The following is a 56,610-nucleotide window of genomic DNA, read 5'->3' as shown; positions in this document are numbered from 1 at the left end:
TCGGCGAGGGCGGGGTCGTCGAGGAGGCGGTCGAGGAGGGCGAGCGGCAGCAGGGGGTTGGCCGCCGCCGCGTGCCGGACGTGGGCGTCCGGGTCGGTGAGGAGGGGCAGGGGCGGTTCGGGGAGGGTCGGGTCGGCGGCGGCCAGGGCGCGGACCTCGGGGGCCTCGTGGGTGAGGAGGTGGCCCAGGCCCGTACGGGGCAGGCGGGGGAGGGTGAGCAGGTAGGCGCGCTGGCGGGGCAGGGCGAGGAAGGCGTCGAGGAGGAGCGCGGGCGGCGCCAGGGGGTGGTTGCAGGCCAGCAGGTGGCGCACGTCCGGGTCCTGGTCCTCGGCGAGGCGGTGCACCCACGGCTCGGGCAGCCGCGCGCAGGTCGCGGCGACCCGGCGCAGCACGGGGTGCGGGGAGGCGGCGGACTCCTCGTACCAGGCCGTCTCCGGCTCGTGGTACATCTCGCCCGCCGGGCCGAGGCAGTCCGCGTCGTGCCCGAGGACGCGGTCGACGGCGGCGCGCTGCGGCCAGGTGCGCGGCAGCGGCTGGAGGCGCGCCCGGGTGCGTACGAAGTCGTCCGGGTCCTCCGCCAGTTCGGCCAGCAGCGCGGGCGTGAGGTCCGCACGGGCGGCGACGCGCTCGCGCACCTTCGGGTCGGCGTCCCGGGCGAGGCGGGGGAGGACCTCGGCGGGGGTGTGGGGGTTGGAGGCGAGGGACCACAGGTCGCGGCCCTCGGCGAGGCAGCGGGCGGCGACGGCGGGGGAGACGGCGTAGTTGACGAGTATCAGGTGGCGGGCGTGGCAGTCCTTCTCCGGGAGCTCGGCCTCCATGGCGGCCGGGTCGAGGGTGAGGCTGTTCTCGCGCGCGGCCTCGGCGACGGCCGGGTCGGGGTCGGCGAGCAGCGCGGCGCGCTGTTCGGGTGTCAGCCAGGTCCAGGGCCAGACGGCCCGGCGCCGCAGTTCGGGGTTCGGGTGGGCGGCGAGCCCGCGACGGAAGGCCCGCGGGAGCTGCCCGGAGCCCGCCAGTTCCGAGGCGACCTCGCCCGCCGACAGCATCTGCCCGCCGGGGAAGTCCTCGTCCCGGGCCGTCAGCAGCGACTCCAGCACGGCGTCGGGCAGCGGCGCCGTCGCCCCGAACCACCGGGGCTTCGGCCCGCTCGCGAGGGCGGCGCGCACCATCGAGTCCGGGTCGCTCGCCAGCCGCCCGCGCTGCTCGGGCGCCGCGCACCGGTTACGGGCGAAGCGCCGCCGCACCGACGGCTCCGGGTGCGCGAGCACCGCCTCCACCACCTCCGCCGGCAGCGCCCGCTCCCCGCACAGCACCGTCCACGCCGCCCGCCCCTCGGGCGCCAGCAGCCGCAGCAGCACCTCGGCGGGGGCACCCGGGTTGGCGGCCACGCCGCGCAGCCGGGCCTCGGTGAGGGAGTCGGAGATCATCCGATCAGTCTGACAGTCGGCCATCCCCACGGAAACCCGGGTCGGCGGGGGCTCCGGCGGATTCAGGCGTAAGTGACCTGCACGGTGGTGCCCTTGGGGGCGGTGGTGCCCGGGGCCGGGTCCTGCCTGGCGATGGTGCGCCCGGGCGCGGAGACGGCGTAGGCGGGGTCGGCGGACACCAGCTTCAGCGTGGTGGTGCTCAGCACCCGCATCGCGTCGTCGGGGGTGCGGCCGATGAGGTCGGGGATGGACTCGGTGCCCAGGGAACTGGTCAGCAGGTCGTGCGCCTGGTCGGTCGACTTCGACGAGAAGAAGAACGCCGTCGCCGCACCGACCGCCGCTCCCAGCGCGCCGATGAGCCCGCTGCGGATCGTCGAGTCGTTGACGGCGAACGCGAGCACCCCCGAGAACAGCAACCCGGCGATCAGCGACAGCGCGATCCAGCTACGCGCCACCCCGCTGCCCGGCGCGTTCTTCACAGGAGTGGTCAGCCACAGGATCAGGCCGATCACCAGGATCACCGCGGCGATGATCAGCAGCGCGGTGAGCGTCTCCCCCCAGCTCAGCACACTCGGCCCCACCGGCGCATTGCCGGTACCGGGCGACGGCGACGGGGACGGTTCGGTAGTGGCCAGAAGCACGGCAGCCTCCGGAAAGCGATGACAGTGGCCCCTTGGCGCTTCTGCCTTTACTCCATTCGAGCACACCCACCTGCCCCCGACCACCGGGGGCCGCCGGCGGGCGACACGCGGGCAGGAACGTGCCTGCGCGCGGCCGGTGGGTGGGGCGGGTGGGATGGGGGCGATCGTGAATCGACGCCAGGGGAGGTCACGGATGGAACCGACGACCACGGACGACCGGCCGGTGCGGGTGCTCGACGTTTCGGGCCCGGAGTACCGGCGGGCCTTCGAGCTGTTCCTCGCGGGGACCGACGAGAAGCCGCTCACGCATGCCCGGTTGAGCGAGGTGGTGGCCGCGCTCCCGCACCGGCGGGTGCTGCTGGACGTCGGGGCCGGGGAGGGGCGCACCACCGCGTACCTCGGGCGCGCCTTCGAGCGCACCGTCGCCGTCGAGCCCAGCGCGGCGATGCGGGAGAAGCTGCGCGCCGTCTGTCCGGAGGCGCTGGTCCTGCCGGAGCCGATCGACCGGGCCGAGCCGCCGGAGCCGGCCGATCTCGTCCACCTCTCCCACGTGCTCTACTACGTCCCCGAGGCGCAGTGGCTGCCCACCGTCTCGCGCATCCGCTCCTGGACGGCGCCCGGCGGCACCCTGCTGGTCGTCCTGCAGAACCCCGACAGCCCCTGCATGCGGATGGCCGCCCACTTCACCGGCGCCCGCTACGACCTGCGCCCCCTCGCCGCCGCCCTCCGCGACCGCCACCCCGGCGACCGTCTCGCCCTGGAGACCCTCGGCCTGCGCTACCGCGCGGAGAGCCTGGACGAGGCGGTGGACGTCGCCGAGTTCATGGTCAACGTCGCCGACCTCGCCACCATGGACCCCCGCCCCGCCCGCGCCGCCCTGACCGCCTACGTCCGGCGCAACTTCGCCCAGCCCGACGGCACTTACGCCATCGGCCACACCCAGGACATGCTCACCCTCCGCCGCGCCCCCTCCGACTGACCCGGCAGCCGCCCTCCTTCGTGTGCTGACGGGGCGTCATAACGATTCGGCCGCAGGGGAACAGAACCAGCCGCACCGGCGTCCTTAGGGTCACGGAGCGACTGCGCCGGTTCGGTCCTGAGGAGGGGGTCGCTGTGGTGGAATCCTGGCTCGCGGTGGAGGCGGGCGGTCCCGATGCCGTTCTCGACCTGCGTGACTGGCTGGCCGACGAGCCGGCGCTCCGCGGCAGGGTGCGGGTGACGGCGGCGACGCCGGGCCGCGGGGAGCTCGGCGGGTGGTCGGACACCCTGGTGGTGGCGCTGGGGGCGGGCGGGGCGCTGACGACGCTCGCGGCCTCGCTCAAGGTGTACCTGGGCCAGCCGCGGACCAGCACGGTCAAGCTGAAGACCGTGAAGCCGGACGGCACCCGGACCGAGGTGACGGCCGAGCACATCGCGCGGTCCGACGTGGAGTCGGTGCTGAGGGCGGCCCTGCACTCCGAGCCGGCGGGGCCCGACGGCGACGCGGGCTGACCGCCGTGTACCGGCTTCCGGACGCCTCGTGCTCGTGGGCCGTCCTGATCGGCGCCGCGCACTACTCCCATCAGGACGGCCTCGCGGACGTGCCGTCGATCGAGAACAACGTGCTCGACTTCCGCAAGGTCCTGACCGACGGCCAGCCGGGCGCCTTTGCCCCCGAGCGCTGCCTCACCGTCCTGGACCCGCGGCAGCCGAAGGACCTCGGGCGGCCGCTGCTGAAGGCGGCCGCGGCCGCCGAGGACGTGCTCCTCGTCTACTACTCCGGCCACGGCCTGACCGGCTCCAGGAAGGGCGAGCTGTACCTCGCGCTCACCGACACCGAGCGGGCCATGCCCTCCCTGACGGCCTGCCCGCTCGACGTCATCCGGGAGGCGTTCCAGACCAGTCCGGCACGCCTGCGGGTGCTGATCCTCGACTGCTGCTTCTCCGGTCGCGCGGTCGCGGGCGGGCTCGCGGGGAGCGCCCCGCCCGTGGCCGAACAGCTGGAGATCGCCGGCGCGTACACGCTGGTCTCCTCGCCGCCCAACTCGCCCTCCCACTTCGAGGAGGGCAAGCGGCACACGGCCTTCACCGGCGAGCTGCTGCGCGCGCTGCGCGACGGCGTCGAGGGTTCGGGGCCCGAGGGCGTGTCCCTGGGCGCGCTCTTCCCCCACCTGCGGCTGGCGCTGCGCTCGCGGGGGTGGCCGGAACCGGAGCAGTGCGGCACGGACACCGCCTCCTACCTGATCCTCAGCCGCCCGCGGACCAGGCACCCCGCAGAGCCGGTACGGGAGGCGCCCCCCGCCGACCACCCCGGGCCAGTCACGGAACGGGAGCGCTTCCAGTCCCTCGTGGAGGCCGGACGGCAGCTCGGCCGGGGCGGCCACGCGCGCTCCGCCGCCGCCGAACTGGGCACCGTCCTCGACAAGATGACGCAGATCCTGGGCTCGGACGACCCGGACACCCTGGCAGGCCGGGTCGAGTACGCCCAGTGGCTGGGCGCCGCCGGCCAGGTCCGCGAGGCGCTCGACCTGTCCACGGCGGCGGTGGGCGCGCTGACCCGCGTCCTCGGCGCCGACAACCGGGCGACCCTCGTCGGCCGGGCCCAACTCGCCCACTGGACCGGCGAGGCCGGGCAGCCCGTGGAGGCGGCCAGGCTCACCGGCGAGGTGGTCTTCGACCTGACCCGCGCCCTCGGCCCGGACGACCGCGAGACCCTGCTGGGCCGGGGCCGCCTCGCCCACTGGATCGGAGTGGCCGGCGACAGCGGCTCCGCCGCGCAGCTCACCGACCACCTGGTGACGGACCTGCGCCGCGTCCTCGGCGCGGAGGACCGGGACACCCTGGTCGGGCGCATCAACCAGGCCCAGTGGACGGGCCGGGCCGGCCGCTCCCGGCAGGCCGTCCGACTGCTCGACTCCCTCGTCCCCGACCTCTACTGGCTGCTCGGTGCCGACGACCTGCACACGCTGATCGGCCGGGCCAGGCTCGGCCAGTGGACGGGCCTGTCGGGCTCGCCCAAGAGCGCCCGCGCACTGTTCGCCGCCGTGGTGCCCGACCTGAGCCGGGTGGCCGGGCGGGACTCGCGCGAGACGCTGCTGGCCCGCAGTCAGCTGGCCCACTGGGCCGGCGAATCGGGCGACGCCCGGACGGCGGTCGCCCTCTTCCGGAAGCTGCTCGACGACCTGGACTGGATCCTGGGCGCGCAGGACCGGGTGACCCTCGTCAACCGGGCCCGGCTCGCCCACTGGACCGGCGCGGACGGGGACGTGCGCGCCGCGCTGCGCATCTTCCACGAGGTGCTGCCGGACCTGCGCCGCGCCTTCGGTGCCGACCACCCCGAGGTCCTCGCGAACGAGGACCTGCTGGCCCGGTGGCGCCGCCTGGCCGACCGGAGGCTGCGGGCGGAGATCCGCTTCGGACGCGGGCACCGGGCCTCGGAGCGGCAGGGCTTCGGGAAGTGGAGCGATGGCTGAGCCCGAGGGCCGGACCGGCATGGCGGACGGGCTGGAGCCCCTCTCCTCCGGCGACCGCCGGGAGCTGGGCACGTACCGGCTGATGGGCCGCCTCGGCGCGGGCGGCATGGGGATCGTCTACCTCGCCCGCTCGGCCACGGGACGGACGGCGGCGGTCAAGGCCCTGCGCCCGGAGCTGCTGAGCGAGACGGGGGCCCGGGAGCGGTTCCGGCGCGAGATCGCCGCCGTCTCCCGCATCCCGAGGCGCTTCACCGCGCCGTTCCTGGACGCCGACGCCGACGAGAACGGCGCCTGGATGGCCACGGCCTTCATCCCGGGCCTCTCCCTCCAACAGAGCGTCAGCGCCTACGGCCCGTTCCCGAGGGCCTCGCTGTACGCCCTGTGGTACGGACTCCTGCGGGCCCTGCACTCCGTGCACGAGGCGGGCGTGGTGCACCGGGACCTCAAACCGTCGAACGTCCTGCTCACCGCCCAGGGGCCCCGCCTCATCGACTTCGGGATCTCCATCGTGGACGGCTCCACCGGGCTGACCTCGACCGGGGCGATCGTCGGGACCCCGGGCTACCTCGCCCCGGAACAGGTCACGGGAGGGTTCGTGGGCGCCGCGGCCGACGTCTTCGCCCTCGGGGCGGTCATGGGCTTCGCGGCGACCGGGCATGCGCCCTTCGACGGGGACAGCTTCGTCAACGTGCTCTTCAACGTGCTGCGTGGCGAGCCCCGGCTGTCCTCGCTTCCCGAGGACCTCGACGAGTGGGTCCGTGCTTGCCTCAGCAAGGACCCCGCCCACCGGCCCAGCGTCGGCGCCCTGCTCGCCGCGCTTCCCGGCCACCGGGCCGCCACCGCCGAACGCCTGCTCGCCGACGGGGAATGGCTGCCCGAGGCCGTGTCCGCCGCCGCGCTCGAGCGCACGCGACTCGTCCTCGACCTCGACCACCCGCTCCGGCAGGCACCGGGCCCGCAGCCGGCGGTACCAAGGATCCCGCCCACGGCGGAGACGGTCGTGCGGCCCGCCCCGGGCGGGCCGACCACCCGGCTCCGCCCGGTCGCACAGACGTCCGAGGGGGCCGAGGGCCGGTCCGCGCAGGACCCGGCGACCGTCTCCATCCGGCTGCCCGCCCGGACGCCCCCGCCGCCGGAGCAGCCACCGGCCGTCCCGCCCCTTCCGCCGCGCCCGCCGTCACCCCCGGAACCGCCGGGCGGCGCCGACCCGCCCTCCGAGGTGTCGCTGCGCACCTTCTCGTCCCCCATGGAGGCCGAGCTTCCGCCGCCTCCCCGGGCGGGCCTGCGCAGCGGGTGGTTCCGGAGCCTGCCGCGTCGGCGTGACCGGGGATGACGCTCCGCCCGGTCCGCGACCGGGGCCGTTCGGGTGAGGTGCCCGTGCGCCGTCGGTGTCCGGGCGTCGCGGCTGCGTAGTGTCCTCCGTGTTGCCACGGTGGAGTGGCCGAGCGGTGAGGCAGCGGCTTGCAGGGCCGTTTACATGGGTTCGAATCCTATCTCCACCTCTTCTTCTCTCACCCGAGCGGGTGAGCGCCGCGCGGGGGCGCGGGCGGGGGTTCGTGCGGGCGGTTCGTTCGGGGGATCGGCGGGCCCTGGGGGCCTCGGGGGGCTCGTTCGGGTGTGTCCCGGGTGTGTTTCGGGTGTGTGCGGCGAGGTGTTCCGGGCTTTCTCGGGCGGCGCGCGGACGCGGGGGATCGTAGCGTCCGGGCAGAGGGCTGCCGTGCTCTCTCCGGCCCGGGTTCCGCGGCCGGGAATCCCGACCGAGGAGGCACCATGGATGCCGCCCGAACTCCGAAACCGTCACCGGGAGCCAGTGCCGCGCCCGCGGCCGCTCCGGCGGGTGCCAGGCCCGTCTGGTCCGCGCCCGCGGTGGAGTGCCACCGTACGGGCGCCGAGGTCACCGCGTACGCCGGACGGGCCTCGACGTGGCGCGACCGCTGAGCCGTGAGCGGTTCGCAGCCAGGCTGTACGAGCTGCGCGGACGGTACTGGGACACCCACCCGTTCCACCTGCGCCTGCACTCCGGTGGCTGTACGCCACCGGAGCTGCGGCGCTGGGTCGCCAACCGGTGGTACTACCAGCTCTGCCTGACCCGCAAGAACGCCGCGATCATCGCCAACTGCCCGCTGCCGCAGGTCCGTCGGGCCTGGGCGGGCCGGCTCGCCTACCAGGACGGAACCGGCGCGGAGGGCGGGCTGGCGGACTGGCTGGCCCTCGCCGAGGCCGTGGGCCTGGAACGCGAGGAGGTGCTCGACGAACGGCACGTCGCCCGGGGGGTGCGCTTCGCCGTGGACGGGTACCTGCACTTCTGCCAGACCCGGCCGTGGACCGAGGGCGTGGCCGCGGCGCTCACCGAGATGTTCTCGCCCGACCACATGGCCGACCGGGTCACCGCCTGGCGCGCGCACTACGACTGGATCGCCCCGGCCGGGTACGCCTACTTCGAGCACCGCATCCCCGTCGCCCGCGAGGACAGCGCCCGCACCCTGGAACTCGTCCTGGACCACTGCGTCACCGGGGCCCAGCAGCAGGCCGCCGTGGACGCGCTGGCCTTCAAGTGCGAGGTGCTGCGGGCCATGCTGGACGCCGTCGACTACGGGCCGCAGCGGTGAACGGCGCCCCCGGGCTGCGCCCCGGCGTCCGGCTGGTGCACGACCCGGTGCGCGGCCGCCGCGCCCTGCTCCACCCCGAGGGCGTGCTGCTGCTCAACGACACCGCCGCCGCCGTGCTGCGGCACTGCGACGGGCGCCGCGACGTACGGTCCGTCACCGCCGCGCTCGCCGAGGAGTACGAGGGCGTGGACGGCGCCCAGGTGGGCGCCCTGCTCGCCGACCTCGCGGACCGGCGGCTGCTCACCCTCGACGGGTCCGGTGCGCCGGCGCCGGAGACGACGGCGGCCGCCCCGCCCGGCGGCCCGGTGCGCGCGCCCGCCCCGCTCGGGCTGATCGCCGAACTCACCTACCGCTGCCCGCTCCAGTGCACCTACTGCGCCAACCCGGTCGACCTGTCCCGCTACCGGGCGGAGCTGGACACCGGCCAGTGGCTGCGCGTCCTCGAGCAGGCCCGCGGGCTCGGCGTGCTCCAGCTCCACCTGACCGGCGGCGAGCCGCTGCTGCGCCCGGATCTCAAGCAACTCATCGCCAGGGCGCGAGAGTTGGGGATCTACACCAACCTGGTCACCAGTGGCCTCCCGCTGGCCGCCGGGTGCGCCGAGGAACTCGCCGCGGCGGGCCTCGACCATGTGCAGCTCTCGCTCCAGGACACCGACCCGCGCCGCGCCGACGCCGTCGCCGGGATCGCCGCCCACGACCGCAAGCTCGCCGCCGCCCGGCAGTTCACCGCCGCGGGCCTGCCGCTGACCGTCAACGCCGTGCTGCACCGGGGCAATCTGGCCCGGCTCGGCGCCCTCGCCGACCGGGCGGTCGAACTGGGCGCCGACCGGGTCGAGTTGGCCCACGTCCAGTACTACGGCTGGGCCTGGCGCAACCGCGCCCACCTCGCCCCCGGCGAGGAGCAGGTCCGCCAGGCCGTACGGGACGTTGCCGCAGCCCGGGAGCGCCACGGCGGGCGGATCGAGATCGTGCACGTCGCCGCCGACCTGCACGGCGGCACCGTCAAGCCCTGCATGAACGGCTGGGGCCGCGAGCAACTGGCGGTCGCCCCCAACGGGGACGTCCTGCCCTGCCTCGCCGCCGCCCAACTGCCCGGCCTGGCGGTGCCCAACGCCGTCACCGACGGACTGGCGGCGAGCTGGCACGACTCGCCCGCCTTCAACCGCTTCCGGGGCACCGACTGGATGCCGGAGCCCTGCCGCAGCTGCGCGCTGCGCGAGGTGGACCACGGCGGCTGCCGCTGCCAGGCGTACCAGTTCACCGGCGACCCGGCCGCGACGGACCCCGCCTGCCGCCTCTCGCCGGACCACCACCTGGTCACCGCGCCCGCGGCCGCCGAGACGGCCGCCCCGGTGCCCCGGCGGCTGCGGTGAAGTCCCGTACGGAGGAGGAAGGGTGAGGATCAGGGTCCTCGGGACGGCCGCCGGTGGCGGCCTGCCGCAGTGGAACTGCGGCTGCGCCGAGTGCACCGCCGCCCGCCACGGCGGGCACGCCCGCAGCCAGGACTGCCTGGCCGTCAGCGGCGACGGCCGCGCCTGGTACCTGGTCAACGCCTCGCCCGACCTGCGGACCCAGCTGCTCGCCGCCCCCGAACTCGCCCCCGCCCCGGGCACCCGGGACACCCCGCTGCGCGGCGTCCTGCTGACCAGCGGCGAACTCGACCACACCCTGGGCCTGTTGACCCTGCGCGAGGCATCCGGCCTCACCGTGCACGCCACCGCGCCGGTGCGCCACGCGCTGCACCACGCCTTCCCGGTGGGCCCGCTGCTGGCCGCCTACACCGGGGCCGACCGCACCGGGGCCGCCAACACCGGGGCCGACTGGCACACCGTCACCCCGGGCAAGCCCGTGGAGCTCGAGGGCGGGCTGCGCGCGGAAGCCTTCGCGCTCGGCGGCAAGCGCCCCCGGTACGCGGCCCACCTGCCGGACCACGGGGACTGGGTGACGGGCTACCGCTTCACCGAGGACGGCACCGGCGCCTGCGCCGTGTACGCCCCGGGGCTGGCCGAATGGACACCGGCCCTGGACGGCGCGGTGGCCGGGGCGGACGTGGTCCTGCTCGACGGCACCTTCGCCACCGCCGAGGAACTCGCCGAACGTACGGGCGGCGCCCGCCGCTCGCCGGGCATGGGCCACCTCGCCGTCCAGGACTCGCTGCCCCACCTCGCCCGCCGCCCCGGCCCCCGCTACCTCTACACCCACCTCAACAACACCAACCCGCTCGCCGGGCGGACCCCGCCCGAGGTGACGGCGGCGGGCGCCGAGGTCGCGCGGGACGGCCTGCTGATCGAGCTCCCCTGAGAGGACCGGACTCCCCGGGAAGAGCGGTGCCCCCGACCGCCCGGCGGTCGGGGGCACCTTCGTGCGGTACTCAGGTCACTGGCTGCCGAAGCCCACGATGTGGCCGTCCCTGGTCCCGACGAAGACCCGGCCGCCGTCCGTCGCCGGCACCACGAACTTGGCCGCCGTGCCGATCGGGAAGGAGCGGCGCAGGTGCATGACGCCGTTGACGGGCACGGCGTCGTAGGCCCGCAGTTCGCCGCCGACACCGTTCGCGCCCGAGCCGGACCAGACGGCCCAGACCAGCGCGGAGGAGGGGCTCGTCCCGTTGGAGGTGACCACGGGCGAGCCGGAGCCGTAGCCGAAGCCCTCGTTGCTGGTGCCGATGCTGGTCAGGACCGGGACGCCGGAGCCGTTGACGCTGTACTTGAGCGCCCGCATCGGGGAGCGGCCGTTGCCGGTGTCGGTGGCGACGGTGTAGATGTAGCCGCCGCCACCGCCGAAGACGGCCGGGTGGCCCCAGATGCCCTCGAAGGGGCCGGCCATGCTGACCGGGTTGTCGGTGCCGTTCGGGCCCTGGCCCATGCCGCCGAGGTTGTCCCGGTCCAGCAGGAAGACCCGGCCGTCCTTGCCGACCTCCACCAGCAGGTGCGGGTGCGCGGCGGTGCCGAACCCGGACGGCAGGGCCGTCGGCCCGCCGGAGCCGAGGTCGGTGTCGTTGGTGTCCATGGTCCGGTTGTTGGTGGGGCTGAAGAAGTCCCTGGCGCTGAGGCTGCCGTCGCTGTTGACGCCCAGCCGCACCACCGACTCGCCGAGGTGGGCGGGCGGCCGGTTGCCGGGGCCCTGGCTCGGCGAGGCGCCCGTGCCGGCGCCGTTGCCGGTGGCGAGGAAGATCCGGCCCCCGCCGTCCGAGACCAGCCCGCCGCCGCTCTGCCAGATGCCGCCCTCCATGGTGTCGGAGCCGGCCTCCGTGGACCACAGGGTGACCTTGCGGGAGCCGATGTTGACGCCGGCGACCTGGCCGACGTAGGGCTCGGTGTCGCAGTAGGAGGCGAAGGCCGCGTACACGGAGCCGTTCATCAGCAGCAGGCCGGGGCGCCCGTTGGCGGTCATGGGGTTGAACGGGTGGCCGGGGCTGTTGGTCGGCGTGCCCTGGACGGTCACCGGCCAGCCCGTGCGCTCGGCGCCGGTGGAGGCGTCCAGCGCGTGGAGGTACCAGTGGGGGTGCTGGGCGTCCGGGCCGTCGTTGGCCTTGCCGAGGGTGTAGACCGTGTTGGACGCGGGGTCGTACACCGGTGTGGCGGTGATCCCGGTGTGCGCGGCGGGGTCGTTGCAGTGGACGGTCGAGGTGGGCCAGGCCGGGCCGAGTTGGCGGGTCCAGTTGGTCTTGCCGGTGGCGGGGTCGATGCCGTAGACGTAGTTGTTCTCGGTCGCGGCGATCACGTTCGACCCGGTGACCAGCGGCTGGGCCAGCACCGCGCCGTTCACCGGGGTGGACCAGCGCTGTCCGAAGGCCGAGGAGGAGACCTTGGCGGGGGAGAGGTTCGGCTCGCTCGCGTCCCACCCGGTGCGCTTGTTGTTGATCGAGACGGTGGGGTCGACGGCCTGCGCCGGCGCCGCGAAGCCGAGCAGCAGCAGGCCCGCCGCCAGGGCGGCCCCCGCCTTCAGCCGGCGCAGCGCCCGTGTCCTCCTCTCTCCCCTGGATCGGCTGGGTCGCCCGGGTCGGCTGGGTCGCCGGTGCGTCGGTGAACTGAGTCGCGTCATGTGATCCGCCCTGGTCTCCGGTGTGCCGTGGACGTCGAGGTCCGGCCGAGGGCCCATTGTGAGGACGATCCGTCGATCGGGTGCGCACCTACGGGCGACGCGGCGACAGCTTCATGCGAGGGGAGCAGTGCGACCCGCCGCCTGTGCCGTCCTGGGTGCCGTCCTCGGCGCCGCCGGTGTCGCCGCCGGTTCCGCCGCGGCGGCGAGCAGCCGGTGGCCGAGCAGGGTGCAGCTGTGCCGCACCGCGCGCCCGGCCCGTACGGTGTTCACCAGCCCGGCCCGGCGCAGCGCCCGGGCGTGCTCGGAGGCGCTGGCCGCCGAGATGCCCAGCTCGCGGGCGAGCTGACCGGTGGTCGGCTCGCGCAGCGTCAGGCGCAGGACGGCCGAGCGGGTCCGGCCGAGCAGGGCCGCCACCGGCTCGTCCGGGTCCGCGCCCGGCGCCGGGGACTGCTCGGCGAGGTAGGGCAGCGGGGTGAGCGCCGGGTAGAGCAGCAGCAGCTCCCCGCTCGGCAGCAGGCCGCACAGCGGCTCCCCGGTCCACTGCGCGGACGGCATCAGCAACACGCCGCCGCCCTCCAGCCGGTAGTCGGCCTGCCGCGCGACGGCGATCTCCAGGGTGCCGTCGCGCCACCGGCTGCCCGGGTACAGGCCCGCCAGCATCCCGCGCAGCCCCTGCTCGCGCTGCACGCGCCAGCGCCAGGCGAGGTCGGTGTCGAAGCCGACGCGCAGCCGGGACCAGGCCGCGTCGATCAGTACGGCGTGGGCGGCGCGCAGGCTGCCCTCCAGGTACTGCCAGGCTTGCCGGTCCTCGTCCGCGAGGGCGCGCATCAGGGCGGTGACGGGCAGTCCGTTGCGGTGGACGCGGGCGAGCTCGCTGCGCACCAGCGTGTTGGCGGAGGAGCGTACGGCCTCCAGCCCGTGCTCCAGGTCGACGGTGAGCGGGTCGAGGAAGAACGGGCCCGTGCCGGAGGGCGGGACGAGCTCGCTCAGCGGCGCGACGGAGCGGGCGGCCGCGGCGCCGAGCAGCCGGTTGCGACGGGCGAACTCGGCGCCCACGTCGCGGCGTTGGAGCATGGCGACGGCCAGTTCGAGCTCCAGCAGCGGCGCTGGGGCGTCCGCGAACCGGGTGCCGAGCAGGTCCTCGGCCGTGAAGTGGATGCGCAGCACCACGCCCGTACTCACCCCTCCCCGTGCCCCCGGACCTTTCGGCTGGGGCCGAAAGCATCGCGACGGCGCGGCCCCGGCCCGACGATAACCGGTGCACGGCCGCGGGGGCAGAGGGCCCGCACGCGGCCGCCCCGACGTCCTGGAGGCTTCCCATGCGCCTGCGCCCGTACCTCACCCGCCCGGCCGCCCTCGTCGCGGCCCTCGCGACCTCCGTCCTGCTGCTGGCCGCCCCGGCCGCGCAGGCGGCCGGCTCCGACGACGGCTGGGTGCCCTACCACGGCCAGGACACCGACGCGCCCGCCGGGACGGTCTGCCCGTTCCACCTGCACATCACCCACGTGCTGGAAGGGGAGGAGACCAGGACCGTCGCCCGCTACCCCGACGGCTCACCGGCGGAGGTCCTCTGGCGCGGCCCGCTGTTCCTGCGCTACACCAACCTCGACACCGGCGCCCAGACCGTACGCGACCAGAGCGGCGACGCCACCGAGTACCGCCTACCGGACGGCAGCACCGTCTGGGAGGTGCCGGGCGACTCCCACATCTCCGCCAGGATCCACCCCGGCAACCCGTACCACGCGCCCGGCGCCTTCGTCTTCAGCGGCGGCGCGGCCCTGCTGGTGCACCCGGACAAGAACGTCCAGGTCCTGGCCCAGAACCGGGTGGAGAACCTCTGCGAGACCCTCGCCTGACGCCCTGCGCCGGGGCCGGGCGCCCGCCACGGGGGTGCGGGCGGCGGCCCCGGCCTCAGGCGAGAGTGCCGGCCGCCAGGCGGGTGTGGCGGCGGGCGGTGGCCTCGCTGGGGTCGAGGACGGGGACGGCGGCCAGCAGGGCCTTGGTGTACGGGTGTCGGGGCGCCTCGTAGACGGTGGAAGCCTCGCCCTGTTCGACGATCCGGCCCTCGCGCATCACCGCGACGCGGTGGCTCACCTGTCGGACCACGGCCAGGTCGTGGGAGATGAAGACCAGGGCGAGGCCGAGGTCGCGCTGGAGCTCGCCCAGCAGGGCGATGACCTGGGCCTGGGTGCTGACGTCCAGCGCCGAGACGGGTTCGTCGCAGACGAGCAGGCGCGGCCGGGGAGCCAGGGCCCGGGCGATGCCGACGCGCTGGCGCTGGCCGCCGGAGAACTCGTGCGGGTAGCGGTGGTACCAGTCGGCGTCCAGACCCACGCGTTCGAGGAGGTCGCCGACCCGGGTGCGGATGCGGCGCTCGTCGCGCTCGCCGGCGACGCGCAGCGGGTCGGCCACGGACTCGCCGATGGTGCGGCGCGGGTTGAGCGAGGAGACCGGGTCCTGGAAGACCATCTGCAACTCCCGTCGCAGCGGGCGCAGTTCCTTCTCCCCGAGGGCGCCGATGTCGCGGCCGCGGTAGTGGAGGCGGCCGCCGGTGGGCTCCAGCAGCCGGACGAGCATCCGCCCGAGCGTGGTCTTCCCGGAGCCGGACTCGCCGACCACGCCCAGGGTCTCGCCGGCCCGCACGGTCAGCGAGATGCCGTCCACGGCGGCCAGCGGGGCGGTGCGCCGGGCGAGACCGCCCCGCGTGGCGAACTCCCGGCGCAGGTCGGTGGCTTCGAGCAGGACCTCGCCCTCGGCGGGCCCGCTCGAGCCTTCGTGGACCACCGGCGCGCCGTCGTGGACCACCGGCGCGTCGACGCGGGGGACGGAGGAGAGCAGGGCGCGGGTGTACGGCTCGCGCGGGGCGCCCAGCACCTCGGTGACCGGGCCGTGCTCCACCGCCCGGCCGTCCCTCATCACCAGGACGCGGTCGACGCTCCCGGCGACCACGCCCAGGTCGTGGGTGACCAGGACCAGCCCGGCCCCGGTCTCGGCGCGCAGCTCGTGCAGCAGGTCGAGGATCTGGGCCTGGACCGTGACGTCCAGCGCGGTCGTCGGCTCGTCGGCGACCAGCAGCCGGGGCTCGCAGGCCAGGGCCATTGCGATGAGCACCCGCTGGCGCATCCCGCCGCTGAACTCGTGCGGGCGCGAACGCGAGCGCCGTGCCGCGTCGGCGATGCCGACCCGGTCGAGCACCTCGACGGCCCGGGCCCCGGCGGCCCGGCGGGAGACGGGCCGGTGGACCCGGACGACCTCGGCGATCTGGTCGCCGACGGCGTAGTACGGGTCGAGGGCGGAGAGCGGGTCCTGGAAGACCATGGCCGCCAACCCGCCGCGCAGGCGCCGCAGTTCCTCGCCCTCGGCGGTGACGGCGTCGACGCCGGCGATCCGGACGGAGCCGCCGACGCGGGCGCCGGTGCCCCGGTGGAGGCCGAGCAGGGCGTGGGCGACGGTGCTCTTGCCGGAGCCGGACTCGCCGACGATGCCGAGGGCCTGTCCGTCCGTCAGGGTGAAGTCCAGGCCGTCGACGGCGCGCAGGTGGCCGTCGCCGACGGGGAAGTCGACGACCAGGTCGCGGACCTCGGCCAGGACGGGGCCCAGGGGCTCGGGGGTCATGTGAGGACCACCCTTCGGTCGGTCACCGCGTAGAGCACGTCCGCGATGACGTTGGCGAGGACGACGGAGAACCCGGTGACGAGGGTGAGCCCGACCACGGTCGGCAGGTCGATCAGGCCGACGGAGGTGACCAGCAGCTTGCCGAGGCCCGGGAGGCCGAACAGCGACTCGGTCAGGACGGCGGACCCGAACAGCGATCCGAGGTCGAGGGCGGAGAGCGCGATCACCGGGGTGAGCGCCCCGCGCAGCGCGTGCCGCGTCACCAGGTGCCGCTCGCTGACGCCGTAGGCGCGGAAGGTCCGGATGTGGTCCTCGGCGAGGGTCTCCAGCATGGAGGAGCGGGTCAGCCGGGCGTACTTGGCGGACTCGAGGAGCGCGAGCGAGGTCCAGGGGAGCAGCAGGCCCCAGAACCACTGCTGGGGGTCCTCGGTGAGCGGCACGTACGCCGGGAACGGCAGCCACTGGAGCTGGGCGCACAGGACGATCAGCAGCACCAGGCCCGTGACGAACACGGGGACGGAGATGCCCACCAGCGTCACGGCGGTCAGCAGGCGCTCGCTGAGCCGCCCCCGGCGCAGCGCGGCGACCAGACCGGTGCCGACCCCGAGGACCAGCCAGAGCACCATCGCGCCGAACGCCAGGGAGGCCGTCACCGGCAGCCGGGCGGTGATCATGTCGGTGACCTGTTCGCCGCTGCGGTAGGAGATGCCCAGGCAGGGGGCGGGGCAGTGCATCATGCCCGTCCCGGCGCTGAAGTCGCGGCCGGCCACGACGCCCTGGAGGAAGTGGGCGTACTGGAGGTACACGGGTGCGTCGAGGCCGAGGCGCTCGCGTACCTGGTGGACCTGGGCGGGGCTGCACTTCTCGCCGCAGGCCAGCTGGGCCGGGTCGCCGGGGGCGATGTAGAAGACCGCGTAGACGATCACGGAGATGGCGAGCAGCACGCCGAGGGTGCCGAGGGCCTTGCGGAGCAGGAAGCGGGTCACGGGGTGGGCTCCTCGACGGCCGCCCGGGCGATGGCTGCCCGGTCGGTGGCTGCCCGGTCGGTGGTCGGCCGGTCGGTGCCCGCCCGGTCGGCCGGGGTGGTGCCGCGCGCCGTGCCGACCCGCAGCCGGGAGGCGGCGCGGGGGTCGAGCTCGGTGCGGACGGCGTCGCCGAGCACGGTGAAGGCGAGCACGGTGACGAAGAGCAGCGCGGAGGGGAGCAGCACGTACATCGGGTCCGCGCGGAACCAGGTGGTCGCGTTGGAGAGCATCTGGCCCCAGGAGGAGGTCGGGGGCTTGACGCCCACGCCGAGGAAGGAGAGCCCGGCCTCGGAGATGATGTTGGTCGGCAGCAGCACCACCGCGTAGGTGATGACGGGCGCGGCCAGGGCGGGCAGCAGCTCCCGGCGGGCGATGCGCCAGGGGCCGGCCCCGGCGAGCCGGGCGGCGGCGACGTGGTCGAGCTGTCGCAGGCTCAGGGTCTGCGCCCGGACCACCCGCGCCGTGCCGGACCAGCCCAGCAGTCCGATGACCAGGGTCAGCAGCAGCGGGCGGGGGAAGTCGGCGGGGACGACGGCCATCAGCGCGATGGCGAGGACCAGCGAGGGCAGGGCGAGGAACACCTCGGTGGTGTTGCCGATGACCTGGTCGAGCAGCCGCCCGCCGAGTCCGGAGGCGAGGCCGAGCAGGACGCCGATGGTGACCTGGACGAGGGTGGCGCCGACGGCGACGAGCAGGGAGATCCGGGCGCCGTGGACGAGGCGGGCGAACACGTCCCGGCCGGTGCCCGGTTCGACGCCGAGCCAGTGGTCGGCGCTGATGCCGCCCAGGGTGCCGGTGGGCACTCCGCCGGCCGCGGAGTCGAGCAGCTCGTTGTGGAAACTGGTGGGGTCCTGGCCCTCGATCGCGGTCAGCAGCGGTGCGGCCGCGGCGACGAGGACGAGCAGGAGGAGGACGAGGCAGGCGGTGAGGGCGGCGCGCCGCGCGAGCAGCCGCCGCAGGATCCGCGGCCTCCCGGCGGCCGGGGAGGCGTCGGGGGCCTCCCCGGTGCGGGGTTCCGGTGGTGCCATGGTCGTCGGACCGATCCGATCTTTCCTTCGCCGTCGGCTACTTGACCGCGACCTGGGAGATGTCGAGCACCCCGGTCCAGTCGCTGATGACGATGCCGTGCACGTCCTTGCCGTACAGCCGCTTGTAGACGGGGTGGAACAGCGGGACGGTGAGGGCCTGGTCGCCTATGCGCTTGTCCAGGGCGCCCCAGAGCTTGGCGGCCTCGGCGTGGTCGGTGATCTTGTTGATCCGGTCGATCTCATCGTTGACCGAAGGGTCGTTCAGCTGCGCGGAGTTGAAGTTGTAGCCGTCGGTGACGATCTGCCGGCCGTCGAAGATCGGGGCGAGGAACGGGCCACCGGACGGCCAGTCGGCGCCCCAGCCGGAGAGGAACAGGCCGGGCTCGGTGGTGACGGTGTGGATCGTCTTGGAGTACTTGGTGGAGTCCAGGGCCTCGAGCTGGACCGTGATCCCGGACGCCTTCAGGCCGTCCTGGACGGCGGTGGCGAGGTTCGGCCCGTAGCCCTTGCCGGACTCGGTGGAGTGGGTGAGCGTGATGGTCAGGCCGTCGGGGTAACCGGCCTCCTTCAGCGCCTCCTTGGCCTTCTCCGGGTTGCCGGTGGCGCCGGCCGGGAACGGGTCGTAGGGCGTGTACCCGAAGCTCTCCTGCTGGGGCAGGTAGGTGGTCGCGGCCTCGGCGAGGGAGGAGCCGCCGGCGGCGTTGACCACCGAGGTGCGGTTGAGCGCGTAGGCGATCGCCTGGCGCACCTTGGGGTTGTCGAAGGGCTTCACCCTGGGGTTGAAGGCCAGGTAGTTGACGTAGCCGAAGTGGCCGGTGCCCACGCGGGCGGCGAGGGCCTTGTCGTCCTTCACCTGGGCGAGCTCGGAGGGGCCGAGGTTGGTGTCGGTGGTCACGGCGGCCGCGTCGGCGCCGGTGCCGGCGGAGAGCCGCTGGTTGATCACCGCCGGGTCGAGCCCGGACTGCACGTCGACGGTGTCCGGGTACGCCTTGCGCTGGTCGTCGGTGGCCGCGGACCAGTTCGGGTTGCGCTCGAGGACGAGGTGGGCGCCGTCGTTCTCGTTCTTGACGACCTTGTAGGGGCCGGAGGAGACCGGGTGGTCCTGGTACTTGGCGCCGGTGTCCTTGGCCTTGGGGACGGGGGCGAACTGCGTCTGGGTGGCCAGGTACGGGAAGTCGCCCTCGGGCTTGTTGAGGCGGAAGACGATGGTCTTCTCGTCCGGGGTCCGGATGGCGTCCAGGCCGCGGCCGTCCTTGTACGGGCCCTGGTAGTCCGCGGCGCCGGTCAGCCAGTCCCTCAGGTAGGGCGCGCCGCCGGAGAGTTCGGGGGCGAAGGAGCGCTCGATGCCGTACTTGATGTCAGCGGTGGTGATCGGCGAGCCGTCCTCGAACTTCAGGCCGTCCTTGAGGTGGTACGTCCACACCGACGCACCCTCGGAGGGGGTGCCGGTGTCGGTGGCGAGGTCCGGGACGACCTTGGTGCCGGCCGCGCCGTCCACCCGGTTGCGGGTGGTGAGGGTGCGGAAGACCAGCGAGGGCACGTTGCCGCCGCCGGAGGTGTAGAGCCGCGCGGGGTCGAACTGGTCCTGCGGGTTCTGGTTGAGGACGGTGAGGGTGCCGCCCGGCTTCGGTGCCGCGTCCTTGGCGGGGCTCGCGCCCTCGTCGGCCTTCGGGCCGCATGCCGCGAGCCCGACGACCAGGGCGGCGACGGTGACGGTCGCCGCGGCGAGGCGGCGCGGGGTGAAGGTCGTTCGAGACATGGCAGGGGAGCCTTTCGGTACCGGGACGGGCGTGCGTGCCGGGGCGTGCCGGAGCACGCGCGGCATCGCTGTTACGGCGGGAGGGGGCGGACGTCCCGGGGCGGCGCTCAGCGCAACGCGGCGGGGCGGGCCTGCGTCAGCGACAGAGGTTGTCGGCGACGCAGTGCGAGGCCACGCCGATCAGCGCCAGCTCGATGGCGGCGCACTCGATCGGGTTCGGCTCGGACATGGCGAGAACACTGGAGGACTGTCGGTGGAAAGTCAAAGGTTCGGTCGGGAGGATGGCCCACTGTTGCGAGGTGTTGCGTGCTCGTGAACAGCGGGCCTCAGAACCCAGGTCATTGACGTATCCGACCTACGATCATCGCCATGTCGGGCGTTCAGCCGACGGGGGTCCGCAGGGCGTCGGCGAAGCCGGTGACCACGCCGTCCAGGGCGGTGGCGGCGGCGGGCGAGAGCTCGGTGGTGCCGTCCTGGGCCGTGAGGATGTCGCGGTCCAGGACGAACCAGCCCTGGGTGACGTGGGTGGCGCCCATGCTGGTGAGCACCGGCCGCAGGGCGTAGTCCACCGCCAGGACGTGCGCCGGCGAGCCGCCGGTGGCCAGCGGCAGTACCGTCCTGCCCGCCAGGGCGTACTGCGGGAGCAGGTCCAGCAGGCACTTCAGCAGGCCCGAGTACGCGGCCTTGTAGACGGGCGTGCCCACCACGACTCCGTCGGACTGCCGCAGCAGGTCGGCGACCTCGAGGACCGCGGGGTGGTTCACGTCCGCGCCGGTGAGCACCTCCGCGGGCAGCAGGCGCACCTCCAGTTCGGTGACCTGGTGGCCGCGGGCTTCGAGCTGCCGGGCGGCCACCCCGAGCAGGCGGGCGGTGCGGGAGACGGGGGACGGGCTGCCGGAGAGGGTGAGGATGCGTGCCATGGGAACCTCGTTCGGGTGGTGCGGCGGGGTGGGCCGGGTGGTGTGTGCCGTTCAGCCGGTGGCGATCCGGTGGATCTCCGCGAGGGTGCGGGCACCGAGCAGGTCGGGGAGCGAGAGGCGGCGGCCGCTGAGGCCCTCCAGGGCGGTGAGCAGGCTCAGCAGGTGGAGCGAGTCCCAGCCGGGGAGGTCGTCGAAGTCCGCCTCGGCGTCCTCGGGGCCCAGCGGCAGGCCCAGTTCGGTGGCGGCCACGGCGATCAGTTCGGCGAGGCCGTCGGGGGCGCTCATACGGGGTGTCCTTCCAGGAGGCCGGCCAGTTCGGCGTCGAGGCGCAGGTGGCCGGGCGGGGGCAGTTCGGTTCCGAGGTCGTGGCGGAAGGCGAGGCTGCCGTCCGGTGGCGCGGGGCCGTCGGCGGGGACGAAGCCGTACCGGGGGAGGAGGTCCTTGACCGTGCCGTTGCGCGGGCTGGGCCGGTAGTGGCCGGTGACCTCGCGCAGGCCCCCGCCGGCGGCCAGGCCCAGGACGGCGGAGAGCACCGCCTGTTCGATGCCCCGGGAGAACACCCGGCAGCTCAGCAGGAAGTTGTCGATCCGCAGGGCGCCGCCCTCGCGGGCCAGGAAGACCGCGCCGACCAGGCCGTTGTCGCCGAAGCGGTCGGCGGAGCGCACGGTGAGCACCCCGGTGCCCTCGGCGGCCGCGAAGGCGGCCACCTCGGCGGGCTGGAGGCGGCGGGTGGTCAGGTTGAACTGGTTGGTGCGCAGGGTGAGTTGGGAGACCCGGGGGAGTTCCTCGGCCGCCAGCGGGCGCAGTCGGACGGTGACGTCCAGCTCGTTGAGGTAGTCGGCCAGGGAGTCGAAGCCCTGGAGGAAGTCGCTGCGGGCGACCTCGCCCCGGTAGAGCTCGGTGCGCCTGCGGTCCTCGCCGGTCAGCCTGCGGACGTCGAACCAGCCGTCGGAGAGCAGCCGTTCGACGTGCAGGGCCGGTTCCTCGTCCACCGCCACCACCGCGACCTCGGGCAACTCCCGCCGGACCAGGCCGCGTTCGAAGGGGGAGTCGTCGACGAAGACGAAGCCGGAGGTGCCCAGGTTGAGGGCCTCGGCGAGGTCCGTGAGCCCGGCCGGCTTGGGGCGCCAGTCGGCCGTCACCCGGACGAAGTCCGGCTCGCGCAGCGTCATTTCGGGGTGGTCGCGCAGCACCGACAGGACCGGCTCGCGATCGTTCTTGCTGACGGCGGCGAGAAGGACGCCCTGGGAGCCCAGCTGCTTGACCACCCGCTGGAACCCGCGGAACGCCTCGCCGCGCGGAGTGCCGCCCGCCTCGACGCCCTCCGGGCCGTCGTCGCCGAGGATGCCGCCCCACACCGTCTGGTCCAGGTCCAGGACGAGCACCTTGCGGGTCAGCCCGGCCAGGTGGCGGGCCAGGTGCCCGGCCTCGCGGGCGTAGGCGGCGAGCAGCGGCTCGGACAGGTGGGCCTTGGCGTAGGCGTCGAGCCGGGGGTCGGTGACGGGGACGCCCTCGGCGAGCAGCGGGTCGAGGTCGACGACCACCACCGCGGCGTTCTCCTCGCCCAGCCGCAGCAGCCGGGCGTTGGCCTCCCGCCAGAGCGCGCCCAGCCGGGCCCGGGACTGGTGGTCGACCAGCTGGTGGGTCCAACGGCGAGGAAGCGGAAGGGTGTTGAGGACCAGGACGCCTCGGGCGGTGGCCGCGAAGCGGGCCGCCAGTCCGGCGATCAGCTCGACCTTCCCGTCCAGCACCCGGGCCGCGTCCTCCGGCCGCCAGGGCAGCGGGACCTCGTCGAAGACCACGGCCGGGTCGAGCAGGCAGAGCGTCAGGTCCGGATCGGCGGCGTAGAGCGGGCTGCCGGGGTCGGACAGCTCGAAGACCCAGCTGTCGAAACTGCCCACGTACGGGCGCAACAGCAGTCCGTGGCGGGCGAGTTCGCCGGTCAGCGGGGCGACCAGCGGGCCGACGGTGCCGTGTCCGAGGACGGCGACGGTGAGCGCGGGGGTGCCCGGGTGGGCGGCCAGCACCTCCGCCGGGTCCAGCCCGGCCAGGATCCGGCCCGCGTGCGCCGTCCGGGAGGTGTCGGCCTCGGCCAGCAGGGCCCGGACGGCGGGGTACTCGGCGGCGAGGCGGCCCCGGCGGCGCAGGTCGAGCAGGGCCGGGGCCGGGTCGGCGGCGGTCGTTTCCAACGGGGGCTCTCCGATCGGTTCTTCGCGGTTCTGCGCGGGTCTTCCCGGTAAGGGCGCGGGGTCGGGGAAGAGGCGCGGGGCCGGGGAACGGGGCTGCCCGGCCATCCTGGCCGGACGGGCTGAACCGGGCCTGAACCCTGGCCCGGGGCCCGGTCCGCGCCCCGGTCCGAGGCCCGGGCCGGATCCCGGCTCGGCCCGGCGTGGGCGCGGCTCGGGCTCGGCGCGGGCCCGGCAGGTTCAGGGCCGGTTCAGGGCTGCTTTCGCCGGACCCCGGAGAGTGGGTGGCTCTCTGCGACCCCTGACCCCGACACCCCGGGAGGTACCGGGATGGACGTCCTGCGTTCCCGCTCGGCGCTCCGCCACCGGGCCGGTGCCTGGGCGCTGCGCCACATCCTGCTGCCGATGCGGTGGCTCACCGTCGCCTGGGCGCCGATGCCCGGTTGCGACGGCACGGAGTGGACCCCTCCGCCGAGGTCGCCGTGCACCGGCCCGCCGGCCGGACATCCCGAGCGGCTGCTGGTCGGGGTGCCGCCCACGCCCGTCGAGCGGGAGCTGTGGGCGCGCCTGAGCCGGCCGACCTGACCGTTCTGACCGATGCGACCGACCTGACCGCCCCGGCTGGCGCGACCGTCCTGACCGGACGCCGCCGCCACGACACCCCGCCGCCCCGCCACCGCCTCGACGAGGAGCAGGTATCCCGCGATGACCGCCAAGCCCGAGACCCCCGCCGCCCGCCGCACCGTCGTCCCCGCCGCCGAGGTGCCGCCCGGCGCCGTCGCCGTGGTCGGCCTGGCCTGCCGCCTGCCCGGCGCGCCCGACCCGGGGGCGTTCTGGGAGCTGCTGCGCGAGGGCCGGGACGCCGTCGGCGAGCCACCCGCGGACCGCTGGCCGCCGGACACCCCCGGCGTGCCGCGCGCGGGCGCCTTCCTGGAGCGGATCGACACGTTCGACGCCGGCTTCTTCGGGATCTCCCCGCGTGAGGCGGTCGCGATGGACCCGCAGCAGCGCTTGGTGCTGGAACTCGGCTGGGAGGTGCTGGAGGACGCCGGGCGCCTGCCCGCCCGGCTGCGCGACAGCCGTACCGGCGTCTTCGTCGGCGCCTTCCTGGACGACTACGCGGCGCTGGTGCACCGGCGAGGCCCGGACGCGGTGGACCGGCACACCCTGACGGGCCTCAACCGGGGCATGATCGCCAACCGGCTCTCGTACCACCTGGGCCTGCGCGGCCCGAGCCTGACCGTGGACACCGCGCAGTCCTCCTCCCTGGCCGCCGTCCACCTGGCCTGCGAGAGCCTGCGCCGCGGCGAGTCCGAGCTCGCCCTCGCCCTCGGGGTCAACCTGATCGCCGCGCCGGACAGCACCCTCGGCGCGGCCCGCTTCGGGGGCCTGTCCCCGCAGGGGCGCAGCCGCCCGCTCGACGCGGACGCCGACGGGTACGCGCGCGGCGAGGGCGGGGTCGCCGTCCTGCTCAAGCCGCTGGACCGGGCCCTGGCGGACGGCGACCGGGTGTACGGGGTGCTGCTCGGCAGCGCCATCGGCAACGACGGCGCCACCGACGGCCTGACCGTCCCCGGCGCCGACGGGCAGGCCGCCGTACTGGAGGCCGCCTACCGCCGGGCCGGGGTGGACCCGGCCGCCGTCCAGTACGTCGAGCTGCACGGCACCGGGACGGCCGTCGGGGACCCGGTCGAGGCGGCCGCCCTCGGCCGGGTGCTCGGTGCCGGGCGGGCCGAGGACGCCCCGCTGCTGGTGGGGTCGGCCAAGAGCAACGTGGGCCACCTGGAGGGCGCGGCGGGCCTGGTCGGCCTGCTGAAGACCGTGCTCGCGGTGTACCACGGCGAGCTGCCGCCGACCCTGCACCACCACGCCCCCAACCCCGCCGTCGACCTGACGGCGCTGCGGCTGAGGGTCGCCACCGGGCGCACCCCGTGGCCCGGCGCCGCGACGGGGGCCCGGCTGGCCGGGGTGAGCTCCTTCGGCATGGGCGGTACGGACGTCCACGTGGTGCTGGCCGGAGCCCCCGCGGTGCCCGCCTCCGCGTCACGGCCGGCGGCCCTGCCCGCGCCCGTGCTGCTCTCCGGGCGCGGACGCCCGGCCCTGTCCGGCCAGGCCGCCGCCCTGCGCGCCCACCTGGAGGCGCGCCCCGCGCTCGGCCCCGCCGACCTCGCGGGCCCGCTCGCCCTCGCCCGGACGGCCTTCGAGGACCGTGCCGTCCTGGTGGCCGAGGACCGGTCCGCCCTGCTCGCCGCCCTGGACGCGCTGGCCGTCGGCGAGGAGAGGCCCGGGACGGTCACCGGCACGGCGGGAACCGCGGGCGCCGTCGCCTTCCTGTTCCCCGGCCAGGGCAGCCAGCGCCCCGGCGCCGGACGCGAACTGTACGCCCGCCACCCGGTGTTCGCCGCCGCCCTGGACGAGACCCTGGCCGCCCTCGACCCGCACCTGGACCGGCCGCTCGGCGCCCTCCTGCTCGCGGAACCCGCAAGCCCCGAGGGCGAGTTGCTGGACCGCACCGAGTACACCCAGCCGGCCCTGTTCGCCCTCGGCACCGCGCTGCACGCCCTGCTGCGCTCCTGGGGCGTGACCCCCGACGCCGTGGCCGGGCACTCCATCGGCGAGATCGCCGCCGCCCACGCCGCCGGGGTGCTCACCCTCGCCGACGCCGCCGCCCTGATCACCGCCCGGGGCCGGCTGATGGCCGAACTCCCCTCCGGCGGCGCGATGGTGGCGGTCGAGGCCACGGAGCAGGAGGTGTTGGAGCACCTGGCCGGGCGGGAGGCGCAGGTGGGCATCGCCGCCGTCAACGGCCCGCGCGCCCTCGTCCTGTCCGGCGCCGAAGCGGCCGTGCTCGTGGTCGCCGCCGAACTCGCCGCCCTCGGGCGGCGCACCCGCCGGCTGCGGGTCGGCCACGCCTTCCACTCGCCGCTGATGGAACCGGCCCTGGCCCGCTTCCGAACCGTCGCCGCGCGCCTGTCGTACGCGCCGCCCCGGCTGCCGCTGGTCTCCACCCTCACCGGGCGGCCGGTCGGGGCCGACACCCTGGCCGACCCCGGGCACTGGGTGAGGCACGCCCGCGAGGCCGTCCGCTTCGCCGACGGGGTGCGTGCCCTGCACGGCCTCGGCGTGCGCACCCACCTCGAACTCGGCCCCGACGCGGTGCTCACCGCGCTCGCCCGGGACACGGCGGCGGCCGACGGGCTGGGCGCCGAGGTCGCCGGGGCCGCACTGCTGCGCCGGGGGCGTCCGGAGGAGGCGAGCCTGCTCGGTGCGGTCGGGCTGCTGCACGTCCGGGGCGGGGCGGTCGACTGGGCCCGGTATTTCGGGTCGGGGGCCTTCGGGTCGGGGGCCTTCGGGTCGGACGCGGACGGTCCGGCGGCCCGGGCGGTCGCACTGCCGACGTACGCGTTCCAGCGGGAGCGGTACTGGCCGGCGGGAACGGACACCGTGGCCGCTGCTGATGCTGCCGTCGAGCCGGTCGCCGCTGCTGCCGCCGAGCCGGTAGCCGAGCCGGTCGCCGTCCCCGAGGTGCCGGTGCTGCGGCCCGACCGCGACCTGCTGGAACTCGTCCGGGCCCAGGCTTCCGTGGTGCTCGGCCACCCGACCCCGGGGAGCCTCGACGGCCGACGGACCTTCAAGGACCTCGGCCTGGACTCGCTGGGCGCCGTCGAACTGCGGGACCGTCTGGCCGCCGCCACGGGCCTCGACCTGCCCGCGTCCGTCGTCTACGACCACCCGACCCCCGAAGCCCTGGCCCAGCACCTGCGCGGAGACGAGCGGGAGGCGACTGCCGCGCCGGTGGCGGTGGACGAGCCGGTGGCGATCGTGGGGATGGCGTGCCGGTATCCGGGTGACGTGGGGTCGCCGGAGGAGTTGTGGCGGCTGGTGGTGGAGGGGCGGGACGCCATTTCCCCGTTCCCGTCCGACCGTGGATGGGACCTGGAGGCGCTCTACCACCCGGACCCCGACCACCCGGGGACCAGCTACGCCCGGCACGGCGGATTCCTCGACGGCGCGGGCGGGTTCGACGCCGACTTCTTCGGGATCTCGCCGCGTGAGGCGGCCGCGATGGACCCGCAGCAGCGGCTGCTGCTCGAAACCTCCTGGGAGGCGCTGGAGTCGGCGGGTATCGACCCGGCCGGGCTGCGCGGCAGCCGCACCGGCGTCTACGTCGGCGCGACCGCGATGGAGTACGGCCCCCGGCTCTCCGAGGGGACGGACGGCGCGGACGGCTTCGTGCTCACCGGCAGCACCACCAGCGTCATCTCGGGCCGGGTGGCGTACTCCCTGGGCCTGGAGGGCCCGGCGGTGACGGTGGACACGGCCTGCTCCTCCTCGCTGGTCGCGCTGCACCAGGCGGCCGCCGCGCTGCGCACCGGGGACTGCGACCTGGCCCTGACCGGCGGGGTGACGGTCATGGCGAGCCCCGGCATGTTCGTGGAGTTCAGTCGGCAGCGGGGGTTGTCGGCGGACGGTCGGTGCCGGTCGTTCTCGGCGGGCGCGGACGGGACGGGCTGGTCGGAGGGGGTGGGGGTGCTGGTGGTGGAGCGTTTGTCGGACGCGCTTCGCCATGGGCACCGGGTGTTGGCGGTGGTGCGGGGTTCGGCGGTGAACCAGGACGGTGCGTCGAACGGGTTGACGGCGCCGAACGGTCCTTCGCAGGAGCGGGTGATCCGGGCGGCGCTGTCGGCCGCCGGTCTGGGGGCCTCCGAGGTCGACGCGGTGGAGGCCCACGGGACGGGGACGCGGCTGGGTGATCCGATCGAGGCGCGGGCGTTGCTGGCGACGTACGGGCGGGACCGCTCCGGTGAACGGCCGTTGTGGTTGGGCTCGTTGAAGTCGAACATCGGGCATGCGCAGGCTGCTGCGGGTGTGGGCGGTGTGATCAAGATGGTGCGGGCGCTGGCGGAGGGGGTGCTGCCCGCGTCGCTGCATGCGGGGGAGCCGTCGGAGCTGGTGGACTGGTCCTCGGGCGGGGTGGAGCTGCTGGCCGAGGCGCGGGAGTGGCCGGAGGTGGGGCGTCCGCGTCGGGCGGGGGTGTCCTCGTTCGGGATCAGTGGCACCAACGCGCATGTGATTCTCGAGCAGGCGCCGCAGGCGGTGGCGCGGGCGGTGGCTCGGCCGGAGGCCGGGGAGCCGGAGGTGGTGGCCTGGCCGGTCTCGGCGCGCAGTGGGACCGCGCTGCGCGAACAGGCCGCAAGGCTGCTGGCCTTCGCGGAGAAACACCCGGAGGTGGACGGGAGCGCGCTGGGCCGGGCCCTGGCCACCACCCGGTCCTCCTTCGAGCAGCGGGCGGTGGCCCTCGGGTCGGACCGTGCCGAACTGCTGGACGGCCTGCGGGCGTTGGCCGCCGGCGCGGATGCCCCCGGGCTGGTCTCCGGCTCCGCCGGGGCGGATGGCCGTATGGCGTTCGTGTTCACCGGGCAGGGGAGCCAGCGGGTGGGCATGGGGCGCGAGCTGTACGAGGCGTTCCCGGTGTTCGCGGCGGCGTTCGACGAGGTGTGCGCGGCCTTCGACCCGCTGTGGGGGCGGTCGCTACGTGAAGTGGTCTTCGAGGGTGGGGAGTTGCTGGACCGTACGGCGTTCACGCAGCCGGCGTTGTTCGCGGTGGAGGTGGCGCTGTACCGGCTGGTGGTGTCGGCGGGGCACTCGATCGGCGGGGTGGTCGCGGCCTATGTGGCGGGGGCGTTCTCCCTGGAGGATGCGGCTGTGCTGGTGGCGGCCCGTGGCCGGTTGATGGAGTCCGCGCGTTCGGGTGGGGCGATGGTGGCGGTGGAGGCCACGGAGGAGGAGGTACTGCCCGAACTGGCCGGTCGGGAAGGGGCGGTGTCGCTGGCGGCCGTGAACGGGCCGCGTTCGGTGGTGCTCTCCGGTGACGCGGAGGTGGTCCTGGAGCTGGCCGATGCCTGGCGTGAACGCGGGCGCCGTATTCGAAAGCTGACGGTCAGCCATGCTTTCCACTCGCCGCACATGGATTCGGTGCTGGAGGAGTTCGCCCAGGTCGTGGCCGGGGTGGAGTTCACCGAGCCGCTCCTGCCGGTGGTCTCCGACCTGACCGGCCCCGCTCGTCCGGGAGGCCCTGGACGAGGACCCCGGCCTCACCGTCGTCCCGCTCGCCCGCCGGGACCGGCCGGAGGCCCGCACCCTGGCCGCCGCGCTCGCCCGGCTGCACACCGCCGGTGCCCCGGTCGAGGTGCTGCGGCCGCTGCTGCCCGGCCCGGCCGTCCGGCTGGACCTGCCCACCTACCCGTTCCAGCACACCCACTACTGGTCGGCGCCCCGCCCGGCCGCCGACGCCGCCGCCCTCGGGCTGGCCGAGGCCGGACACCCCCTGCTGGCGGCCGCCGTCGGCACCGCCGAGGACGGCGGACTGCTGCTGACCGGCCGGCTCTCCACGGCTTCCCTGCCCTGGCTCGCCGACCACGACATCCTCGGCACCCCGCTGCTGCCCGGCACCGCGTTCCTGGAACTCGCCCTGGCCGCCGCCGCCCGGATCGGCGCCGAGGGCGTCGAGGACCTCACCCTGCACGCACCGCTGCCGCTGCCCGCCGGAGGCGCCGTCCAACTCCAGCTCGCCGTAGGCCCGTTGGACGCCGACGGCCGTCGCCCCCTGGCCATCCACGCCCGCCCCCAGCGCCCCGGCCAGGAGGATACCGAGGGCTGGACCAGGCATGCCGAAGGGACGCTCGCGGAGGCGCTGCCGGTGGCGGCGGCTCTCGGCGCCTGGCCCCCAGTCGGGGCCGAAGCGCTGGACACGGACGCGCTGTACGCCCGGCTGCTCGCCCGGGGGTACGCGTACGGGCCCGCCTTCCAGGGCGTGCGCGCGGCCTGGCGGCGCGGACCGGAGCTGTTCGCCGAACTCGAGCTGAGCGAGGAACAGGCGGCCTCCGCCGCCGAGTTCGGCATCCACCCGGCGCTGCTGGACGCCGCGCTGCATCCGCTGGTGGACGCCGAGACCGCCGACCGGGACGCCGCCGAGGGCGGCCTGCCGCTGCCGTTCTCCTTCGGCGCCGTCCGGCTGCACGCCGAGGGCGCGGCCCACCTGCGGGTCCGCTGGACAACGGGCGCCGGGGGAGCGGCACTCGAGGCGTTCGACGTCGAGGGCCGGCCCGTCCTGTCCCTCGGCTCGCTCGCCCTGCGCACGGCGACACCGGCCGACGCCTCCGACCCGGCCGACGGGCGCGGCGCCCTGCACCGCCTCGACTGGCGGGCGGTGCCGGTCGGCGCCCAACCCGCCCCCGGGCGAACGCTGTTGCTCGGCCCTGCACTCCAGGGACTGCCCGCCCTGCCCGCCGTTCCGGACCTGGACGGGCTGCGGGCCGCGCTCGACGCGGGGGAGCCCGCGCCCGACACCGTCCTCGCCCTGCTCCCGCCGTCCGGCGCCGACCGGCCCGAGGAGGCCCGCGAGCTCACCCGCGAGGCGCTGCGACTGGCCCAACACTGGCTCGCCGACGAGCGGTTGGCGGACACCCGGCTCGCCGTCCTCACCCGCCGCGCGGTCGCCGTCAGCGCCGAGGACACCGCGCCCGACCCGGCCGCGGCCGCCGTCTGGGGCCTGCTGCGCAGCGCCCAGAGCGAGCAGCCCGACCGGTTCCAGCTCGTCGACCTGGACGAGGACCCGGCCTCGGCCGCCGCGCTCCCGGGGGCCCTGGCCACGGGCCTGCCCCAACTCACCCTGCGCGCGGGCACGGTGCTCCGGCCCGTGCTCCAGCCGGTGCCGACCCGCCCCTCCCAGGAACACGACGCCGCCGCCGTCGTGCCGGACCTGACCGAGGGCACCGTCCTGATCACCGGCGGCACCGGGGGCCTGGGCGCCCTCCTCGCCCGCCACCTGGTCGAGCGGCACGGCGTCCGACGGCTGCTGCTGGTCAGCCGCCGAGGCCCGGAGGCCCCCGGAGCGGCGGAGCTGGCCGCCGAACTGGCCGCGCACGGCGCCGAGGTGGCCTTCGCCGCCGCCGACACCGGCGACCGGGCCGCGCTGGCGAAGGTGCTCGCCGAACCGCCCGCGGACCGACCGCTGCGCGCCGTCTTCCACCTCGCCGGGATCGTCGACGACGCCACCCTCACCGGACTCGACGCCGACCGGATCGCCCGGGTGCTGCGCCCCAAGGCGGAGGCCGCCTGGCACCTGCACGAGCTCACCGCGGGCCACGACCTCGCCGCCTTCGTCCTCTTCTCCTCGGTTTCCGGCATCACCGGCACCGCGGGCCAGGGCGGCTACGCGGCCGCCAACACCTTCCTGGACGCGCTCGCCCAGCACCGCCGGGCACACGGCCTGCCCGCGCTCTCCCTGGCCTGGTCGCTCTGGGCCGAGCAGGACGGCATGGCCGGCGCCCTGGGCGCCGAGGCCCTGCGCCGCTGGAGCCGCAGTGGTCTGCCGCCGCTGGAGACCAGGGCCGCGCTGGACCTGCTCGACGCGGCGCTCGCCGCATCCGACGCGCTGCCAGTGTCTGACGCGGTACTGGTGCCCGCCCGGATCGACCGGGCCGCGCTGCGCGCCCGCGCCGCCGAGGGCCCGCTGCCGGGACCGCTGCGCGGCCTGGTCGGCACGCCCGCACGCCGCAGTGCCGCCGCCCGGACCGGCGGCCCGGCGGGCGGCACCGGCTGGGCCGAGCGCACCGCCGCCCTGCCCGAGGCCGAACGCGCCCGGACCGTCGAGGAGTTGGTGCGCGGAGCCGTGGCCGCCGTGCTCGGGCACGGCGGCGCGGACACCGTCGCCGCCGACCGGGCCTTCAAGGACCTCGGCCTGGACTCGCTGACCGCCGTCGACCTGCGCAACCGCCTCAACACCGTGACGGGCCTGCGCCTGCCCGCCACCGTCGTCTTCGACCAGCCCTCCCCGGCCGCGCTCGCCCGGCGCCTGCTCGCGGAGCTGGACGTCACCCGGACCGTGGCCCCGGAGGCGCCCGCTCGGCGGGTGGCGGTGGACGAGCCGGTGGCGATCGTGGGGATGGCGTGCCGGTATCCGGGTGACGTGGGGTCGCCGGAGGAATTGTGGCGGCTGGTGGTGGAGGGGCGGGACGCGATCTCCCCGTTCCCGTCCGACCGTGGATGGGACCTGGAGGGGCTCTACCACCCGGACCCCGACCACTTCGGCACCTCCTACACCCGCGAGGGCGGATTCCTGCACCGCGCCGCCGACTTCGACGCCGACTTCTTCGGGATCTCGCCGCGTGAGGCGGCGGCGATGGACCCGCAGCAGCGGCTGCTGCTGGAGTCCTCCTGGGAGGCGCTGGAGTCGGCGGGTATCGACCCGGCCGGGCTGCGCGGCAGCCGCACCGGCGTCTTCGCCGGGGTGATGTACAGCGACTACGGCTCGCGGCTGCAGCGCGCCCCCGAGGGCTACGAGGGGTACCTGCTGACCGGCAACACCTCGAGCGTGATCTCCGGCCGGATCGCCTACACCTTCGGCCTGGAGGGCCCGGCGGTGACGGTGGACACGGCCTGCTCCTCCTCGCTGGTCGCGCTGCACCTGGCCGCGCAGGCGCTGCGCAGCGGCGAGGCCACCCTCGCCCTGGCCGGCGGCGTCACCGTGATGGCCCGGCCGGACACCTTCGTGGAGTTCAGTCGGCAGCGGGGGTTGTCGGCGGACGGTCGGTGCCGGTCGTTCTCGGCGGGTGCGGACGGGACGGGGTGGTCGGAGGGGGTGGGGGTGTTGGTGGTGGAGCGTTTGTCGGACGCGTTGCGGCATGGGCACCGGGTGTTGGCGGTGGTGCGGGGTTCGGCGGTGAACCAGGACGGTGCGTCGAACGGGTTGACCGCGCCGAACGGTCCTTCGCAGGAGCGGGTGATCCGGGCGGCGCTGTCAGCCGCCGGGCTGGGCACGGCGGACGTGGACGTGGTGGAGGCCCACGGGACGGGGACGCGGCTCGGTGATCCGATCGAGGCGCAGGCGCTGCTGGCGACGTACGGTCAGGACCGCCCGTCCGAACAGCCCCTGTGGCTCGGGTCGTTGAAGTCGAACATCGGTCACAGCCAGGCGGCTGCCGGTGTCGGTGGTGTGATCAAGATGGTGCGGGCGCTGGCGGAGGGGGTGCTGCCGGGGTCGTTGTACGCCGGGGAGCCGTCGGAGCTGGTGGACTGGTCCTCGGGCGGGGTGGAGCTGCTGGCGGAAGCGCGGGAGTGGCCGGAGGTGGGGCGTCCGCGCCGGGCGGGGGTGTCCTCGTTCGGGATCAGTGGCACCAACGCGCATGTGATCCTCGAGCAGGCGCCGCAGGCGGTGGCGCGGGCGGTGGCTCGGCCGGAGGCCGGGGAGCCGGAGGTGGTCGCCTGGCCGGTTTCGGCGGGCAGTGGGACCGCGCTGCGCGAACAGGCCGCAAGGCTGCTGGCCTTCGCCCAGGACCGTACGGAACTGGCCCCGGCCCGCCTCGGGCTCGCACTCGCCCGGACGCGTGGCGCACTGGACCACCGTGCCGTCGTGGTCGGCGCCGACCGTACCGAACTGCTGGACGGCCTACGGGCCTTGGCCTCGGAGGAGGAGAGCCCGGCGACGGTTTCGGGCCGGGTGTCAGCCGGTGGCCGGACGGGGTTCGTGTTCACCGGGCAGGGGAGCCAGCGGGTGGGCATGGGGCGTGAACTGTACGAGGCGTTCCCGGTGTTCGCGGCGGCGTTCGACGAGGTGTGCGCGGCCTTCGACCCGCATCTCGGCCGTCCGCTGCGCGAGGTGGTCTTCGAGGGTGGGGAGTTGCTGGACCGTACGGCGTTCACGCAGCCGGCGTTGTTCGCGGTGGAGGTGGCGCTGTACCGGCTGGTGGTGTCGGCGCGTTCGTGGCGGGGGCGTTCTCCCTGGAGGATGCGGCTGTGCTGGTGGCGGCCCGTGGCCGGTTGATGGAGTCGGCGCGTTCGGGTGGGGCGATGGTGGCGGTGGAGGCCACGGAGGAGGAGGTGCTGCCCGAACTGGCCGGTCGGGAAGGGGTGGTGTCGTTGGCGGCCGTGAACGGGCCGCGTTCGGTGGTGCTCTCCGGCGATGCGCAGGCGGTCCTGGAGCTTGCCGATGCCTGGCGTGAACGCGGGCGCCGTACCCGAAAGCTGACGGTCAGTCATGCTTTCCATTCGCCGCACATGGATTCGGTGCTGGAGGAGTTCGCCCAGGTCGTGGCCGGGGTGGAGTTCACCGAGCCGCTCCTGCCGGTGGTCTCCGACCTGACCGGCCTCGGTGCGGACGCGCCCGCCGTCACCGCGTCCGCCCTGCGCGGGGACCGCCCCGAGGCGCGGACCCTGGCGACTGCCCTCGCCCGGCTTGCCGTCACCGGAACCCCGGTCGACTGGCCGACCCTGACCGGGGTGACCGGCCGAATCGCCGACGCGCCCGAACTGCCCACCTACCCGTTCGAGCACCGCCGCTATTGGCTCGACGCCGAGGCCGCCCCGGCCGACCCGCGCGAGGTGGGCCTCGACCGGGCCGACCACCCGCTTCTCGGCGCGGAGCTCCAACTCCCGGACAGCGGAAGCCTGCTACTCACCGGGCGGCTGTCCCCGGCCGCGCTGCCCTGGCTCGCCGACCACGAGATCCTCGGCACCCCGTTGCTGCCCGGCGCCGCCCTGGTCGAGCTGGCGCTGCGGGCGGGGGAGCGCGCCGGTGCCCGGCACCTGGCCGAACTGACCCTGGAGGCCCCGCTGCCGCTGCCCGTCGAGGGCGCCGTGCAACTCCAGCTCGCCGTGGGCCCCCCGGAGCCGGACGGTCGGAGGCCCCTGGCCGTGCACGCCCGACCGGCAGGGGAGGAGGAGGCGCCCTGGACCCGGCACGCCACCGGCTCGCTGGCCCCCGAGGCCCCCGAGGCCCCCGAAACCCCAGAAGCCGCCGAAACCCGCGGGCCCGCCGAACCCGCCGAAACCCCCGCGGCCCCCGGGTTCGCCGACCTGCGGGCCTGGCCCCCGGCCGGCGCCGAAGCGCTGGACACGGACGCGCTGTACCCCCGACTCGCCGCCGACGGCTACCGCTACGGCCCCGCCTTCCAGGGCCTGCGCGCCGCCTGGCGGGCCGCCGACGGCACGCTCTACGCCGAGGTCGAGCTGCCCGAGGGCCCCGCGGCCGACGCCGGGGCGTACGGGCTGCACCCGGCCCTGCTGGACGCCGCCCTGCACCTGCTCGCCGGGGGCGGGCAGCCCGGCCTGCTGCTGCCCTTCGCCTGGAGCGGTGTCACCGTGCACGCCGTCGGCGCCGCCTCCGCCCGGGTGGCGCTGCGGCCCACCGACGGCGGCTACCGGCTGGCCCTCGCCGACGGCCTGGGCGAGCCGCTGGCCGAGGTCGCCCGGCTCGACCTGCGTCCCGTCGCCCCGGAGGCGCTGGCCCGCAGCCTGCGGACCACCGCCGACCGCTCGCTGTACGCGCTCGCCTGGGAACCCGCGCCGACCACGGCCCCCGAGGACGCTGCCGTCGCCGTCCTCCTCCCGGCCGGGCGGCGGCCGGACCTCGAACTGCTGCCCGCCGCCGCCCCGGTGACGGCCCTGGCCGAACTCCCGGACCCGGTGCCGCCGACCGTCCTGCTCCCGTACGCCACCCCGGCCGACGCCGAGGACCCGGCGGAGGCTTCCCGCGCCGCCGCCGGAGTCCTGCTGCCGGTGCTCCAGGAGTGGCTGGCCGGGCCGCGCTTCGCCGGCTCCCGGCTGGTCCTGCTCACCCGGGGCGCCGTCACCACCGGCGCGGAGGACCCCGTCCGGGACCTCGCCGCCGCCTCCGTGCGGGGACTGTTCCGCTCGGCCGCCGCCGAACACCCGGGCCGGATCGGTTTGGTGGACGCCGGGGAGGGTGAACGCGTGGCACCGGAAACCCTTCCGCTCGACCAGGAAGCGGAACTGACGATCCGCCAGGGAATCCCGCTCCGCCCGAGGCTGACCCGCCCCGAATTCCCGAACGGACAACCGGACTTCGGCGCCGGGACCGTCCTGCTCACCGGCGCCTCCGGTGCGCTCGGCGCGCTGGTGGCCCGCCATCTGGTGCACACCCACGGCGTCCGGGGCCTGCTCCTGCTCAGCCGCCGGGGAACCGTCGAACCGGGCCTGGTGGAGGAGCTGACGGAGGCCGGAGCCGCCGTGGCGACCGTCGCCGCCGACGTCGCCGACCCGCAGGCCGTCCGTGCCGCCCTGGACCGGGCGCCCGCCGGGCTGCCGGTCAGCGCCGTCCTGCACGCGGCCGGGGTGGTCGACGACGGCGTGACCGAGGGGCTCACCGCCGACCGGGTCGCCGCCGTGCTGCGGCCCAAGGCCGACGGCGCCTGGGCCCTCCACCGGGCGACGGCGGAGCTGCCCCTGCGCGCCTTCGTGCTCTTCTCCTCCGTCGCCGGGCTCCTCGGCACCGCCGGGCAGGGCCCGTACGCGGCCGCCAACTCCTTCCTCGACGCGCTCGCCGCCCACCGGCGCCAACTCGGCCTTCCCGGGCTGTCCCTGGCCTGGGGCCTCTGGGACGGCGAGGGTATGGGCAGCCGGCTCTCCACCGCCGACCTGGCGCGGCTGGCCCGCACCGGCATCGCCCCGCTGCCCCCGGCCGAGGCGCTCGCCCTGCTCGACGAGGCGCTCGCCTCGCCGCACGCCCTGCTCGCACCCGTACGGCTGGACCTCGCCACCCCCGCCGCCACCGGCACCGCCCTGGCCGCGCCGCTGCGCGCACTGGCCCGCCCGGCCCCGCGTCGCGCGGCAGGCGCCGTACGGGCGGCGGCGGGTGCCACCCCGCTCGCGGAGCGGCTCGCGGCACTGCCGGAGGCCGAACGCGGACTGCTGCTGCGGGAGTTGGTCCGCACCGCCACGGCCGCCGTGCTCGGGCACAGCGGGTCGCAGGCCGTGGAGGAGGAGCGCTCCTTCACCGAGCAGGGCTTCGACTCCCTGGCCGCCGTCGACCTGCGCAACCGGCTCAACGCGGCCACGGGCCTGGCACTCTCCGCCACCCTGGTCTTCGACCACCCGAGCCCGGCGGCCCTCGCCGCCCACCTGGGCGAGACCCTGCTGCCGTCCCTCCGCGGCACCGGTGAGGACCGGCCCCCGCAGCCGACGGCGGCGACCGACGAGGACCCGATCGCGATCGTCGGCATCGGCTGCCGCTACCCCGGCGGGGTGCGCTCCGCCACCGACCTGTGGCAACTCGTCGCCGACCGGGTCGACGCCGTCGGCCCGTTCCCCGAGGACCGCGGCTGGCGCCCGGAGCGGCTCTTCCACCCCGACCCGGAGCGGCCCGGCACCTCCGCCGCCCGCGAGGGCGGATTCCTCTACGACGCCGCCGACTTCGACCCCGCCTTCTTCGGCATGAGCCCCCGCGAGGCGCTGGCCACCGACCCGCAGCAGCGGATCCTGCTGGAGACGGCCTGGGAGGCCGTCGAACGGGCCGGCATCGACCCGGGGACCCTGCGCGGCAGCCGGACCGGCGTCTTCGTCGGCGTGATGTACAACGACTACGGCTCCCGGCTCAGTCAGGCCCCGGAGGCGCCCGACGGCTACGAGGGCTACCTGGTCAGCGGCAGCGCCGGCAGCGTCGCCTCCGGGCGGGTCTCCTACGCGCTCGGCCTGGAGGGCCCGGCGGTGACGGTGGACACGGCCTGCTCCTCGTCCCTGGTCGCACTGCACCTGGCCGCGCAGGCGCTGCGCAGCGGCGAGGCCACCCTCGCCCTGGCCGGCGGCGTCACCGTGATGGCCACCCCCGCCACCTTCGTCGAGTTCAGCCGCCAGCGCGGGCTGGCCCCCGACGGCCGCTGCAAGCCGTTCGCGGCCGGCGCCGACGGCACCGGCTGGGCCGAGGGCGCGGGCGTACTCGTGCTGGAGCGGCTCTCCGACGCCCGGCGCCACGGGCACCCGGTGCTGGCCCTGGTGCGCGGCACGGCGGTCAACCAGGACGGTGCGTCCAACGGGCTGACGGCGCCGAACGGCCCCGCCCAGCAGCGGGTCATCCGGGCCGCGCTCGCCTCCGCCCGGCTGGCGGCGGACGGCGTGGACGCCGTCGAGGCGCACGGGACGGGCACCCGGCTCGGCGACCCGATCGAGGCCCAGGCGCTGCTCGCGACCTACGGGCAGGACCGCCCGGCCGGTCGGCCGCTGTGGCTGGGCTCGATCAAGTCGAACATCGGCCACAGCCAGGCGGCGGCGGGCGTGGCGGGCGTGATCAAGATGGTCGAGGCCATCCGGCGCGGCCGCCTGCCCGCGACCCTGCACCTGGACGCGCCCTCGCCGCACGTGGACTGGACGGCCGGGGCGGTGGAACTGCTCGCCGAGGCACGGGACTGGCCGGAGCTCGACCGCCCGCGCCGGGCGGGGGTGTCCTCCTTCGGGATCAGCGGTACCAACGCGCACGTCATCCTGGAGCAGGCCCCGGCGGCCGACGAGCCCGAGACGCCGTCGCTGTCGCCGTCGCCGTCGCCGTCGTTGTCGCCGTCGGGGACGGTGCTCTGGCCCGTGTCGGCACGCACCGAACCCGCGCTGCGGGACCAGGCACAGCGGCTGCTCGCCCTCGCCGCCGACCTGCCCGAGGAGCAACTCGCCCGGACGGGCGCCGCGTTGGCCGCCACCCGCACGGCCTTCGAGCAGCGCGCGGCCGTGCTCGGCGGCTCCCGCGCCGAACTCCTCGACGGGCTGCGGGCGCTGGCCGCCGGGACCGACTCCCCGGGCCTGCTGCGCGGCAGCGCCCTCGGCGGCCGCACGGCCTTCGTCTTCACCGGCCAGGGAAGCCAACGCGTCGGAATGGCACGGGAGTTGTACGAGACCCACGCGGAGTTCGCGGCCGCCCTCGACGAGGTGTGCGCGGCCTTCTCGCCGCATCTCGAACGGCCGCTGCGGGAGGTCCTCTTCGAGGAGACGGGCCTGCTGGACCGCACCGCCTACACCCAACCCGCCCTGTTCGCCGTACAGTTCGCACTCCTGCGCCTGCTCGCCCACTGGGGGGTCCGGCCCGACGCCGTCCTCGGGCACTCGATCGGCGCCGTCGCCGCCGCCCACGCCGCCGGGGTGCTCACCCTGGCGGACGCCGTCACCCTGGTCGCCGCGCGCAGCCGGCTGATGGACGCGCTGCCCGCCGGGGGCGCCATGCTCTCCTTCCGGGCCACCGAGACGGAGGTCCTCGCCGCCCTGGAAGGGCACACCGACCTGGCCTCGGTGGCGGCCGTCAACGGCCCGCGGGCCACCGTCGTCTCCGGCGAGGAGAACGCCGTCCTGGCCGTCGCCGCCCGGCTCGCCGCCACGGGCGCCAAAGCCCGTCGGCTGACCACCAGCCACGCCTTCCACTCCCCGCTGATGGACCCCGTGCTGGAGGAGTTCCGCGCCGCCCTCGACGGTCTCGCCTTCGGCCGCCCCGCCATCCCGTTCGTCTCCGACCTGACCGGCCGCCCGGCCTCTCCCGAGGAGACCGCCTCGCCCGACTACTGGGCCCGCCACGTGCGCGGGACCGTCCGCTTCGCCGACGGCGTCCGGGCCCTGCGCGAGCTCGGCACCGTGCGCTACCTGGAGATCGGGCCCGACACCCTGCTCACCACCCTCGTCCAGGACGTCCTGGACGCCTCGGACGCCTCGAACGACACAGAGGTTGTCACGGCGGTGGCGACGCTGCGGCGCGGTCGCGGCGAGGCGGCGACCCTGCTGCGGGCCGTCGCCACCGTGCACGCCGCCGGAGGCGCCGTCGACTGGCCCGCCGTCCTGGGCGCGCCCGCAGCCCCGGGCCCGGACCTGCCGACCTACCCCTTCCAGCGCACCCGGCACTGGCTCGACGCCCCGGCCACCACCGGCGACATCGGCGCCGCCGGCCTCACCAGCGCCGACCACCCCTTCCTCGGCGCCGCCGTCGAACTCGCCGACGGCACCGGCACGGTCCTCACCGGCCGCCTGGACCTGCGCGAACACCCCTGGCTCGCCGGACACACCGTCGCCGGCGCCACCGTCCTGCCCGCCACCGCCCTCCTCGACCTCGCCCTCCACGCAGGCCGCGCCGCGGGCCTGCCCGTGCTCGCATCCCTCGACCTGGAAGCCCCACTGCTGCTCCCGGCCGACAGCGCGCTACGCCTCCAGGTCGCGCTGGCCCCGGCGGACGACACCGGCGAACGGGCCGTACGCATCCACGCCCGGCCCGAGGGCGCGGCCGGGGAACCCTGGACGCGCCACGCCGCCGGGGTGCTCGCGCCCGGGGCGGGGGCGGGGGCAGGGTCGGAGGCTCCGGCCTTCGGCAGCTGGCCGCCGCCCGGCGCCCGGCCCGTCGATGCCGAGGAGCTGTACACCGCCCTCGCCGCCCATGGCCTCGGCTACGGCGGCGCCTTCCGTACCGTCACCGCCGCCTGGCGCCAGCCCGACGGCGGTCTCTGGGCCGAACTGGCCGGCCCCGGCGAAGGCGCCCGCGACGCCGACCGGCGCTTCGCCGTGCCGCCCGCCGCCCTGGACGCGGCCCTCCACCCCTGGGCGCACGCGGGCCTGCCCGCCGACGGCCGCACGACCCTGCGGCTGCCCGTCGCCTGGCGCGAGGTCCGTACGTACGGGCCCGTCCCCGCCGGGCCGCTGCGGGCCCGGGTCACCCCGGACGGGGAGCACCGCGCCGCCGTCACCCTGTACGACGCCGACGGCGCCCCGCTGCTGCACGCCGGGGCCCTCGAACTCGCCGAGGTGCCCGCCGAGCGGTTCAGCGCCGCCCGCCCTGCCGACCCGCTGCTCCTCCCCGACACCCGCCCGCTCACCCTGCCCGTGGTCCCGGAACGGACCGTCCCGGCGAGGGGCCTTTCCGACCTCCCCGACCCCGTACCGCCGGTCGTCCTGCTGCCCCTGCCGCCCCTTCCGGCGGACCGTCCCGTGCCCGAGCAGGTGGCCCACGCCGCCGGCTGGGCCCTGACCACTCTGCGGACCTGGCTGACCGAGCCCCGGTACGAGGCATCCCGCCTCGCCGTCCTCCTCCCGGCCGCACCGGAGGGCGGCCCACAGGCACTCGCCGCCGCAGCGGCCGGCGGCCTGATCCGCTCGGCGGCGGCCGAACACCCCGGCCGCGTCCTGCTGGTGGACACCGACCTCCCGCCCGACCGCCTCACGGACCTGCCCCCCGTCACCTGGCCCGACGACGAACCCCACCTCCTGGTACGCGCCGACCGCATCCTGGCCCCGCGCCTGACGGCGGCCCCGGCGGGCGCCGCGGCGGCGGCCGGGGCGCTTGGTTCCGGGGGCGTCGTGCCCTCGGCGGGCGCTGCAGCGGAGGCCGAGGTGTCTGGCGCCGGGAGCGTCGTGGCCTCGCGCCTGACGGCGGCTTCGGAGGCCGGGGCTGGTGCGGCCCCGGCGGGCGCCACGGCGGTGGAGGCCGGGGTTCCTGGCCGGGCGTTCGGTGCCGGCAGTGTCCTCGTGACCGGCGCGTCCGGGGCGTTGGCGGCGGTGCTGGTGCGACACCTGGTGGAGGTTCACGGGGTGCGCGGACTGGTGCTGCTGAGCCGCAGTGGGCGGGTGGCGTCCGGGTTGGTGGAGGAGTTGGCCGTCCTGGGGGCCGAGGCGGTGCCGGTCGCGGGGGACGTGGCCGATCCGGAGGCCGTCCGGGCCGCGCTGGCCCAGGCACCGGGGGGCCTCCCGGTCACCGGGGTGGTGCACGCCGCCGGTGTCCTGGACGACGGGCTGGTGGAGGGCCTGACGCAGGAGCGGGTGGCCGCCGTGCTGCGGCCGAAGGTCGACGGCGCCTGGGCTCTGCACGAGGCGACGGCGGGGCTGCCCCTGCGCGCCTTCGTGCTGTTCTCCTCGGTCGCCGGGGTGCTCGGGACCCCGGGGCAGGGCTCGTACGCGGCCGCGAACTCCTTCCTCGACGCGCTCGCCGAGCACCGGCACGGACTCGGCCTGCCCGCGCTGTCCCTGCCGTGGGGGCTCTGGGAGGGCGAGGGCATGGGGGAGGGCCTGAGCGCCGCCGACCGGGCCCGCATCGCCAGGATCGGGATCGCCCCGCTCCCGGCCGCGAGCGCCCTCTCCCTGCTGGACGAAGCGCTGGCAGCCGGTCGCCCGGTGGCCGTCGCGGCCCGGCTGGCGACGCCCGGGGCCGGTGGGCCCGGCGGAGGCCCGGCGGCCGCACTTCGCGTGCTGCTCGGCTCCCGGACGACGGCCGCCGCCCCGGCCGCCCCGGTCCCCGCCCCGGCCCTGCCGGACCACCGCGACACGCTGGCCGGGCTCACCCCGCAGGAGCGCGACCGGGCCGTGCTGGACCTGGTGCGCCGCTCGGTCGGCGAGGTCCTGGGCCACGCCGATCCGGCCGCCCTGCCGGTGGACCGGGGGCTGCTGGACCTGGGCCTGGACTCGCTCACGGCGGTGGAACTGCGCGGACGCCTGGGCACCCTGCTCGGGCTGCGGCTGCCGAGCACCCTCCTGTTCGACCACCCCACCGCCGCCGCCCTCGCCCGGCACCTCACTGCCCTGGTGGCCCCGCCGGCACTCGGGAAGCTCACTGCGGTGGAGTCGGCGCTGGCGGACCTCGTCGCGCAGGACCACGACCCGGGCGAGCTCGACCAGCTGGCGACCCGCCTCCAGTCGGCCCTGGACCAGGTGCGCGCCGCCCTGGGCGCGGGGCGGGGCGGCGAGTTCGCCGACCGGCTGGAGGACGCCGACGGCGACGAGCTGTTCGACCTCCTCGACGAGCAACTGGGCCTGTAGGAGCGCGAGGACGGCTCGGGCGAGGACGAAAGGGCTGGAGCAGGAAGTCGGCGGGTCCGACTTCCTGCTCCAACTTGTCAGCGAGGGGCGGCGGTCGAGCAGGGCGACCAGCTTCCGCTGTCGCCCTCGCCCCGCCCGTCCGGGGAGCTGTGGCGCGAGACCGATCGCCTGCACCACCTCAGGGGCACGGCCGCCAACGTGGCCGTCCTGTCCAGCCGTCCAGGTATGCCTGGTCGGGGACAGCTCGAGCGGCCGGTAGGAGAGGATGCGCATGCTGATGTGCAAGGGCGGTCCGCAAGGGGAGAGTTGGCATGGCGGGGGAATTGTGGGGATCGGCGTTCTCGCTCGCGGGCGTGGTGCTCGGCGGGGCGCTGACAGCGTTCACTCAGCGTGCCGCCCAGCGGTCGGCGGATCGGGCGGAGGAGAGGAGACAGTCGGCGGCGACCGCCGAGACGCGCCGGGCCGAGCAGGTACAGGCGATACAGGAGTTCCTCGCGTGCGCCCAGCTCGCCGAGCGGGTGGCCTACGCCCGCCCGGAACCGTGGGGTGCCGACGAGGACGGCTGGATGACCAGGGCGCAAGCCGTGATGACCAAGCTCTGGACGGCCGACCGCGGGGTTGTCCTGCTCTGCGACCCGGCTCTGGAGGCGCCTGCCCGCGCCTACGGACGCGCACTCAACCAGGCGGTCTGGCGGGAGATCGGTGACGTGGAGGCCAACGAGTACCTGGAGGAGCACAAGAGCGCCTTCATGATCGCAGCCCGGGCGAGCCTGGCCCGCACATGACCGATCGCCTCGGGCAGTCGTTGACCCGGGCCGGTCGAAAGCATCGTTATCGGCGTGCGGCGTCCCAGACCGGGCTGGTCCCGAAGTAGGAGTCGTACAGCTCCTGGACCTCGAGGAGGCTCTCCGGCGGCACCTTGCCGTAGCGGATGCGCTCGAGATGGCGGAAGTACTCGAGCCGCTCCACCCCGGGCGTGATGATGACGAGCATGTCCGCGATCTCGCCGGGCGCGGCGGCGAAGGCATGCTGTGTGCCGGGCGGTACGACGACCACGTCCCCGCGCTCCGCGGTGACCACTTGATCGCCGGACCGCAGCTGGGCGGTCCCGTCGAGGACGTAGAACATCTCGGCGGACTTGCCGTGGTGGTGCGGGCGAGCGCCGTTCGCGCCCTTCCCGAGGGTGACGCGCATGCTGGACAGCGCCCCACCCGTGGCAGAGCTGTCCACCAGCAGCTGGTTGGTCACCGGGCCGCCCGGTGGCTGCCAGCCCGGAACGACCACGGTGTCCGCCTCCTCCAGGGCGGCGAGCCCGGCGTCGACGAGCATCGAGTGTCCTTGACCCTTGACCTTGACCTCGGGTCAAGGACGACTCTGGTGGCATGACGAACTCGAACGCGACCCACCTGGCCTGGAGTGGCATGGTGCCGGTGGAGGACACCGCGCTGGCCGTGACCGACACCGGCGGGACAGGTACCCCCGTGGTCTACCTGAACGGTTCCTACGCAGGCCGGCGGCACTGGCGGCCCGTCATCAACGACCTGGGGTCGGGTGTTCTGACCCGTGAGGTTGGGAACGCGGCTGGCGGGTGGCTTGCCTGCGAGTGCGGTGTGTCCGCGGTGGTGATTGTAGGTATGGAGCCAGGCGGGGAAGGCGTCGCGGCGTTCCTGTTTGCTGCGGTAGTGCCTGGCGTAGGCCCATTCGTCGAGCAGGGTGCGGTTGAAGCGTTCGACCTTGCCGTTGGTCTGCGGTCGGTAGGGCCGGGTGCGCTTGTGCGTGATGCCCTCGGCGGCGAGGGCATCACGCCAGGCATGCGACTTGTAGCAGGCCCCGTTGTCGGTCATCACCCGCTGGACGGTGATCCCGGCCCGGGCGAAGAACGCGTTCGCCCGGGCCCAGAACGCGGCGGCGGTCTCCTTGCGCTCGTCGGCGAGGATCTCGCTGTAGGCGAGGCGGGAGTGGTCGTCGACGGCGTTGTGCAGGTAGCTGTAGCCCACGCGGGTGTGGGAGGGGCCGGCTGCCCGCCCGTGCACTCTGTGTCCCCCGCCATGGGGGATGTTGCCGAGCTTCTTGGTGTCGACGTGGACCAGCTCGCCCGGTGCGGCGCGTTCGTAGCGCCGCACCGGGCGTGCGGTGGCGCGGTCGAGGTGGGCCAGGCGGGCGAGCCGGTAGCGGACCAGGACCCGGTGGACGGTGGCGGGGTTGAGCCGCAGCAGGTAGGCGATGCGGGCCGGTCCCCACCGGCGGAGCACGCGGACCTTGACGATCCGCCGCTCGGTTCGGGCCGGCAGCCTGCGCGGGCTTCGGTGCGGCCGGCTCGACAGATCGCTCATGCCGTTCTCGCCGAGCGTGCGGTAGCGGTCCGCCCAGCGCTTGGCCGTGGTCGGCGAGACCTGGAAGCGCTCGGCGGCCCGCCGCAACGGCCAGCCGTCCTCGACCACGCAACGGGCCAGGCGCAGGCGGCCGGTCTCGGTCAGCGGTGCGTTACGGTGTGGCATGAGGGCCTTTCTGGCTGTAGGTGCAGATGTCGCAATCCACACCGAGCCAGAAGGCCCTCACTCATTTCAAGATCACCAGGCCGTGAACCGTGTCACCAACCTCCGTGGTCAGAACAGCTAGCGCTCCCGAACGGCCTCCAGGCCCGCACGGACGCCACCCGATACGGCCTGCTCAACCACCACGGCGAGGACCAGGCACTGGCCATGGCCCGGCTGACCACTTTGGTCGAGACGAAACTGCGCGCCGCCGGCGTGGACATCCCGCACCAGTAGTCGCAGCCCCACTCCCGCTGTCATCGTCGGGCCGGGGTGAGGCGGTCGGTGAGGAGGGTGAGGAGTTCCCGTTGGCGGCCGTCGAGGTAGAAGTGGCCGCCGGGGTAGATGCGGAGCTCGAAGGTGGCTGTGGTGTGGTGTTGCCAGGCGGCGGCCTCGGTGGGGGTGACCCAGGGGTCGGTGTCGCCGGTGAGGGCGAGGACGGGGGTGGTGACGGTGGCGTCCGGGCCGGGGTGGTAGGTGTCCACGGCGGTCAGGTCGGCGCGGACGGCGGGGAGGATCATCGCCAGGGCCTCCTCGTCCGCGAGCAGGCGGGGGTCGGTGCCGCTGAGGCTGCGCAGGTGGGTGGCGAGGGCGCGGTCGTCGGTGAGGTGGGCGTACTCGCCGTCGCGGCGGGTGGAGGGTGCGCGGCGGCCGGAGACGGCGAGCAACTCCGGTGGCAGGCCCTCGCGTTCGAGGCGGCGGGTGAGTTCGAAGGCGAGCAGGGCGCCCATGCTGTGGCCGAACAGGGCGTAGCGGCCGTCGCCGACCGTGGAGCGTACGGCGGGAAGGGCCAGGTCGGCCAGCCGGGGGAGGTCCGCGACGGGGGGCTCCCGGTAGCGGTCCTGGCGGCCCGGGTACTGCAGGGCCAGCACCTCGACGTCCGGCCCGGCCGCGGCGGCCCAGGGGCGGAAGGCCGAGGCCGAGCCGCCGGCGTGCGGCAGGCAGAGCAGGCGCAGCGGGGAGCCGGAGGTGGAAGGGCCGGGGAACCGGCGGACCCAGAGGGAGCTGTCGACGGCGCTCATGCGGCAGCCTGCTGCCCGGCGCGGTCGGCGCGGTCGCTCCGGTCGGTCCGACCGGTCCGGTCGGGGCGTTCGGCCCGTTCGGCCAGTCCGGTGGTGGTCCCCGAGCTCTCCGAGAGGTCCCCCCACTGCGGCCGCAGCAGGTCGAGCCGCCGGTCGGACAGCAGGATCGCCCGCTGCACCTCGCGCAGGGCCCGTCCGGGCTCGATGCCGAGTTCGGCGGTGATGGTGCGGTGCGCCGCGCGGTACACCCGCAGTGCGTCGGCTTGCCGCTCGGAGCGGTAGAGGGCGATCATCAGTTGCCGGTGGAACGCCTCGTGCAGCGGGTGTTCGGCGATCAACGAGTAGAGTCTGCCGATGAGTTCGCGGTGGCGTCCGGTGGCCAGCCCGGTCTCGACGTGCATGCCGACGCACTCCAGCCGGGCCTCCTCGGCCCAGGTGGTGAAGCCCTCCAGCACCGGCCCGGAGCGCAGGTCGCCGAGCGCGGGGCCGCGCCACAGGGCGAGGGCCTCCTCGAAGACGGCGGCGGCCTGCTCGGTGCGGCCGTCCCGGGCGGCGGCCCGGCCGGTCTGCATCAGCTGCTGGAACTCGTCGGAGTCCAGCCGGTCCTGGGGGCCGAGGCGCAGGACGTACCCGGGGGACTGGGTGACGATCACGCTCTCCGGCCGGTCGTCGGCGAGGAGCTTGCGCAGCCGGGAGATGTACACGTGGATTGCCGCGAGATGGCGCCGTGGCGGCGCGTCCCCCCAGATCTCGAAGCCGAGTTGGGGGATGGGTACCACCTCGTTGGCGCGGATCAGCAGGGTGGCGAGCAGCACCTCCATGTTCCGGGCCTTGACGGCCGAGGTGCCGTGCTCCGTGGTGACGTGCAGGCTTCCGAGCAGCTGGTACCTCACAGTGGGCCTCCTGAGAGCGTGTCGTCCTGCTCAGGTTGTCCCACCGGGGCCGTCCGCACATCAGCGGAACTACGTACGGACGGCCGGGGCACCGGGTTGTCGGCCGCGTCAGCGCCGGTCGAGCGCGCGCAGTTGGGCGCCGAGTGCGAGCCGCCGGTCCAGCGGGCCGCCGCTCATCCGCAGCACCGTGAGCAGCGTCCACAGCCGGGTCTGCGGGAAGTACCGGGGCGAGCCGTGCACGTCGTCGTGCACCCGCAGGCGCAGGCTGCGCAGCGAGCGCCGCAGCCGGTCGGTGTCGGAGGGCGGGATGATCTCGTCCCGGGCGCTGGCGACCAGGGCGACGGGGATGTCGACGGCGCCGAGCCGGTCCGGTTCCAGGGCGAGCGGGGCGAGGGCGTCGAAGACCGATCCGGCGTCGGTGCGGGCCAGGTGGGCGAGGGTGTCCACGGTGACCCGGGGGACGGTGGCGTGCCAGGCCCGGTCGGTGAAGAAGTCGTGCACCGGTAGGCCCGCGCCGACCACGCCGCGGATGCGCGGGTCGGTGAGGGCGGCGTGCAGCGCCAGGTTGCCGCTGAAGCTGAGCGCCAGCGCGAACGTCCGCGCGGTGTCGGCGCGGTCGGCGACGGCGTCGAGGACGGCGGGCAGCAGCGCGGGCGCGGTCAGGTCGTACGGCAGCGGGTTCTCGCCGACGCCGGGCATCTCGGTGACCACCCCGGCCAGGCCGAACTCGGCCAGCTGGAGCAGGACGGGCGCCCACTGCTCCTTGAGGCTGATGATCCCACCGGACATCAGCAGCAGGGGCTTGGGGTTGTCCGCCGACAGTCCGCCCGCCCAGGCCGCGACCGGGCCGGCCGCGGTGGGCACCTCGATCCGCTCGAGGCCGGGGAGGTTGGCGGCCCAGCGGGCGAAGACCTCGCGGGCGCGCGCCTCGGCCTCGCGCCGGGCGGAGCCGGACGGGTACGGGAAGCGGGCCATCGTGTAGTAGCGCCCGGCCTCCAGCAGCCGGCCCTCGCGCTCCAGGCGCTCGCCGGCCTCGCTCCAGCGGCGCACCCAGGAGCCGGGGCCGCCGTCGCCGTCGTCCACGACGCCGTCCAGGACGGCCCCGTACTCGGCGGGGGTGATGCCCTGGGAGGTGGCCTGCGCGACCACGAAGCGCTTGAGTTCGGCGAGGTCGTTCGCCGGGGCCACGGCCGTCATGCCGTCACCTCCGAGGGGGCGGACTCGCCGCTCTCCTGCCCGGCGACGGCGACGGCGACGGGGTCGGGCTCGGGCTCGGGCTCGGGCTCGGGCCACTCCTCCAGCGCGGTGCGGATCTCGGCCAGGACGTCGGCGGCCTCCGCGCCGTCGATGACCCGGTGGTCGAAGGCGAGGCTGAGCCGGAACACCGGCGCGACGACGATCTCGCCGTCCCTCACCGCCGGGCGGTCGGCGATCCGGCCGAGGCCGAGGGTGATCGTGGTGCCGCCCACGGAGTGGAAGCCGTCCACCGGCCGGTGGCCGAGCGAGGTGACGGCGAAGGTGCCGGTGATCAGCGGGCGCAGCCGCAGGTCTCGGGCCGCGCGGGCGAAGCGCAGCCGGCCGCGCAGCCAGGACATCCGGTGCAGGGCCCGGACGCCCGCGAACTCGGGCAGTTCGGCCGGGTCGCCGTCCAGCACCCGGTCCAGCCGGCGCTGCACCTCGGCCAGGCCCGCGGTGTGCGGCTCGGGGACGACGGTGGACAGCACCACCCGGGTGCCGCCGAGGGTGCGGTCGAGGGTGACCTTGCCGGTCACCGTCGGATAGGTGGCCACCCGGGGGCGCGGGCCGCCCCGGTAGGCGGAGTTGGCCTCGGGGTGCCGGGCCAGCACCTCGCCCGCGGCCACCAGCAGGTAGCCGACCACCGAGCGGCGGTGCCCGGCCTCGCGGGCCGCGGCCCGGTGGGCGAGCAGCCGGGTGGCGTCCACCTCGGTGTCCAGGAAGACCGGTGAGAAGTCCCGGATCGCCTCCAGGAAGTACAGGGTGTGCCGCCGCTCGCGCGCCGGTGGTGCGAGCCGGGGCTCGGCTCCGGTCGGACTGGTCATCACGCGCCCCTCGGGTCGGGTCGGTCGGGTCGGTCAGGTCGGTCGGGTAGGTCGGGGGACCGAGCCTGGCGCACGGGACCAAACGGGACCTGAAGCGTGAGCTCGGGGGCGGCCGCTGGATTCGTGAATTCCTTGTTTCGTCAAGCTGGTTGATCGCTCTTCGAAGATACGATCGACCGTGGTTGAGGGGATTCGCCAGTTTCGCCCGTCACGGGGGAGGGGCAACAACCGTGTTCGCAGTCCAGGAGACCCGAGAAGACCGAGAAACCCGCATCGTGATCCGCGACCGTGCCCGCACGGACACCGTGAGACGCGCCGAACTTCATCAACTCCGCTCAGTGCTCGACGAGGTGACGAACGGTCACCAGAGAGTGGTGGACCTCGCCGGAGACCCGGGCAGCGGGAAGACCCGGCTGCTCACCGCGCTCGCCGAGGAGGCGTCCGCGCGCGGCTTCACCGTCCTGCGCGCCCTGGCCGACCCGGCCGAACAGCACCTGGCCGGAAGCCTGTTCGTCCAGATCCTGCGCGGCTGGATCGGCCTCGCCGACCGGGCCGGGCTGCGCGACGAGCTGATCGCGCTGATCCGGTGGATCGCCGAGTCCGTGGACGTCCCGGCGGGCGGCTGCCCGACCCCGGACCGGCTGCGCGCACTGCTCGAACAGCACACCTGCCGGGGCCTGTTGATCGTGCTGGACGACGTCCACGCGGCCGACCCCGGCTCGCTCGCGCTGCTCGACGGGCTGATCCGCTGGCCCGCCCGCGCCCCGCTCGCGATGGTCGTCGCCCACCGGCCGCGCCAGGCCCCGCAGGGGCTGCGCGCCGCCCTGGCCCGCGGCAGCCAGCTCGGCACGACCCGGCGGATCGAACTGTGCCGGCTCGACCTCGCCCGGGCCGCCGAACTGCTCGAGCTGCCCGCCACCGACCCCCGGATGCGCGCCCTGCACCGGGACGCCCACGGGAACCCGCTCTACCTGCTGGCCCTCGCCCGGGTCTGCCCCGGCCGGCTCTCCGGCCGCCCCGAGGGCTCGCTCGCCGACCTGCGGGGCCTGCCGCCGGACGCCGCCCTGCCCGACCGGCTGGCCCGCCACCTGGTGACGGAACTCGCCGCCCTCGGCCCGCGCCAGCGGCTCGTCCTCGCCGCCGCCTCGGTCCTCGGCACCGAGCTGGACTCGTCCGGCGTCGCCGCCGTCGCCGGGACCACCGAGGACGAGGCGTGCCGCGCCCTCGATGAACTGCGCCGCCTGGACCTGGTGCGACCGCTCGCCGGAAGCCCCCACGGCGGCTTCCGGCACCCGCTGGTGCGGTGGCTGGTCTACGACGACATCGACAACTGCTGGCGCGTGGACGCCCACCGCCGAGCCATCGGGGTCCTCACCGCCCGCGGCGCCCCCGCCGAACGGATCGCCGCGCACATCGAACGGTCCACCCCCGGGCTGGACCCGCGGGACGCGGCCGTGCTCACCGAGGCGGCCGGGACGGCGCTGCGCACCGGGGACACGGACCTCGCCGGGCACTGGCTCGGCGCCGCCCTCACCGCGCTCCGGCGCCAGGGCCCGGCCGCCGACGACGGGGTGGCCCGCCGACTGCTCGCCGCGGCGGACGAGCTGGCGGCCCGTACCGGATCGCGGCGCCTCCTCGCCGAGGCGACCGCGCGCCTGGGTGCCGGGGACCGCCCCGACGGGTCCGTGGCAGGGCGTCCGCCCCGAAAGGCGTCCGCCCCGGCCCGTACCACTCGCCCCACCCGAGCCGCCCGTACCACCCGCGCCCCGGCCGCCGCCGCGCCGCCCGCGCCCGGCGGGCCGAGCCTGGACCTGCTCACCGAACGCGAACGGGAGATCGCCGAACTCGTCGGCACGGGCCTGCGCAGCCGTGAGATCGCCGACCGCCTCGGGGTGAGCGCCCGTACGGTCGAGGTGCACATCGCCCACACCTACCGGAAGTTGGGCATCGGCTCCCGCGCGGCCCTGGTGCGCCTGGTGGTCGAGGAGCACGGCCGGGTGTCGTGACCCGACGTACGCGGAGCGCTGCGCGGCGGGTACCGCGACGGCGCTACGCTGCGGGCGGACCTCGGCCTGCCCGGCGGTCCGTCGGATCTGCGGCCAGGGCGGGAATAGCCTCCCGCCGGACGTTGTTGACGCCCTGACAGGCCGCCGACGACCGCTGCGCCGACAGGTGCGGCGGAGGCGTGCGCGGAGGAGGAGCACCGGTGAGGTACGAGGTACTCGGCCCGCTCAGGGTCAGCGACGCGGACGGCCCGGTCGTGATCGGCTCCCGCAAGACCGAGGCGGTGCTGGCCGTCCTGCTCGCCCGCATGGGCCAGGTCGTCTCGGTGGACGACCTGGTGCGCGAGCTGTGGCCCGCCGATCCGCCGCAGCGCGCCCGGGACGCCGTCTACGTGTACGTCTCGCAGCTGCGCAAGCTGCTGACCCGCCTCGGCGAGCCCGATCCGGTCATCACCCGGGCGCCCGGCTACGTCCTGTGGACGCCGCCGCAGGCCGTCGACTTCCAGGCCCTCCAGGAGCAGCTGCCCACCGCCCGGGCGATGATGCGCGAGCGGCGCTACGAGGAGGCGTGCGACCTGCTGGAGAAGATCGTCGCCCTGTGGCGCGGCCCGGTCCTGGCGGGCCTTCAGGCCGGGCCGGTGGTCAACACCTTCGCGGCCTGGCTGCAGGAGCTCCAACTGGAGTGCAGCGAACTGCTGGTGGAGTCGAAGCTGATGCTCTCGAGGGACCGCGAGGTGGTCTCCCAGCTGCGCTGCCTGATCCGCGAGCACCCGCTCCAGGAGACCTTCTACGCGCAGCTGATGCTCGCCCTGTGGCGCTCCGGCCGGCAGGCCGAGGCCCTGGGCGTCTACCACTCCGCGCGGGACACCCTCAACCGGGAGCTGGGCCTGGAGCCGGGCTGCTGGCTGCGCAACCTGCAGCGCACCATCCTGGAGGTGCGCGGCGAGGCGCGGGGCGAGGGTCGGGGAGAAGGCGGTGCCCGGCGCGCGCCCGTGCCCACGGCCGTGGCCGCCCGGGCCTGATCCACCGTCACACGGCCGTTTGGGTGTGGTTTAGCCCCCTTCGGCAGGCTGGGGGAGGCCGAACCGGAACCCCGAGCGATGACGGAGCGATTCGCGTGAACGATGTCCCCACCCGCCGCCTGGGCGGCCTGGAAGTCGGCGCCCAGGGGCTCGGAGCCCTGGGCCTGAGCGAGTTCTACGGCCCGACCGACCCCGAGCAGGCCGTCGCGACCATCCGCCGGGCGCTCGACCTGGGGGTCACCCTGATCGACACCGCCGATGTCTACGGGCACGGGCTGAGCGAGGAGCTGGTCGGCCGGGCGGTGGCCGGCCGGCGCGACGAGGCGGTGGTGGCCACCAAGTTCGGCGTGGTGCGCACCGGCGACGGGATCGGGCAGGCGGTGCGCGGCGACGCCGCGTACGTGAAGCAGTCCGCCGACGCCTCGCTCGAGCGCCTCGGCCTGGACCACATCGACCTCTTCTACCCGGCCCGGGTGGACCCCTCGGTGCCGATCGAGGAGACGGTCGGCGCGCTGGCCGAGCTGGTCGAGGCCGGGAAGGTCCGCTACATCGGGCTCTCCGAGGCCGCCCCGGCGACCATCCGCCGGGCCCACGCCGTGCACCCGCTGGCCGCCGTACAGACCGAGTGGTCCCTGTTCTCCCGCGAGCTGGAGAGCGAAGTGGTGCCGCTCGCACGCGAGTTGGGCATCAGCATCGTGCCCAACGCGCCGCTCGCCCGGGGCCTGCTCACCGGCCGCTACCGGGCTGCCGAGGTGTTCGGGCCGGAGGACTTCCGGACCGTTGCCCAGCCGCGGTTCACCCCGGAGAACTTCCCCGGCAACCTCTCCCTGGTCGACCGGCTGGAGCCGCTCGCCATCGAACTCGGAGTATCCGTCGGCCAGTTGGCGCTCGCCTGGGTGCACCACCAGGGCGAGGACGTGGTCCCGATCCCCGGCACCCGGCGGATCGACCACCTGGAGGAGAACCTCGCCGCCGCGACGCTCTCCCTCAGCCCGGAGGAGCTGGCCGCGATCGAGGCCGCGGTGCCCGCCGGGCAGGTCGCCGGTGACCGGCTGACCGAGTTCAGTCGGCAGTTCGTCGACCTCTGACAGGCATGCGGGCGCGCACCGGACGGGGCTCCCGTCCGGTGCGCACGGCTGTCCGTCCGCGGGGGCACGGCGCGGGCACGGCAAGGCCGCGGCGGCGGCAGGTTTAGCTCCTGGGGCAGGAGGGGTTTAGGCACCCGATGGAGGCTGACGGGACCGGGCGGGGCCGCACCGGCGGCCACCGCCCGCTCCGTCCGCCCTCCCGCAAGGAATCGCGATGACCGAACCCCTCGACAGACGCACCGTGTTCCCGCGCCTGCCGTCCCTCACAGGGCTGCGCTTCGCCGCCGCCCTGCTCGTCTACTTCACCCACCTCTCGGTCGAGGGCTACCTCGCCCCCGGCCCGACCGAGGCGGTGTTCCGGTACGCCTTCGGCCTGGGCTGGCTGGGGGTGGAGTTCTTCTTCATCCTCAGCGGATTCGTCATGACCTGGTCGGCCCGGCCCGGCGACAGCCGTACGCGGTTCTGGCGGCGCCGACTGGTGAAGGTCTTCCCGACCCATCTGGCGACCTGGCTGGCGGCGCTCCTGCTGGCCCTCGCCGCGGGCGAACTGCTCACCACCGCACGGCTGTTGCCCAGCTTCTTCCTGCTGAACGCCTGGCTCCCGGACCTGGACGTGATGCGGGCGGTCAACCTGCCCAGCTGGTCGCTCAGCGTCGAGCTGTCCTTCTACCTGGCCTTCCCCTGGCTGCACGCCCTGATCGGGCGGATACGGCCGGAGCGGCTCTGGGCCTGGGTCTGGGGCGTGGCGGCGACGATCGCGCTGCTCCCGTTCGTCGCCGACCACGTGTTCCCCTCCGAACCCCGGCTGCCCGGGCTGGAGATGACGCTGACGCAGAACTGGTTCCTGGTGGCGCTGCCCGCGGTGCGCGCCCTGGACTTCGTGCTCGGCATTCTGCTGGCCCGGATCGTGCTGGCCGGCCGCTGGATCGGGCTCGGCATGCCGGGTGCGGCGCTGCTGGTCGCGGCCGGGGCGGCGGCCCAACTGGCGCTGGTGCCCACGGTGTACGGGCTCTCCGCCACGCTCGCGCTGCCGCTGGCCCTGTTCGTCGCGGCCTCGGCGCGGGCGGACACGACCGGTGCCCGCTCGCCGTTCCGGGGCGCGACGGCGGTGTGGCTGGGCGAGATCTCCTTCGCCTTCTACATGACGCACCACCTGGTGCTGCACTACGTCCGGCTCGCCCTCGGGGAGACCAGGGTCTGGTCGGTGCCCGAGTTCGCGGGCCTCGGGGTGGTGCTGCTGGTCGTGACCATCGCGGGGTCCTGGCTGGTCCACCGCCTCGTGGAGGCCCCGGCGATGCGCCGGTGGAGCCGTCCGGCCGCTCGCGGGGAGCGGCCGGAACGGGTTCCCGCCGGCGGGCGCGCCGGCTGACGCGCGGGTCGGGTCGGAAGGCCAGCACCTCAGCAGCTCAGCAGCCCAGGAGCTTAGGAGCTCAGGAGGTCACCGGCTCGCCGGTGACCTCCTCCACCACCGGTCCGGCCTCGAACGCCTTCGGGCGGCCGGGCAGGAGCAGGCCCACGACCACGATGGCCGCGGTCATCGCCAGCTCCCACCAGAAGGTGGTGGAGAACGCGTCCCGGACGGAGTCGCCGTGCGCGACGCCCCGCTGGACCAGCAGCGCCACCAGGGCCACGCCGAAGGAGCCGCCGACCTGGTTGAGCGAGAGCATCGTGCTCGTCGCGCCCGAGGTCTTCTCCAGCGGAACGGTCCGGTAGAGCGAGGCCAGCGTCGGTGCGCCGACGCAGCCGAGCCCGAGGCCCGAGACCAGGGCGTAGAGGCCCAGCACCAGTTGGCCGGTGCTCGCGGAGGACAGCGCGTTGCCCAGGGTGCCGAGCACCACCAGCGTGGCGCCGACCGGCACCAGCAGGTTGGCGCCGAGCCTGTCGCTCAGCCGCCCGGCCAGCGGCATCCCGAGGAAGGTGCCGACACCGAACGGCGCCAGCAGCAGCCCACTGGCCATCAGGCTCTGCCCGTGCACCTGCTGCTGGTAGAGCGGCAGCAGCACGTACAGCGAGAACACCGCCGCGCCGGTGAGCGCCATCGCGACCACCGCGGCCGTGAAGCCCTTGTTGGCGAGCAGCCGGACGTCGATCAGCGGGGTGCGGCGGGTGGTGAGCGCGTGCACCACGAACCCGGCCACCAGCGCGGCGCCGACGAGCAGCGAGACGACCACCGTGGTCGAGCCGAAGCCCTCGTGGGCGGTCTGCGACAGCCCGTACACCAGGACGGCGAAGCCGGGGCTCAGCAGCACCGTGCCGAGCACGTCGAAGGTCGCGCGCTCGCCCTCGGCGGGCACGTCGGCGGGCACCACCTTGAACGAGAACACCAGCGCCGCCAGCACGATCGGCACGTTCACCAGGAACAGCCAACTCCAGTGCAGGTTGTCCGCGATGACACCGCCGAGGATCGGGCCGATCACCGGGCCGAGCGTCATCGGCAGCGCCAGCAGGCCCATCACCCTGCCCAGCCGGGCCGGGCCGGCCGCGCGGGCGGTGAGCGTCATCATGACCGGCTCGATGATGCCGGCGGCCACGCCCTGGAGGATGCGGAAGGTCACCAGCGAGGCGATGTTCCAGGACAGGGCCGAGGCGACGGCCGTCAGGGTGTAGAGGACCAGCCCGAAGATCCAGACCTTCTTGCCGCCGAAGTGGTCCACGGCCCAGCCGGTCACCGGGATGGTCGCGGCCACCGCCAGCAGGTAGCCGGTGATGACCCACTCGGCCGTGGTGAGCGTCGTGTCGAAGGTGTCGGCGAGGGGGCTCAGCCCGACACCGACGATGGTCGCGTTCAGCGTCGCGGTGACCGACGCGAGCGCCATGACGACGATCAGCTTGACCAGCGGACCGTCCAGCCGATTCTCGGCCGATTGCGTCATTTCGTTCCTTAGCGATAGCAGGGGAGAAGAGGCGGGCGAGGGGCGCGAATTCGCGTTCGTCCCGTGGCCGCGGAAATGCGGAGGGCTGTTCGGGAGGAGCGGCGAATGATCACCGACGTCCGAACGCCCGCCGTGCGGGAAAGGCCGGTGTCCAGAACACCGGCGTGCTGAAAGAGCGTATAAACAAGTGAGGGTCGTCGGCCATCGTTCCTTAGACAGCGTTAAGGCCGCCGACCCGGAATGCGGGCCGACGGCCTTCGGCGGGGTGTCCGGCCGCCGGCCGGGCATCGGTGACCTGCGGTTTCGCCCCGCCGGCCGGGAACCGGGAGGGTTCCCGGCGCCTTTAGACCCTGTCCGGGCGATAGACCGGCTCCGGCCCGGAGGGCTCCACGGTCAGGGCCCGGGCCGGGCAGAGCTGGTGGGCGAGGCGGACGTCCTGCTCCCGCTCGGCCGGGGGCTCGGGCTCCAGCAGGGTCACCAGCCCGTCGTCGTCGTGCTCGAAGACGTCCGGCGCGGTCAGCACGCACAGACCCGCGCCGATGCAGCGGTCCCGGTCGGTGGAGACCCGCACCCCGGCGCTCACCAGGCCACCGGCAGGCGCTCGACGCTCTGCATGGTGCCGGTGCGGCGCATCACCAGCTCCTCGGCCGGCACCGCCAGCCGCAGCCCGGGCAGCCGGCGCACCAGCGTCCCGAACGCGATCTCCAGCTGGAGCCGGGCCAGGTTCTGCCCCAGGCACTGGTGGATGCCGTAACCGAAGGTCAGGTGCTGGCGGCTGGCGCGGGCCAGGTCCACCTCGTACGGCTCGGCGTGCACCCGCTCGTCCCGGTTGGCCATCGTGGAGGAGAC

Annotated in this window: 35 protein-coding genes, 1 tRNA gene and 2 pseudogenes (1 of these 38 cut by a window edge); 17 read left to right on the top strand and 21 right to left on the bottom strand. The window is 75.2% G+C overall.

The genetic code is table 11. From position 1 onward, the window contains the following. Both IH61_RS0129015 and IH61_RS0129010 read right to left on the bottom strand, forming a co-directional pair. The coding region (locus IH61_RS0129015) for a hypothetical protein (RefSeq protein ID WP_031075160.1) at nucleotides 1-1,424 on the bottom strand (1,424 nt) is incomplete at its 3' end. A 62-nt stretch (nucleotides 1,425-1,486) separates the two neighbouring features. Beyond that, nucleotides 1,487-1,993, bottom strand: a complete 507-nt coding sequence (locus IH61_RS0129010) for a PASTA domain-containing protein (RefSeq protein WP_031075158.1) — start codon at nucleotides 1,991-1,993, stop codon at nucleotides 1,487-1,489. 265 nt (nucleotides 1,994-2,258) lie between these two features. On the opposite strand from IH61_RS0129010, the gene IH61_RS0129005 reads away from it, so the two are divergent. From IH61_RS0129005 to pqqB, 8 genes are all read left to right on the top strand, one after another. Continuing rightward, the gene (locus IH61_RS0129005) at nucleotides 2,259-3,044 is read left to right on the top strand and encodes a class I SAM-dependent methyltransferase (protein ID WP_031075156.1); all 786 of its coding nucleotides are present in this window, start codon (nucleotides 2,259-2,261) and stop codon (nucleotides 3,042-3,044) included. Nucleotides 3,045-3,178: 134 nt separating this feature from the next. After that, nucleotides 3,179-3,556, top strand: coding sequence for an effector-associated constant component EACC1 (locus tag IH61_RS47255; RefSeq protein ID WP_051838265.1), 378 nt, complete (start codon nucleotides 3,179-3,181; stop codon nucleotides 3,554-3,556). Nucleotides 3,557-3,561: 5 nt separating this feature from the next. Further along, the gene (locus tag IH61_RS43290; RefSeq protein ID WP_051838263.1) at nucleotides 3,562-5,517 is read left to right on the top strand and encodes a caspase, EACC1-associated type; all 1,956 of its coding nucleotides are present in this window, start codon (nucleotides 3,562-3,564) and stop codon (nucleotides 5,515-5,517) included. Next, complete coding sequence (locus IH61_RS47250) at nucleotides 5,510-6,850, top strand: serine/threonine-protein kinase (RefSeq protein ID WP_051838261.1); 1,341 nt, start codon at nucleotides 5,510-5,512, stop codon at nucleotides 6,848-6,850. The genes IH61_RS43290 and IH61_RS47250 overlap by 8 nt, the downstream gene beginning before the upstream one ends. Nucleotides 6,851-6,948: 98 nt before the next feature. Continuing rightward, nucleotides 6,949-7,019 (top strand) — tRNA-Cys (locus IH61_RS0128980). Between the two features lie 420 nt (nucleotides 7,020-7,439). Then, entirely contained in the window at nucleotides 7,440-8,126 is a 687-nt protein-coding gene (pqqC, locus tag IH61_RS0128975) for a pyrroloquinoline-quinone synthase PqqC (RefSeq protein ID WP_031075149.1), read from the top strand. Further along, the gene (gene pqqE, locus IH61_RS41585) at nucleotides 8,123-9,499 is read left to right on the top strand and encodes a pyrroloquinoline quinone biosynthesis protein PqqE (RefSeq protein ID WP_031075147.1); all 1,377 of its coding nucleotides are present in this window, start codon (nucleotides 8,123-8,125) and stop codon (nucleotides 9,497-9,499) included. The genes pqqC and pqqE overlap by 4 nt, the downstream gene beginning before the upstream one ends. Before the next feature lie 22 nt (nucleotides 9,500-9,521). Further along, nucleotides 9,522-10,427, top strand: coding sequence for a pyrroloquinoline quinone biosynthesis protein PqqB (gene pqqB / locus IH61_RS0128965; RefSeq protein WP_031075145.1), 906 nt, complete (start codon nucleotides 9,522-9,524; stop codon nucleotides 10,425-10,427). 75 nt (nucleotides 10,428-10,502) lie between these two features. Here the strand turns inward: pqqB and IH61_RS0128960 are convergent, their stop codons facing one another. Then, the gene (locus tag IH61_RS0128960; protein ID WP_158845384.1) at nucleotides 10,503-12,170 is read right to left on the bottom strand and encodes a PQQ-binding-like beta-propeller repeat protein; all 1,668 of its coding nucleotides are present in this window, start codon (nucleotides 12,168-12,170) and stop codon (nucleotides 10,503-10,505) included. Between the two features lie 111 nt (nucleotides 12,171-12,281). Beyond that, nucleotides 12,282-13,352, bottom strand: coding sequence for a winged helix-turn-helix domain-containing protein (locus IH61_RS0128950; RefSeq protein ID WP_158845381.1), 1,071 nt, complete (start codon nucleotides 13,350-13,352; stop codon nucleotides 12,282-12,284). Between the two features lie 137 nt (nucleotides 13,353-13,489). Here IH61_RS0128950 and IH61_RS47245 point away from each other — a divergent pair, with 137 nt between their 5' ends. Next, nucleotides 13,490-14,026, top strand: a complete 537-nt coding sequence (locus tag IH61_RS47245; protein WP_051838246.1) for a hypothetical protein — start codon at nucleotides 13,490-13,492, stop codon at nucleotides 14,024-14,026. A gap of 55 nt (nucleotides 14,027-14,081) precedes the next feature. Here IH61_RS47245 and IH61_RS0128940 read toward each other — a convergent pair whose 3' ends face one another. From IH61_RS0128940 to IH61_RS49735, 8 genes are all read right to left on the bottom strand, one after another. Further along, nucleotides 14,082-15,785 carry an ABC transporter ATP-binding protein gene (locus tag IH61_RS0128940; protein WP_031075137.1) on the bottom strand — a complete coding sequence of 568 codons (1,704 nt, stop codon included), beginning with the start codon at nucleotides 15,783-15,785 and terminating at the stop codon, nucleotides 14,082-14,084. Further along, nucleotides 15,782-16,771, bottom strand: a complete 990-nt coding sequence (locus IH61_RS0128935; protein ID WP_031075134.1) for an ABC transporter permease — start codon at nucleotides 16,769-16,771, stop codon at nucleotides 15,782-15,784. The genes IH61_RS0128940 and IH61_RS0128935 overlap by 4 nt, the downstream gene beginning before the upstream one ends. Beyond that, a complete protein-coding gene (locus IH61_RS0128930; protein WP_078911471.1) occupies nucleotides 16,768-17,838 on the bottom strand; it encodes an ABC transporter permease in 1,071 nt (356 codons plus the stop codon). The genes IH61_RS0128935 and IH61_RS0128930 overlap by 4 nt, the downstream gene beginning before the upstream one ends. A 37-nt stretch (nucleotides 17,839-17,875) precedes the next feature. Next, nucleotides 17,876-19,597: an ABC transporter substrate-binding protein gene (locus IH61_RS0128925; RefSeq protein WP_031075129.1), complete on the bottom strand. Its 1,722-nt coding sequence runs from the start codon at nucleotides 19,595-19,597 to the stop codon at nucleotides 17,876-17,878. A gap of 136 nt (nucleotides 19,598-19,733) precedes the next feature. Then, a complete protein-coding gene (locus tag IH61_RS50065) occupies nucleotides 19,734-19,826 on the bottom strand; it encodes an Ms4533A family Cys-rich leader peptide (protein ID WP_324607629.1) in 93 nt (30 codons plus the stop codon). 151 nt (nucleotides 19,827-19,977) lie between these two features. Continuing rightward, nucleotides 19,978-20,517, bottom strand: a complete 540-nt coding sequence (ssuE, locus tag IH61_RS0128915; RefSeq protein ID WP_031075128.1) for an NADPH-dependent FMN reductase — start codon at nucleotides 20,515-20,517, stop codon at nucleotides 19,978-19,980. 51 nt (nucleotides 20,518-20,568) lie between these two features. After that, nucleotides 20,569-20,802 carry a phosphopantetheine-binding protein gene (locus IH61_RS0128910; protein WP_031075126.1) on the bottom strand — a complete coding sequence of 78 codons (234 nt, stop codon included), beginning with the start codon at nucleotides 20,800-20,802 and terminating at the stop codon, nucleotides 20,569-20,571. Continuing rightward, on the bottom strand, nucleotides 20,799-22,706 hold the full coding sequence (locus IH61_RS49735) for an HAD-IIIC family phosphatase (RefSeq protein ID WP_051838239.1): 1,908 nt from the start codon (nucleotides 22,704-22,706) through the stop codon (nucleotides 20,799-20,801). The genes IH61_RS0128910 and IH61_RS49735 overlap by 4 nt, the downstream gene beginning before the upstream one ends. A 327-nt stretch (nucleotides 22,707-23,033) precedes the next feature. On the opposite strand from IH61_RS49735, the gene IH61_RS0128900 reads away from it, so the two are divergent. The 4 genes and pseudogenes from IH61_RS0128900 to IH61_RS0128885 all read left to right on the top strand — a co-directional run bounded on the left by IH61_RS0128900 (nucleotide 23,034) and on the right by IH61_RS0128885 (nucleotide 43,051). Next, the gene (locus tag IH61_RS0128900) at nucleotides 23,034-23,288 is read left to right on the top strand and encodes a DUF6059 family protein (RefSeq protein ID WP_031075122.1); all 255 of its coding nucleotides are present in this window, start codon (nucleotides 23,034-23,036) and stop codon (nucleotides 23,286-23,288) included. A 177-nt stretch (nucleotides 23,289-23,465) separates the two neighbouring features. Further along, nucleotides 23,466-40,217, top strand: a pseudogene (locus tag IH61_RS50400) (SDR family NAD(P)-dependent oxidoreductase); the annotation flags it as partial. A gap of 45 nt (nucleotides 40,218-40,262) precedes the next feature. Then, the gene (locus IH61_RS50395; protein WP_420714006.1) at nucleotides 40,263-42,266 is read left to right on the top strand and encodes a type I polyketide synthase; all 2,004 of its coding nucleotides are present in this window, start codon (nucleotides 40,263-40,265) and stop codon (nucleotides 42,264-42,266) included. 311 nt (nucleotides 42,267-42,577) lie between these two features. Continuing rightward, nucleotides 42,578-43,051, top strand: coding sequence for a hypothetical protein (locus IH61_RS0128885; RefSeq protein ID WP_031075121.1), 474 nt, complete (start codon nucleotides 42,578-42,580; stop codon nucleotides 43,049-43,051). Nucleotides 43,052-43,097: 46 nt separating this feature from the next. Here the strand turns inward: IH61_RS0128885 and IH61_RS0128880 are convergent, their stop codons facing one another. From IH61_RS0128880 to IH61_RS50060, 6 genes and pseudogenes are all read right to left on the bottom strand, one after another. Next, entirely contained in the window at nucleotides 43,098-43,595 is a 498-nt protein-coding gene (locus tag IH61_RS0128880; protein ID WP_051838234.1) for a cupin domain-containing protein, read from the bottom strand. A gap of 221 nt (nucleotides 43,596-43,816) precedes the next feature. Then, nucleotides 43,817-44,764 (bottom strand): annotated as a pseudogene (locus IH61_RS0128875) (IS481 family transposase); the annotation flags it as partial. 293 nt (nucleotides 44,765-45,057) lie between these two features. Next, nucleotides 45,058-45,822, bottom strand: coding sequence for a thioesterase II family protein (locus tag IH61_RS0128865; RefSeq protein WP_031075116.1), 765 nt, complete (start codon nucleotides 45,820-45,822; stop codon nucleotides 45,058-45,060). Further along, on the bottom strand, nucleotides 45,819-46,715 hold the full coding sequence (locus IH61_RS0128860) for an AfsR/SARP family transcriptional regulator (protein WP_063763292.1): 897 nt from the start codon (nucleotides 46,713-46,715) through the stop codon (nucleotides 45,819-45,821). The genes IH61_RS0128865 and IH61_RS0128860 overlap by 4 nt, the downstream gene beginning before the upstream one ends. A gap of 108 nt (nucleotides 46,716-46,823) precedes the next feature. After that, entirely contained in the window at nucleotides 46,824-47,912 is a 1,089-nt protein-coding gene (locus IH61_RS0128855; RefSeq protein WP_031075114.1) for an alpha/beta hydrolase, read from the bottom strand. Beyond that, nucleotides 47,909-48,775: a 2-oxo acid dehydrogenase subunit E2 gene (locus IH61_RS50060; RefSeq protein ID WP_031075113.1), complete on the bottom strand. Its 867-nt coding sequence runs from the start codon at nucleotides 48,773-48,775 to the stop codon at nucleotides 47,909-47,911. The genes IH61_RS0128855 and IH61_RS50060 overlap by 4 nt, the downstream gene beginning before the upstream one ends. A gap of 230 nt (nucleotides 48,776-49,005) precedes the next feature. On the opposite strand from IH61_RS50060, the gene IH61_RS0128845 reads away from it, so the two are divergent. The 4 genes from IH61_RS0128845 to IH61_RS0128830 all read left to right on the top strand — a co-directional run bounded on the left by IH61_RS0128845 (nucleotide 49,006) and on the right by IH61_RS0128830 (nucleotide 54,257). Beyond that, the gene (locus IH61_RS0128845) at nucleotides 49,006-50,781 is read left to right on the top strand and encodes a helix-turn-helix transcriptional regulator (protein WP_324607628.1); all 1,776 of its coding nucleotides are present in this window, start codon (nucleotides 49,006-49,008) and stop codon (nucleotides 50,779-50,781) included. A gap of 200 nt (nucleotides 50,782-50,981) precedes the next feature. After that, nucleotides 50,982-51,800, top strand: a complete 819-nt coding sequence (locus IH61_RS0128840) for an AfsR/SARP family transcriptional regulator (RefSeq protein WP_063763291.1) — start codon at nucleotides 50,982-50,984, stop codon at nucleotides 51,798-51,800. A gap of 95 nt (nucleotides 51,801-51,895) precedes the next feature. Next, nucleotides 51,896-52,888, top strand: a complete 993-nt coding sequence (locus tag IH61_RS0128835) for an aldo/keto reductase (RefSeq protein ID WP_031075110.1) — start codon at nucleotides 51,896-51,898, stop codon at nucleotides 52,886-52,888. A gap of 214 nt (nucleotides 52,889-53,102) precedes the next feature. After that, nucleotides 53,103-54,257 carry an acyltransferase family protein gene (locus IH61_RS0128830; protein ID WP_031075107.1) on the top strand — a complete coding sequence of 385 codons (1,155 nt, stop codon included), beginning with the start codon at nucleotides 53,103-53,105 and terminating at the stop codon, nucleotides 54,255-54,257. A gap of 61 nt (nucleotides 54,258-54,318) precedes the next feature. Here the strand turns inward: IH61_RS0128830 and IH61_RS0128825 are convergent, their stop codons facing one another. The 3 genes from IH61_RS0128825 to IH61_RS0128815 form a co-directional block, all read right to left on the bottom strand. Continuing rightward, nucleotides 54,319-55,761, bottom strand: coding sequence for a DHA2 family efflux MFS transporter permease subunit (locus IH61_RS0128825; protein WP_037973487.1), 1,443 nt, complete (start codon nucleotides 55,759-55,761; stop codon nucleotides 54,319-54,321). Nucleotides 55,762-56,104: 343 nt separating this feature from the next. Then, nucleotides 56,105-56,344, bottom strand: coding sequence for a ferredoxin (locus IH61_RS0128820; protein WP_078911468.1), 240 nt, complete (start codon nucleotides 56,342-56,344; stop codon nucleotides 56,105-56,107). Continuing rightward, on the bottom strand, nucleotides 56,341-56,610 hold the 3' portion of the coding sequence (locus tag IH61_RS0128815; RefSeq protein ID WP_031075102.1) for a cytochrome P450. The gene runs 930 nt beyond the window's last position; 270 of the gene's 1,200 nt are visible here — the last part of the coding sequence; its start codon lies beyond the right edge, outside the window; it ends in the stop codon at nucleotides 56,341-56,343. Before IH61_RS0128815 ends, IH61_RS0128820 begins: the two co-directional genes overlap by 4 nt.

It is taken from the genome of Streptomyces sp. NRRL WC-3742 (assembly GCF_000720635.1).
Taxonomy (GTDB): Bacteria; Actinomycetota; Actinomycetes; order Streptomycetales; family Streptomycetaceae; genus Kitasatospora.
This window is presented reverse-complemented; position numbering and strand designations above follow the sequence as displayed.

Bases quoted from the DNA above. Each gene is read 5' to 3' on its own strand.
- IH61_RS0128830 (WP_031075107.1), top strand. From the start codon at position 53,103: ATGACCGAACCCCTCGACAGACGCACCGTGTTCCCGCGCCTGCCGTCC.
- IH61_RS50060 (WP_031075113.1), bottom strand. From the start codon at position 48,775: ATGACCAGTCCGACCGGAGCCGAGCCCCGGCTCGCACCACCGGCGCGC.
- IH61_RS0128930 (WP_078911471.1), bottom strand. From the start codon at position 17,838: ATGGCACCACCGGAACCCCGCACCGGGGAGGCCCCCGACGCCTCCCCG.
- IH61_RS0128855 (WP_031075114.1), bottom strand. From the start codon at position 47,912: ATGACGGCCGTGGCCCCGGCGAACGACCTCGCCGAACTCAAGCGCTTC.
- IH61_RS0129005 (WP_031075156.1), top strand. From the start codon at position 2,259: ATGGAACCGACGACCACGGACGACCGGCCGGTGCGGGTGCTCGACGTT.
- IH61_RS0128900 (WP_031075122.1), top strand. From the start codon at position 23,034: ATGGACGTCCTGCGTTCCCGCTCGGCGCTCCGCCACCGGGCCGGTGCC.
- ssuE (WP_031075128.1), bottom strand. From the start codon at position 20,517: ATGGCACGCATCCTCACCCTCTCCGGCAGCCCGTCCCCCGTCTCCCGC.
- IH61_RS0128865 (WP_031075116.1), bottom strand. From the start codon at position 45,822: ATGAGCGCCGTCGACAGCTCCCTCTGGGTCCGCCGGTTCCCCGGCCCT.
- IH61_RS47245 (WP_051838246.1), top strand. From the start codon at position 13,490: ATGCGCCTGCGCCCGTACCTCACCCGCCCGGCCGCCCTCGTCGCGGCC.
- IH61_RS50065 (WP_324607629.1), bottom strand. From the start codon at position 19,826: ATGTCCGAGCCGAACCCGATCGAGTGCGCCGCCATCGAGCTGGCGCTG.
- IH61_RS0128940 (WP_031075137.1), bottom strand. From the start codon at position 15,785: ATGACCCCCGAGCCCCTGGGCCCCGTCCTGGCCGAGGTCCGCGACCTG.
- IH61_RS0128925 (WP_031075129.1), bottom strand. From the start codon at position 19,597: ATGTCTCGAACGACCTTCACCCCGCGCCGCCTCGCCGCGGCGACCGTC.
- IH61_RS0128825 (WP_037973487.1), bottom strand. From the start codon at position 55,761: ATGACGCAATCGGCCGAGAATCGGCTGGACGGTCCGCTGGTCAAGCTG.
- IH61_RS0128880 (WP_051838234.1), bottom strand. From the start codon at position 43,595: ATGCTCGTCGACGCCGGGCTCGCCGCCCTGGAGGAGGCGGACACCGTG.
- IH61_RS0128885 (WP_031075121.1), top strand. From the start codon at position 42,578: ATGGCGGGGGAATTGTGGGGATCGGCGTTCTCGCTCGCGGGCGTGGTG.
- IH61_RS0128910 (WP_031075126.1), bottom strand. From the start codon at position 20,802: ATGAGCGCCCCCGACGGCCTCGCCGAACTGATCGCCGTGGCCGCCACC.
- IH61_RS47250 (WP_051838261.1), top strand. From the start codon at position 5,510: ATGGCTGAGCCCGAGGGCCGGACCGGCATGGCGGACGGGCTGGAGCCC.
- IH61_RS0128960 (WP_158845384.1), bottom strand. From the start codon at position 12,170: ATGACGCGACTCAGTTCACCGACGCACCGGCGACCCAGCCGACCCGGG.